The 57,139-nt window shown below is 63.8% G+C and carries 48 protein-coding genes and 1 pseudogene (2 of these 49 running past the window's edge); 18 read left to right on the top strand and 31 right to left on the bottom strand.

Annotation, left to right across the window (positions count from 1 at the left end; genetic code table 11):
- From BGRAMDRAFT_RS12790 to BGRAMDRAFT_RS33665, 5 genes are all read right to left on the bottom strand, one after another.
- Window positions 1-283 carry the start of an acetate--CoA ligase family protein gene (locus tag BGRAMDRAFT_RS12790; protein ID WP_006049167.1) on the bottom strand. It extends 1,913 nt beyond the left edge of the window, so only the first 283 of its 2,196 coding nucleotides appear in the window; its start codon is at window positions 281-283; its stop codon lies off the left edge, out of view.
- Window positions 284-383: 100 nt separating this feature from the next.
- Entirely contained in the window at window positions 384-1,631 is a 1,248-nt protein-coding gene (gene frc, locus BGRAMDRAFT_RS12785) for a formyl-CoA transferase (RefSeq protein WP_006049166.1), read from the bottom strand.
- A gap of 24 nt (window positions 1,632-1,655) precedes the next feature.
- Window positions 1,656-3,419 carry a thiamine pyrophosphate-binding protein gene (locus BGRAMDRAFT_RS12780; RefSeq protein WP_006049165.1) on the bottom strand — a complete coding sequence of 588 codons (1,764 nt, stop codon included), beginning with the start codon at window positions 3,417-3,419 and terminating at the stop codon, window positions 1,656-1,658.
- Window positions 3,420-3,950: 531 nt separating this feature from the next.
- Window positions 3,951-4,670, bottom strand: coding sequence for a GntR family transcriptional regulator (locus BGRAMDRAFT_RS12775; RefSeq protein WP_006049164.1), 720 nt, complete (start codon window positions 4,668-4,670; stop codon window positions 3,951-3,953).
- A complete protein-coding gene (locus tag BGRAMDRAFT_RS33665) occupies window positions 4,648-4,866 on the bottom strand; it encodes a hypothetical protein (RefSeq protein WP_006049163.1) in 219 nt (72 codons plus the stop codon). The genes BGRAMDRAFT_RS12775 and BGRAMDRAFT_RS33665 overlap by 23 nt, the downstream gene beginning before the upstream one ends.
- A gap of 378 nt (window positions 4,867-5,244) precedes the next feature.
- Between BGRAMDRAFT_RS33665 and shiA the strand changes: the two genes are divergently transcribed.
- The 3 genes from shiA (at window position 5,245) to BGRAMDRAFT_RS12760 (ending at window position 8,474) form a co-directional block, all read left to right on the top strand.
- Entirely contained in the window at window positions 5,245-6,561 is a 1,317-nt protein-coding gene (gene shiA / locus BGRAMDRAFT_RS12770; protein ID WP_006049162.1) for a shikimate transporter, read from the top strand.
- Between the two features lie 370 nt (window positions 6,562-6,931).
- Window positions 6,932-8,335, top strand: coding sequence for an L-lactate MFS transporter (locus BGRAMDRAFT_RS12765; RefSeq protein WP_006049161.1), 1,404 nt, complete (start codon window positions 6,932-6,934; stop codon window positions 8,333-8,335).
- A 10-nt stretch (window positions 8,336-8,345) separates the two neighbouring features.
- Window positions 8,346-8,474, top strand: coding sequence for an MFS transporter small subunit (locus tag BGRAMDRAFT_RS12760; protein ID WP_006049160.1), 129 nt, complete (start codon window positions 8,346-8,348; stop codon window positions 8,472-8,474).
- Between the two features lie 79 nt (window positions 8,475-8,553).
- On the opposite strand, the gene BGRAMDRAFT_RS12755 is transcribed toward BGRAMDRAFT_RS12760, so the two are convergent.
- The 3 genes from BGRAMDRAFT_RS12755 to BGRAMDRAFT_RS12745 all read right to left on the bottom strand — a co-directional run bounded on the left by BGRAMDRAFT_RS12755 (window position 8,554) and on the right by BGRAMDRAFT_RS12745 (window position 13,741).
- A complete protein-coding gene (locus BGRAMDRAFT_RS12755) occupies window positions 8,554-11,412 on the bottom strand; it encodes a YadA-like family protein (RefSeq protein WP_044020961.1) in 2,859 nt (952 codons plus the stop codon).
- A 407-nt stretch (window positions 11,413-11,819) separates the two neighbouring features.
- On the bottom strand, window positions 11,820-12,245 hold the full coding sequence (locus BGRAMDRAFT_RS12750) for a DUF3830 family protein (RefSeq protein WP_006049158.1): 426 nt from the start codon (window positions 12,243-12,245) through the stop codon (window positions 11,820-11,822).
- A gap of 572 nt (window positions 12,246-12,817) precedes the next feature.
- Complete coding sequence (locus BGRAMDRAFT_RS12745; protein WP_006049157.1) at window positions 12,818-13,741, bottom strand: AraC family transcriptional regulator; 924 nt, start codon at window positions 13,739-13,741, stop codon at window positions 12,818-12,820.
- 176 nt (window positions 13,742-13,917) lie between these two features.
- Here BGRAMDRAFT_RS12745 and BGRAMDRAFT_RS12740 point away from each other — a divergent pair, with 176 nt between their 5' ends.
- Window positions 13,918-14,916: a helix-turn-helix transcriptional regulator gene (locus tag BGRAMDRAFT_RS12740; protein ID WP_006049156.1), complete on the top strand. Its 999-nt coding sequence runs from the start codon at window positions 13,918-13,920 to the stop codon at window positions 14,914-14,916.
- A 114-nt stretch (window positions 14,917-15,030) separates the two neighbouring features.
- Here BGRAMDRAFT_RS12740 and BGRAMDRAFT_RS12735 read toward each other — a convergent pair whose 3' ends face one another.
- Both BGRAMDRAFT_RS12735 and BGRAMDRAFT_RS12730 read right to left on the bottom strand, forming a co-directional pair.
- On the bottom strand, window positions 15,031-15,792 hold the full coding sequence (locus BGRAMDRAFT_RS12735) for an ABC transporter permease (protein ID WP_006049155.1): 762 nt from the start codon (window positions 15,790-15,792) through the stop codon (window positions 15,031-15,033).
- A complete protein-coding gene (locus BGRAMDRAFT_RS12730) occupies window positions 15,789-16,715 on the bottom strand; it encodes an ABC transporter ATP-binding protein (RefSeq protein ID WP_006049154.1) in 927 nt (308 codons plus the stop codon). The genes BGRAMDRAFT_RS12735 and BGRAMDRAFT_RS12730 overlap by 4 nt, the downstream gene beginning before the upstream one ends.
- Before the next feature lie 402 nt (window positions 16,716-17,117).
- On the opposite strand from BGRAMDRAFT_RS12730, the gene BGRAMDRAFT_RS34530 reads away from it, so the two are divergent.
- Window positions 17,118-17,525 (top strand): hypothetical protein, encoded by a 408-nt coding sequence (locus tag BGRAMDRAFT_RS34530; protein ID WP_006049153.1) that lies wholly within the window; start codon window positions 17,118-17,120, stop codon window positions 17,523-17,525.
- 227 nt (window positions 17,526-17,752) lie between these two features.
- Here BGRAMDRAFT_RS34530 and BGRAMDRAFT_RS12720 read toward each other — a convergent pair whose 3' ends face one another.
- Window positions 17,753-19,450, bottom strand: a complete 1,698-nt coding sequence (locus tag BGRAMDRAFT_RS12720) for a tannase/feruloyl esterase family alpha/beta hydrolase (RefSeq protein WP_006049152.1) — start codon at window positions 19,448-19,450, stop codon at window positions 17,753-17,755.
- A 2-nt stretch (window positions 19,451-19,452) separates the two neighbouring features.
- Window positions 19,453-20,552 (bottom strand): annotated as a pseudogene (locus tag BGRAMDRAFT_RS12715) (OpgC domain-containing protein).
- 65 nt (window positions 20,553-20,617) lie between these two features.
- On the opposite strand from BGRAMDRAFT_RS12715, the gene BGRAMDRAFT_RS34525 reads away from it, so the two are divergent.
- The 3 genes from BGRAMDRAFT_RS34525 to BGRAMDRAFT_RS12705 all read left to right on the top strand — a co-directional run bounded on the left by BGRAMDRAFT_RS34525 (window position 20,618) and on the right by BGRAMDRAFT_RS12705 (window position 22,566).
- Window positions 20,618-20,884 (top strand): hypothetical protein, encoded by a 267-nt coding sequence (locus tag BGRAMDRAFT_RS34525; RefSeq protein WP_157140615.1) that lies wholly within the window; start codon window positions 20,618-20,620, stop codon window positions 20,882-20,884.
- Between the two features lie 176 nt (window positions 20,885-21,060).
- Window positions 21,061-22,233 (top strand): acyltransferase family protein, encoded by a 1,173-nt coding sequence (locus tag BGRAMDRAFT_RS12710; protein ID WP_044021035.1) that lies wholly within the window; start codon window positions 21,061-21,063, stop codon window positions 22,231-22,233.
- A gap of 75 nt (window positions 22,234-22,308) precedes the next feature.
- On the top strand, window positions 22,309-22,566 hold the full coding sequence (locus tag BGRAMDRAFT_RS12705) for a hypothetical protein (protein WP_006049149.1): 258 nt from the start codon (window positions 22,309-22,311) through the stop codon (window positions 22,564-22,566).
- Between the two features lie 26 nt (window positions 22,567-22,592).
- Here the strand turns inward: BGRAMDRAFT_RS12705 and BGRAMDRAFT_RS12700 are convergent, their stop codons facing one another.
- A complete protein-coding gene (locus tag BGRAMDRAFT_RS12700; protein WP_006049148.1) occupies window positions 22,593-24,509 on the bottom strand; it encodes an AAA family ATPase in 1,917 nt (638 codons plus the stop codon).
- Window positions 24,510-25,015: 506 nt separating this feature from the next.
- Between BGRAMDRAFT_RS12700 and BGRAMDRAFT_RS12695 the strand changes: the two genes are divergently transcribed.
- The gene (locus BGRAMDRAFT_RS12695) at window positions 25,016-25,639 is read left to right on the top strand and encodes an ABC transporter ATP-binding protein (protein WP_044021033.1); all 624 of its coding nucleotides are present in this window, start codon (window positions 25,016-25,018) and stop codon (window positions 25,637-25,639) included.
- A 57-nt stretch (window positions 25,640-25,696) separates the two neighbouring features.
- Here BGRAMDRAFT_RS12695 and BGRAMDRAFT_RS12690 read toward each other — a convergent pair whose 3' ends face one another.
- Both BGRAMDRAFT_RS12690 and BGRAMDRAFT_RS12685 read right to left on the bottom strand, forming a co-directional pair.
- Entirely contained in the window at window positions 25,697-26,704 is a 1,008-nt protein-coding gene (locus tag BGRAMDRAFT_RS12690) for a zinc-dependent alcohol dehydrogenase family protein (protein ID WP_006049145.1), read from the bottom strand.
- 156 nt (window positions 26,705-26,860) lie between these two features.
- Window positions 26,861-28,450: a tetratricopeptide repeat protein gene (locus BGRAMDRAFT_RS12685; RefSeq protein ID WP_006049144.1), complete on the bottom strand. Its 1,590-nt coding sequence runs from the start codon at window positions 28,448-28,450 to the stop codon at window positions 26,861-26,863.
- A gap of 250 nt (window positions 28,451-28,700) precedes the next feature.
- Between BGRAMDRAFT_RS12685 and BGRAMDRAFT_RS12680 the strand changes: the two genes are divergently transcribed.
- Window positions 28,701-28,898 (top strand): heavy-metal-associated domain-containing protein, encoded by a 198-nt coding sequence (locus tag BGRAMDRAFT_RS12680; RefSeq protein WP_044021031.1) that lies wholly within the window; start codon window positions 28,701-28,703, stop codon window positions 28,896-28,898.
- Window positions 28,899-28,942: 44 nt separating this feature from the next.
- A complete protein-coding gene (copM, locus tag BGRAMDRAFT_RS12675; RefSeq protein ID WP_006049142.1) occupies window positions 28,943-29,356 on the top strand; it encodes a CopM family metallochaperone in 414 nt (137 codons plus the stop codon).
- Window positions 29,357-29,380: 24 nt separating this feature from the next.
- Here copM and BGRAMDRAFT_RS12670 read toward each other — a convergent pair whose 3' ends face one another.
- From BGRAMDRAFT_RS12670 to prpC, 4 genes are all read right to left on the bottom strand, one after another.
- Window positions 29,381-29,821, bottom strand: coding sequence for a hypothetical protein (locus BGRAMDRAFT_RS12670; RefSeq protein WP_006049141.1), 441 nt, complete (start codon window positions 29,819-29,821; stop codon window positions 29,381-29,383).
- Window positions 29,822-30,068: 247 nt separating this feature from the next.
- A complete protein-coding gene (gene prpF, locus BGRAMDRAFT_RS12665; RefSeq protein WP_006049140.1) occupies window positions 30,069-31,256 on the bottom strand; it encodes a 2-methylaconitate cis-trans isomerase PrpF in 1,188 nt (395 codons plus the stop codon).
- A gap of 26 nt (window positions 31,257-31,282) precedes the next feature.
- Window positions 31,283-33,880, bottom strand: coding sequence for a Fe/S-dependent 2-methylisocitrate dehydratase AcnD (acnD, locus tag BGRAMDRAFT_RS12660; protein WP_006049139.1), 2,598 nt, complete (start codon window positions 33,878-33,880; stop codon window positions 31,283-31,285).
- A gap of 166 nt (window positions 33,881-34,046) precedes the next feature.
- A complete protein-coding gene (gene prpC, locus BGRAMDRAFT_RS12655) occupies window positions 34,047-35,222 on the bottom strand; it encodes a bifunctional 2-methylcitrate synthase/citrate synthase (RefSeq protein WP_006049138.1) in 1,176 nt (391 codons plus the stop codon).
- A gap of 215 nt (window positions 35,223-35,437) precedes the next feature.
- On the opposite strand from prpC, the gene prpR reads away from it, so the two are divergent.
- A complete protein-coding gene (gene prpR / locus BGRAMDRAFT_RS12650; protein ID WP_006049137.1) occupies window positions 35,438-37,408 on the top strand; it encodes a propionate catabolism operon regulatory protein PrpR in 1,971 nt (656 codons plus the stop codon).
- On the opposite strand, the gene BGRAMDRAFT_RS12645 is transcribed toward prpR, so the two are convergent.
- The 11 genes from BGRAMDRAFT_RS12645 to BGRAMDRAFT_RS12595 all read right to left on the bottom strand — a co-directional run bounded on the left by BGRAMDRAFT_RS12645 (window position 37,365) and on the right by BGRAMDRAFT_RS12595 (window position 49,984).
- Window positions 37,365-37,775, bottom strand: a complete 411-nt coding sequence (locus tag BGRAMDRAFT_RS12645; protein WP_006049136.1) for a helix-turn-helix domain-containing protein — start codon at window positions 37,773-37,775, stop codon at window positions 37,365-37,367. The genes prpR and BGRAMDRAFT_RS12645 overlap by 44 nt on opposite strands.
- Window positions 37,772-38,923 carry an NAD(P)/FAD-dependent oxidoreductase gene (locus BGRAMDRAFT_RS12640; protein ID WP_006049135.1) on the bottom strand — a complete coding sequence of 384 codons (1,152 nt, stop codon included), beginning with the start codon at window positions 38,921-38,923 and terminating at the stop codon, window positions 37,772-37,774. The genes BGRAMDRAFT_RS12645 and BGRAMDRAFT_RS12640 overlap by 4 nt, the downstream gene beginning before the upstream one ends.
- Window positions 38,920-40,299, bottom strand: a complete 1,380-nt coding sequence (locus BGRAMDRAFT_RS12635) for an FAD/NAD(P)-dependent oxidoreductase (protein WP_006049134.1) — start codon at window positions 40,297-40,299, stop codon at window positions 38,920-38,922. The genes BGRAMDRAFT_RS12640 and BGRAMDRAFT_RS12635 overlap by 4 nt, the downstream gene beginning before the upstream one ends.
- Window positions 40,284-40,598, bottom strand: coding sequence for a (2Fe-2S)-binding protein (locus BGRAMDRAFT_RS12630; protein ID WP_006049133.1), 315 nt, complete (start codon window positions 40,596-40,598; stop codon window positions 40,284-40,286). Before BGRAMDRAFT_RS12630 ends, BGRAMDRAFT_RS12635 begins: the two co-directional genes overlap by 16 nt.
- Window positions 40,595-42,439: an ABC transporter ATP-binding protein gene (locus BGRAMDRAFT_RS12625; protein ID WP_006049132.1), complete on the bottom strand. Its 1,845-nt coding sequence runs from the start codon at window positions 42,437-42,439 to the stop codon at window positions 40,595-40,597. Before BGRAMDRAFT_RS12625 ends, BGRAMDRAFT_RS12630 begins: the two co-directional genes overlap by 4 nt.
- Window positions 42,439-43,419 (bottom strand): ABC transporter permease, encoded by a 981-nt coding sequence (locus BGRAMDRAFT_RS12620; RefSeq protein WP_006049131.1) that lies wholly within the window; start codon window positions 43,417-43,419, stop codon window positions 42,439-42,441. Before BGRAMDRAFT_RS12620 ends, BGRAMDRAFT_RS12625 begins: the two co-directional genes overlap by 1 nt.
- Window positions 43,416-44,369, bottom strand: coding sequence for an ABC transporter permease (locus BGRAMDRAFT_RS12615; protein WP_006049130.1), 954 nt, complete (start codon window positions 44,367-44,369; stop codon window positions 43,416-43,418). Before BGRAMDRAFT_RS12615 ends, BGRAMDRAFT_RS12620 begins: the two co-directional genes overlap by 4 nt.
- A gap of 126 nt (window positions 44,370-44,495) precedes the next feature.
- Entirely contained in the window at window positions 44,496-46,112 is a 1,617-nt protein-coding gene (locus tag BGRAMDRAFT_RS12610; protein ID WP_006049129.1) for an ABC transporter substrate-binding protein, read from the bottom strand.
- A gap of 99 nt (window positions 46,113-46,211) precedes the next feature.
- A complete protein-coding gene (locus BGRAMDRAFT_RS12605) occupies window positions 46,212-47,486 on the bottom strand; it encodes an NAD(P)/FAD-dependent oxidoreductase (protein ID WP_006049128.1) in 1,275 nt (424 codons plus the stop codon).
- Window positions 47,487-47,549: 63 nt separating this feature from the next.
- A complete protein-coding gene (locus BGRAMDRAFT_RS12600) occupies window positions 47,550-48,218 on the bottom strand; it encodes a haloacid dehalogenase type II (protein ID WP_006049127.1) in 669 nt (222 codons plus the stop codon).
- Between the two features lie 272 nt (window positions 48,219-48,490).
- A complete protein-coding gene (locus BGRAMDRAFT_RS12595) occupies window positions 48,491-49,984 on the bottom strand; it encodes an aldehyde dehydrogenase family protein (protein WP_006049126.1) in 1,494 nt (497 codons plus the stop codon).
- A 306-nt stretch (window positions 49,985-50,290) separates the two neighbouring features.
- Between BGRAMDRAFT_RS12595 and BGRAMDRAFT_RS12590 the strand changes: the two genes are divergently transcribed.
- The 4 genes from BGRAMDRAFT_RS12590 (at window position 50,291) to BGRAMDRAFT_RS12575 (ending at window position 54,247) form a co-directional block, all read left to right on the top strand.
- Window positions 50,291-51,157: a GNAT family N-acetyltransferase gene (locus tag BGRAMDRAFT_RS12590; RefSeq protein WP_044021029.1), complete on the top strand. Its 867-nt coding sequence runs from the start codon at window positions 50,291-50,293 to the stop codon at window positions 51,155-51,157.
- A gap of 6 nt (window positions 51,158-51,163) precedes the next feature.
- Window positions 51,164-52,090 (top strand): 2-hydroxyacid dehydrogenase, encoded by a 927-nt coding sequence (locus BGRAMDRAFT_RS12585; protein WP_006049124.1) that lies wholly within the window; start codon window positions 51,164-51,166, stop codon window positions 52,088-52,090.
- Window positions 52,091-52,274: 184 nt separating this feature from the next.
- Entirely contained in the window at window positions 52,275-53,696 is a 1,422-nt protein-coding gene (locus tag BGRAMDRAFT_RS12580) for an aspartate aminotransferase family protein (protein WP_006049123.1), read from the top strand.
- A 53-nt stretch (window positions 53,697-53,749) separates the two neighbouring features.
- Window positions 53,750-54,247, top strand: a complete 498-nt coding sequence (locus tag BGRAMDRAFT_RS12575; protein ID WP_006049122.1) for an Lrp/AsnC family transcriptional regulator — start codon at window positions 53,750-53,752, stop codon at window positions 54,245-54,247.
- Window positions 54,248-54,264: 17 nt separating this feature from the next.
- Here BGRAMDRAFT_RS12575 and BGRAMDRAFT_RS12570 read toward each other — a convergent pair whose 3' ends face one another.
- Window positions 54,265-55,188 (bottom strand): LysR substrate-binding domain-containing protein, encoded by a 924-nt coding sequence (locus BGRAMDRAFT_RS12570; RefSeq protein WP_006049121.1) that lies wholly within the window; start codon window positions 55,186-55,188, stop codon window positions 54,265-54,267.
- 145 nt (window positions 55,189-55,333) lie between these two features.
- Here BGRAMDRAFT_RS12570 and BGRAMDRAFT_RS12565 point away from each other — a divergent pair, with 145 nt between their 5' ends.
- Together BGRAMDRAFT_RS12565 and BGRAMDRAFT_RS12560 are read left to right on the top strand one after the other, a co-directional pair.
- Window positions 55,334-56,416, top strand: coding sequence for a tartrate dehydrogenase (locus BGRAMDRAFT_RS12565; RefSeq protein ID WP_006049120.1), 1,083 nt, complete (start codon window positions 55,334-55,336; stop codon window positions 56,414-56,416).
- A 2-nt stretch (window positions 56,417-56,418) separates the two neighbouring features.
- Window positions 56,419-57,139: the 5' portion of a M14 family metallopeptidase gene (locus BGRAMDRAFT_RS12560; RefSeq protein ID WP_006049119.1), read on the top strand. Its footprint extends 263 nt past the window's final position; only the first 721 of its 984 coding nucleotides appear in the window; the start codon lies at window positions 56,419-56,421; its stop codon lies beyond the right edge, outside the window.

The raw sequence follows: 57,139 nt of genomic DNA, 5'->3' as shown, positions 1-57,139 counted from the left end.
GCAGAATTTCCGGCGAGACGATCTTTAGTACCACTGGAAAACCGATGTCCGCCGCGAATTGCGCGGCTTCGTCCGCGGTCGTCGCAAGCGCTTCCTTCGGCACCGAAATGCCGTAGACGTCGCACACGAGTTTGCCTTCCGGCGCGGTCAGCGAGTTGCGGCCTTCGGCTTTCGCGTGATCGAGAATGTGCCGCACGACGTCCTTGTTGGCGACCTGCGCGCGGTCGTCCGGCGTGTGTGCGGTACCGCGTTCTTTCAGTGAGAGCGTGTCTTCGTATGCCATGTCCTGCCGTCTCCAATGCGGGTTCGAAAGGCGCCGCCCGGCACCGCGCTCGCCTGGATGGCGAGCGGCGGGCGGCCTGCACTACGGGTTTTTCTATGCGCTAGATGGCGCCGGCGGTACGCAGTGCGCTGATCTGCTCGGGCGAGTAGCCCAGTTCCGCCATGACTTCGTCGGTATGTTCGCCAAGCAGCGGCGAGCGCTTCACTTCGGTCGGGCTATCGGACAATTTGATAGGATTGCCAACGGTCAGATATTTGCCGCGCGTCGGATGATCGACTTCGACAATCGTGCCGGTCTTGCGCAGCGAGGGCTCCTCGGCGATCTCCTTCATCGACAGAATCGGCCCGCATGGAATGTCGTACTTGTTGAGGATCTGCATCGCCTCGAACTTGGTCTTGGTCATCGTCCAGCGTTCGATTTCCGCGAAAATGTCCTTCAGACGCGGCAGGCGTGCGGCGGGCGTCGCGTAATCGGGGTCCGTGGCCCACTCTTCCTTGCCGATCACGTTGCAGATCTTGGCCCACACCGGCGCCTGCGTGATGAAGTAGATGTACGCGTTGGGATCGGTCTCCCAACCCTTGCATTTCAGAATCCAGCCCGGCTGGCCGCCGCCCGACGCATTGCCCGCGCGCGGCACCGCTTCGCCGAACTTGCCGTTCGGATATTGCGGATACTCCTTCATCACACCGGTGCGTTCGAGCCGTTGCTGATCTCGCAGCTTCACGCGGCACAGATTGAGCACGCCGTCCTGCATCGCAGCGAGCACGCGCTGGCCGCGGCCCGTCTGCGTGCGCTGATAAAGCGCGGTGACAATGCCGAGCGCGAGATGCAAGCCCGTGCCGCTATCGCCGATCTGCGCGCCGCTGACGACCGGCGGGCCGTCGTCGAAGCCCGTGGTCGACGCCGCGCCGCCCGCGCATTGCGCGACGTTCTCGTAGACCTTGCAGTCTTCGTACGGACCTGGGCCAAAGCCTTTCACCGACGCGACGATCATGCGCGGATTCAGCTCCTGGATACGCTCCCACGTAAAGCCCATGCGATCCAGTGCGCCCGGCGCGAAGTTCTCTACCAGCACGTCGCATTTCTGGATCAGCGCCTCCAGAACCTGCTTGCCTTCGGGGTTCTTCGTATCGATCGTGACCGAGCGCTTGTTGTGATTGAGCATCGTGAAGTACAAGCTGTCCACGTCGGGAATATCACGCAGTTGCTCGCGCGTGATGTCGCCGGCGCCGGCCCGCTCCACCTTGATCACGTCCGCGCCGAACCACGCCAGCAATTGCGTGCAGGTCGGGCCCGATTGCACATGCGTGAAATCGAGAATGCGCACGCCGTCGAGTGCTTTGCCCATGTCGTGTCTCCTAAGGTATCCGTATTACTTGTACATGGTCTGATTCTTGGTGCCCGGCGCGTATTCGCGCGGATCGACCCAGATGTTGACGACTGCTGAGCGGCCGGTGCGATGGATCGACTCGCGTGCACGCTGCAATGCGCTTGCGATCTGCGCGGGATCGCGCACTTCCTCGCCGTAGCCGCCGAGCATTTCGGCGAACTTGCTGAACGGCACATCGCTCAGCAGATTGCCGACGTTGCCGCGCTCGTCGCCGTATTTGGCGAGCTGGCCGTAGCGGATCTGGTTCATCGCCGAGTTATTGCCGATCACCGCGAGGTACGGCACGCCGAAGCGGTTGGCCGTTTCCATGTCGAACGCGGTCATGCCGAACGAGCCGTCGCCGTAGTAGCAGAGCACTTCCTTGTTCGGATGGGCGATCCCCGCCGCCAGCGCAAAGCCGGTGCCGACGCCGAGCGAGCCGAGTGCGCCTGGGTCCATCCATTGACCAGGGCGGCGCGGGCGAACCGCTTGCGCGGAAATCGTCACGACGTCGCCGCCGTCGCCGATATAGATCGTGTCGTCGGAAAGGAACTCGTTGAGTTCATAAGCGACGCGGTACGGATGAATCGGCGTGCTGTTGGACTTGAACAGCGGCATCAGTTTTTCGGTCGCGGTTGCTTCGGCATCCTGAAGTTGCGCCATCCACTTGCGGCGTGCCTGGCGCTTGTCGTCCTTCAGGCGACCGCTCGCGGCTTGCAGCACCGCGGCGAGAATCGCGCCCGGATCGCCGACCAGACCGAGGTCGATGTCGCGATTCTTGCCGACTGTCCGGTAGTCCATATCGATCTGCACCAGCGTCAGTTCCTTGCTGATGCGCTTGCCGTAACCCATCCGGAAATCGAACGGCGTGCCGACGACGATCAGCACGTCCGCATTCGCAAACGCCTGCGAACGCGTGCGATCGAAGTGATGCGGATCGCCCGGCGGCAGCAAGCCGCGGCTCGCGCCGTTGAAATAACCAGGAACGTCGAGACCGCGCAGCAATGCAATCGCTTCCTCGTGACCGCGCGCGGTCCACACCTGCTGTCCGTACAGAATCGCGGGGCGCTCCGAATTGACGAGGATGTCGGCCAGTTTCTCGATGTCGCGCGGATCGCCAATCGATTTCGTCGACGCGCGATAGTGCCCCGGCTGCGGCACGACGGCGCGCGTGAGTTCGACTTCACGGTCGAGCACGTCACGCGGAATTTCCAGGTAAGCCGGGCCGGGCGCGCCGTTGAAGCACTCGCGTGCGGCCATCGAGATCATGTCCGCGACGCGCTCCGTGCTCGACACGCTGGCGGCGAACTTCGTGATCGGCGACATCATGTCGACGTGCGGCAGGTCTTGCAGCGAGCCCATCTTGTGCTGCGTCAGCGCGCCTTGCCCGCCGATATGCAGCACCGGGCTCTCGGAGCGAAATGCCGTCGCGATGCCGGTCACCGCGTTCGTGCAGCCGGGGCCGGCCGTGGTGACCACGCAGCCGAGCTTGCCGGTCTGGCGCGCGTAGCCGTCTGCTGCGTGCGCCGCGACCTGCTCGTGGCGCACGTCGATGATGCGAATCCCTTCGTCCACACAACCATCGTAAATGTCGATGATGTGGCCGCCGCACAGCGTGAAGATCGTATCGACCCCTTCGTTTTTCAGCGCCTTCGCGACCAGATGGCCGCCCGAAACGACGCCCGCGTTGCGCGTCTTTTGCTTGAGCGTGTCTTCGGCCGTGGTGCTGCTCGTGGCGGAGTTCAGGGATGAAACAACTGCAGACATGGTCGTCTCCTGTGTGTCGACCGGCTTGGCGCGTCAGTGCTTGCGCCGGTCCCGTGCTTTGCATCGGCCGGTGTTGCGCATTAGCGCTTGCGCCGGCCCCATGAAAGACTGCTGCTTATCGGTTGTGCAACGCTTCTCAGAACATGCCGCCCTGCTTGCCCACATACGGTATGTGATATATCAGATTCAGGCAAGGACGATTTCATGCTCCGGGTCCGCTCTGCGTTTGTGCTGCAGTCCCTGCGGGACACGGCAAAGCGGCTGTTTCGAGATCCGCTTTCGGCCTTCCGCAAGGGAAAACACTGAGCGCTGGTTAAGATCGCTCACTGTTGATATATCACATACCACATTTCACCGGACGTCAAGCGCGGTGTTTCCCTACGCAGCGCGTAGAAACGAAAAAGCCCGCGGTGCGTGAACACCGCGGGCTTCAATGCCTGCGTGACTTCGTTGCTACAGTGACGGGCGCGACCGGGCGCGGCGAAACTCCACGCCGAACGCCTAACGCACGCTACGCCTATTCAGCCGTCGTCAATCGAGAAAATCGCAGTTCTTCTCCACGAAGGCCGCCAGATCGAGCGAATGCTGGCGCGTAAGACGCTCGGCCAGTTCGGTATCGCGCTTCTCGAGCGCCTCGATAATGCGCAGATGATCGACGATGGACCGCGACGCGCGATCGCTCTGCGAGATGGTCATGCGCCGGATGGCGCGCACGTGGATAAAAATATTCTTGATGGTGTCGAGAATGATCTGCGACTTCGACAACTCGACGATCGACTGGTGAAACGCGATGTTCGCGTCCGAATACTCGGCGATGTGCTCGGCCGGCGTGGCGTCGCGGAAATTGTCGAACATATGCCGCAAGCGAGCGATTTCCTCGTCTGTGGCGCGCTGCGTCGCCAGGCGCGCGGCCATGCTTTCCAGCGCGGCCCACATGTGAATCATCTCGACGATCTCGCGCTTGCTCTTGCGCACGATGTAAATGCCGCGCCGCGGCACCATGCGCAGAAAGCCCTCCTGCTCGAGCAGCGTCATCGCCTCGCGCACAGGCGTGCGGCTGACGCCAAGCGTCTCGCTCAGCACGCGTTCGTCCAGACGGATTTCGTCGCGCGTCTGGTAGATGTCCGCATCGGCAATCGCCTGGCGCAGCATCGCATAAGCCTGATCGCGCAAGCTCGCGCTTGCGCCGATAGGCTGCAACGACAACGTCAAAGGTGTTGCCACCGCTTCAGTTTGAAGTTCCGACGACATTCATCGCCTCTGGTTGAACATGCATACGATAAGGCGCCACCGCTGCCCCACGTTGCTCGCTCAGTCCGACGAAACGGCCATGTTGCGCTGCAAGTTGCGCGACAGGCTGCGGAATCCAGCGAGCGATAAGAACCGTGGCGGCACTGCCCAAGCCCACAACAGCGACGGCCAGCAGCGAGAGAGGAACAAATTCCATTTGTAGCTCCAACTGATTGAGTGATCGAATGACTCAATCATATGCTGCATCGCCGCAAAAATCAATATTGTGTATGTAGTATATCAGCGACTGTTGTTTTTCAATCAATGACTACGGTAGCATGCGCCGCGTCGTCCCGCCTCCCGCTTGTTGCCGGCGCGTCGCGCCTCCGTGTATACGCCAGGAACGCGCGCTATTCGCGCAGACGCGCTCGACTATCGCGCAATCCACGTCGAGTGCCGATTGTGCGGCGAGCGCAGCGTCATTAATCTTCCGCACAACCTGCAAGCGATCGGCGGCCCGCAGAAGGCGCCGACGCTGCGCCGCCAGCACGCGGCCGGTCACGCAGCAGTCCAAGAATCTCACGGAGACCCCGTCATGAGCACCACTCTCTCGCCGGCCGCAACAGCCGACAACCGCATCGCCCGCAGCCGGGCACGCAAAGCCGCGCTGGGCAGCTTCGTCGGCGCAGTCGTCGACTGGTACGACTTTCTGCTGTACGGGATTGTCGCGGCGCTCGTCTTCAACGCGGAGTTCTTTCCGAAAGTGAGCCCGGCAATGGGCACGCTCGCGGCCTTCGCGACGTTCGGCGTCGGCTTTCTGTTCCGCCCGCTCGGCGGCTTCGTGTTCGGCCATTTCGGCGACCGGCTCGGCCGCAAGCGCATGCTGGTGCTGACCGTGATGATGATGGGTCTTTCCACCGCCGCCATCGGCCTGCTGCCGTCGTTCGCGACTATCGGCTGGCTCGCGCCGGTGCTGCTCGTCACGCTGCGCGCGATCCAGGGCTTCGCGGTCGGCGGCGAATGGGGCGGTGCGGCGTTGATGGCGGTCGAAAGCGCGCCCGAGAAAAAGAAGGCGTTCTACAGCAGCGGCGTCCAGGTCGGCTACGGCGTGGGCCTCGTGCTGGCGACGGGGCTGGTCGCGCTGATCAGCCGTTCGATGGATAACGCGTCGTTCATGAGCTGGGGCTGGCGCCTGCCCTTCCTCTTCAGCGTAGTGCTGGTGCTGATCGCGATGTGGATCCGCTCGAGTATGGAAGAGTCGCAGGAATTCGTCGAAAAAGTCGGCGCGCACGGCGAGCGCCGCGTGCGGCTGCCGATCGTCGAAGCGCTGCTGCGTCACCCGAAAGCGTTCCTGCTGATCATCGCGCTGCGCCTCGCCGAACTGTTCACGATGTATATCGTGACTGCCTTCGCGCTCAATTACTCGACGGCGAACCTGCACATGCCGCGCGAGTTCTTCCTGACCATCGGCCTGCTGGTCGGCGCGGTGAGTTGCGTGACGATTCCGCTTTTCGCGATGCTCGCCGACCGCTTCGGCCGCCGCCGCGTGTACATGATCGGCGCGCTCGTCGGCATGTTCAGCGCCGTGCCGTTCTTCCTGGCCCTCGAAGCACGCTCGACGGTATGGATCGTGGTCTTCGCCGTGATGCTCGCGAACATTGCGCACGACATGGTGGTGAGCGTACAGCAGCCGATGTTCACCGAACTCTTCGGCACCGAGTACCGCTACAGCGGCGCGGGCGTCGGCTATCAGGTGGCGAGCGTGGTAGGCGGCGGCTTCACGCCGTTCATCGCCGTTGCGCTCGTGAGTTTCGCCGGCGGTTCGTGGCATCCCGTGGCCGGCTATCTGGCGATCGGCTGCCTGATCTCTGTGCTCGTGGCCGCAAAAATGAAGACCGGGCGCACCGTTTGAACGGTTGATCGAGGTTCGAAGAGGCCGGCGTGGCGATGCTGCCACCGCCGGCCCTTTTGCTTTGAAGGCGCGGTTCGGGCCGCACGCCAAGTTTGCGCCAGACCCGACATCTGGGACCCACTGCCGCGGTCCGGCAGATACGCGTCGCATTTCCTCGGGCAATGCCTTATGCATTTCTATCTCATATTGCCAACCTAGGTCCGCCGCCCTATCGTTCGACCAGGCAAGCTCCATCCGGGACTTGCGCACGTTCATATGAAGCCCAGCCGCATATATGAGCGCCCATCGAGTAGCAATTCTCACGCCGAAGCACTAAAGGATTCGGTCTGATGCGCCGATAACAAAGACTTCGCTTTCCGGGAGACCGACCATGAGCAGCATGACCGAGCCACAGCACAATTCAGGCTCCGCACCATTTTTTTCGAAAGAAGCCACCATCGCGAAACCGGGGTTCTCGCGCTGGATGGTTCCTCCCGCGGCACTCGCCGTCCATCTCTGTATCGGCCAGGCGTACGCGTTCTCCGTGTTCAACGGCCCGTTGACCAAGGTGATCGGCATCACGCAATCCGCGCCCGATGACTGGTCGCTGACTTCCCTTGGCTGGATTTTCTCGCTGGCGATCGTGTTCCTCGGTTTGTCGGCGGCGTTCGCGGGCAAGTGGCTCGAGCACGTCGGCCCGCGCCGCACCATGTTCACCGCGGCCTGCTGCTTCGGCGGCGGCTTCCTGATTTCCGCGCTGGGCGTGTACTTCCACCAGATCGCGTTGCTGTATCTCGGCTACGGCGTGATCGGCGGAATTGGGCTCGGCCTCGGCTATGTGTCGCCGGTGTCGACGCTGATCCGCTGGTTTCCGGACCGCCGCGGCATGGCGACCGGCATGGCGATCATGGGCTTCGGCGGCGGCGCGATGATTGCCGCGCCGCTGTCCGTCGCGCTGATGAACCACTTCAAGAGCGCGACCAGCATCGGCGTGGCCGAGACGTTCATCGTGCTCGGCATCGTGTATTTCATCTCGATGTCGATCGGCGCGTTGGCCATTCGCGTGCCGCCGACGGACTGGAAACCGGCAGGCTGGACGCCGCCCGCGACCTCGCAGCAAAAGATGATCACGCGTAACCACGTGCACATCGACCAGGCGCTGAAGACGCCGCAGTTCTATCTGATCTGGCTCGTGCTGTTCCTGAACGTGACGGCCGGCATCGGCATTCTCGGCCAGGCTTCGGTGATGATCCAGGAGAGCTTCAAGGGCACTGTGACGGCTGCCGCCGCTGCCGGTTTCGTCGGCCTGCTGTCGCTGTTCAACATGGGCGGGCGCTTCGTGTGGGCATCGGCGTCGGACTGGATCGGCCGCAAGAACACCTACTTCATCTTCTTCGCGCTTGGCGCCGTGCTGTATTTCCTCGTGCCGAGCTTCGCCGCGTCCGGCCAGATGGCACTCTTCGTGCTGGCGTACTGCATCATCCTCACGATGTACGGCGGCGGCTTTGCGACGGTGCCCGCGTATCTCGCGGACATGTTCGGCACGGCGTTTGTCGGCGGCATTCATGGACGCCTGCTGACCGCATGGGCCGCGGCCGGCGTGGCGGGTCCGGTGCTCGTGAACTACATCCGCGCGTACGAAGTCGCGCACGGCGTGGCGAAGGCCGATGCCTACACGATGACGGTTCACATCATGGCCGTGCTGCTGGTGGTCGGCTTCATCTGCAATCTGTTGGTCAAGCGTGTGGACGACAAGCATCACATGACCGACGCACAAGTCGCCAAAGGCGCATAAGGAGACTCGCATGTCGACCATTGAACCCGTGCACCCGACCAACAAGGTCAAGATCGCCGTCTTTTGGCTGTACGTGATGATCCCGCTCGCGTGGGGCGTGTTCAACACGCTCTCGCAAGCGATGAAGCTGTTCCAGTAAGCGTACCCGCGCCCCGCCGCCCGCACCGCGGGGCGCGTTCGATTTGCCGCCGGCAGTTCTCGCCGGCTGGCTTCCCTTGCTACCACTGATAAGCGGCGCCGGCGCCGACCGCCGTGGTCACCGAACTGATGCCCGCGCTCAGCTTCACCTTGAAGTTCTGCGCGACGCGCGCCGACAGCCCCACGGCCACCGCCTGATAACCCATGTAACCCGCCGTGCCTACGCCGATGGCGAGGTTCTTCGTCGCGTCGACTTCGGGGACCATGGTCATTGCCATCGCGGACGCCGTTCCCGCATACGCACGCCGCGCCAGATCGCCCATGCCGCCCTGGAACTGCTGCATGTTGACGGCGTCGCCCGGCGCCTGGCCTGCGGCGAGGTTCGTGATGCGGCGCTCGTTGCCCGACGAGCCGACGGAAACCGTGTTCGGCTGATCCGCGACCGAACCTTCGCCTAGCGCGACGGTGTTCGCCGCCGACGCTTTCGCTCCGCCGCCGACCGCCACAGAACCGTTGCCGGTCGCCTGCGGCGCACTCGCGGAACTGTTCACGGCCGTATAGCCGTTGCCGCTCGTCGCATAGTTTCTGACGGTCTGGTCGATGCTGCTGATCTGCTGATTGGTTTGCCAGAGCTGCGCGCCGGTTACCGCATCGCTGCTGGTTGCCGATACTTCGCCGTTCTTCAGGTTGGTCAACTGCACGGCCGGCGCATTCGCCGCCGTGCCGCCGAGCGTCATCTTGTCGTGCGCGGAACTGTCGTACTGAACGGCATTCGCCACCGTTCCGTTGATGCGGCCAACCGTGTTCTGCAAACCCGCAATGTCGTTGCTGTTTTGCGTGACGCGGCCGTCCAGATTGCCGAGCGCGCCGCCGACGTTGTTGACGACCTGGCCGCCCACCTTGTACGAAGGCGCGCTGACCGAGCCGTCCGCGTTCACCGTCGAGCCGCCGCCGAGCGCCGTCGCCGTGCTCGCGGCTTGCGCGAACAGTTGCGAGCCGTTGACCGCGTCGGTGCTCGCCGCGTTGAGCGAGCCGCGCCCGACGCCGGTCACGACGCGGTTGCCCTGCGTGCCCGCCACATTGATCGCCCGGCCGTCGGTCGAAGCGCCGATCTTGATCACGCGCGAAGACGGGTCTTGCGTCACCATGCCGGCGCCGCCCTGCTGGACGTTCTGCTGCAGTGTGCTGAGCCCGCTGTCGAGCGAATCGAGCGCGTCGCCGACGTTCTTCTGCGTGCCGCCTTGCACGTGATACGACGGGCCGGTCACGGAGCCGTCGATATTGACCTGTACGCCGCCTCCAAGCCCGGCGACCACCGGCCTCAACTGCGCAAAGTTGACCGCGGACGTGTCGGCCAGGCCCGCCGCGACGCCGGTCAATTGACGCGCGCCACTCCTGCCCGCGAAGTCGACGCGCGCGCCGCCCGCATCTTGCCCGACGCTAATGACGCGCGAGGTCAGGTCCTGCTGGACGAGCCCGATCTCGCCGTTCGTGATCTGCTTCGCCACGTTCGTCACGTTGCCTTCGAGCGCTGTAGTGCGCGTGTCGAGGCCCGATATCTTCGTCGTGTTGACGCTCACGCGCTGGTCGAGATTTGAAATGTCGGTCGCGTTGCTGCCGACGCGCCGATCTAGGCTTGCAATGTTGTCGCTGTTTTGCGCCACCGCCTGATTGGTCGCGAACAGTTGGCCGCCGTTCACCGCGTCCAGGCTGTCGCTGTCCAGCCTCGTGGCGCGTACGTTGGTCACGCGGACCGGCGCGCCGGCGTTGCCGAGCGTCAGGGTGTCGTGCGCGGCGGAGTTGTACTGGACGGAGTCCGCCGTGGCCGCCGCAATCGTCTTCGCGCTTGCTGCGGCACTCGCCGTGGTGCTGGTTGTCACGCTCGTGTTGACGGCCGCCGCGAGCGCCGAGCCGACGTCGCCAAACGTGTTTCCGCCGATGGTGTAAAGCGGCGGCTTGACCGTGCCGTCCGCCTTGACCGCCGCCTCGCCGCCGAGCGCGGCCGCCACGCTCGCGGCATTGCCGTAAAGCTGCGCGCCATTGACCGCGTCGTTGCTGGACGCGTCGATCGCGCCGCGCGCGAGCCCTGTAAGCGTGCGGTTGCCGTTGAGGCCGGCGACGTTCATCCGGATACCCGTCGACGACGGCGCGACCAGAATGTCGCGCGTTCCGAGGTCCTGCTTGATGAGACCGATGCTGCCCGCCACGACTTGCGACTGCAGCGTGACGACGCCCGTATCGAGTGAACTCAGCGCGCCGCCGACGGTGGTTTGCGTGCCCGACTGCATGTAGTACCGCGGGCCGACGGTCGAGCCGCTCGCGCTCACCGACGCGCCGCCGCCGAGCGTCGACACGACTTCCTTAAGCTGCGTAACGTTGACCGCCGATTGAGCAGTCGTCCCCGCCGCGACGCCGCGCAGTTCGCGCGGCCCGCCGGTTCCGGTGAAGTCCACGGACGCGCCATCGGTGCCCGCGCCAATGCTCAGATTGCGCGTGCCCAGGTCCTGCCGCGCAAGTCCTGTCTGACCGCTTTCGATGTTGCCCGCGAGGTCCGAGATGCTCGCCGCGTTCTGCGAGACGGCATCGTTCGTGGCGTGCAGTTGCGCGCCCGTTACCGCGTCCGTGCTGTAGGCGTTGAGCGCGCCTTGCGCGACGTTCGTCACTCTGACTGGTGTGCCCGCATTGCCGAGCGTCGCGCTGTCGTGCGCGTCGCTATCGTAGAACAGCGCGTCGGCGACATTCGGGCAGCCGGAAGGCGCGCACTCCTGGGCGCCGGCCGGTTGCGCGAACACCAGCGCGCCGAGCAAGCCCGCCGCCGCGGCGGCCAGCGCCCGGCATACCGAAGCGCACTTCGCACCCCCGCTTTTCGTGACTTCCGATGCGGCCACATAGACGCGCCTCGCTTCATTCCATACAGCTTTATAGGTCTTGTTCAACATTCCTCCCATTCTTTTTATTTACTGTCTCTTGCCGAGACTTTTCTTATGCCATCCTAAGTATTTAATCGACTAAACAGACTCAGGACGCACTGCGCTTTTACCTGGCCAACAAGGCTGGAGCGACGAGTGTGCAACCGCGTCCGCGGTTCGCGAATACGATTAATCCTAAAAGCGATTTTTTAGCTTTAATTAGCTAAATGGCATAGTGCGATTCAGACGAAAACTGCCAAAGCTCTTAATCCCGAATGCGGACGATTAAGCGTTTTTAGTCGAATGCTGAGAGTGGCCGAGAACCGGCATGGAGGAAATGCGAGCCCGTCGATGCCGGCTCGCAATCAAAGCATGAACGCGCGACGCAGACGCCGCGCGTGCAACTTACATGGCGTCCGAAAAACGCCCGGCGATGCTCAGATCTTTTCGAACAGCACGTCTTGCGCGCCTTCCCACAAAACCTTTACGCCGACTTCGCGCAGCTTCTCCTTACCTTCGACGATGGTCAGGAAGTGGTTGCCCGCGAGCTGTCCCATCTTGCTCGCGAAGCAGCACGAGCCGTAGGCGATCAGAATTTCGGTTTCGCTATAGCCGCCCGGATAAAACAGAATGTCGCCGATCGACGGATGGCTCGTGTGATTTTCGAAGCCGACCGCCGCGCCGTCGTTCTCGAGCTTGAATTCGCCGAGCGGCACCCAGCAGCCTTCGCCGCTCCAGCGTACGTGGATGATCTTCTGCCGGTACGGCAACAGCTTCAGGAAAGCGGCCACGGTTTGCGGCGCGTCGGGGTTCGTTTCGGCGATAAAGACATGGCCGCAGGAGGTGATTCGAAGTCGGGTCATCGCTTGATATCCGGTATGACGGTGAACGTTGGATGAAGTGGTCGGTCAGACGCGGCTCGGGCCAAGCCGTGGGCTGGTCATTCTGTCGTGCTGTGCAAGGGTTCGACAGATACAGTTCCCAATGGCCCGGTCAGGCCAGTTCGACCGCAAGCGCCACGCGCCGATCGGACCGTGCGTGAGTCGACATAGCATGGCCATGCCAGCTTTGCAGGTTGTCGCGCCACGAAAGTTCGTAGTTTGCAAGCCGCGCAATGCACAGCACACTTCGAAAGGCGCGTGATTCCTACAGACGGCTTCCAGCTTCGCTTCTTCCTGCGTGGCGCAGTCCGGCGGGCCGCCAAACCAAAGCGCGAACAAGAGGCGCAGCGCCGCCATGCATCGGAGGGCACCGCTCGCAGCGGCGAGCGCAGCGGACGCCGTCCATCACCGGCTGTTGCCGCTGTTGCCTAGTGTTGCCGGCCGTTGCCGGCCCTTGCCCAATAACCTGTCTGAGGCTGAACTGGCCATTTTGCTGGTCGGCTGCTTGTCCGTTGCTGATCGCTTACCGGCGCAGGCGCCGCACGGTCCGCACGTCAGCCGCGCAACCGGTAAGCCAGCGGCGTCACGCCGTAATCACGCTTGAACTGCACGGAGAAATGACTGGCATTCTCGTAACCAACCGCAATTGAGATCTGCTGCACGGTCTGATCGGTCGAACGCAAGAGCCTGGCCGCTTCTTCGAGTCGCAAGCGCGTCACGTATTGATGCGGCGTTTCGCCGGTTTCGCGGCGGAACACGCGAGCAAAGTGGAAGCTGCTTAAGCCGGCCTGCGCGGCAAGTTCGCCGATGGTCAGGTCCGCACTGAGATTCGCCCGGATGTAATCGGTTACACGCCGGATGCGGCGCGGCACCAGCCGTTCGGGTTGCTCGAAGCGCGCCGTGCCCGCTTCCCGGCCGCGCGAATAATGTTGAAGAAGATGCGCGGCGAGCGCGTGAACCAGCGCATCGACATACAGGCGCGAGTCGGCCGGATCACTGGCGGCGCGATGCAATGCAGAAAGCATCGCGGCGACCAGCGGATCGTGAAACCGCATCGCGTCGCCGAGCGACAGTTCGCGGCACGACCCGCCGAGCTCCATCTGATCTGCGACGCTGTCGATCAGGCTGCGCTCGATATGTAAATGGACGGTCGACAGCGGCTCATCGCTGATCGAACGCCAGCGCCAGGAAATCGGCGCGGGCGGCACATACCAGAGTTCGCCCACTCGCAGTTCGGCGCTTTCCCAGCGCCCGTTCAGATTGCGCTCGAGATGCTCGGCGCCGCTTGCCAGCGTCATCAGCGTGAGGTCCTGCAGGCCGGGCGCTTCCAGCAGTTCCTGCTCGTCCGGCTCGAGATAGGAGCGCAACACCAGATGCCGCCACGGGCGATCCACGCTCGACACCAGTTTCTGGCCCGCCATGTAGCGGTCGTAGGCAAGCGTCGTTGTCAGCTTTGGAATTCGTGTCTTCACGTCCATTCCCAAGGAGGTGCCGTATGCAAATGAGAGAAACCCGTCAAACCCGCGTGGCTGGTTGGCTGTCAGCGCAAGATCGCAAAAATGATAGCAAGGAACCGGCTACCGTAATTTTTGGAAATAGCTAATCATTCAGGTTGTCGTCTTTCACGCGTTTCGAACGCCGGAGCTACCGTTTCATGGAACACGAATGCGATACGCTGCCGCATTGGCTGACCGGTTCGCCGCAGGGCGAAGCCGGCCATGCGTCGGCAGCATACAACCCAGCGGTCACCGCACAACCGGCCTACCCGGCCGGTACGCGGCAGGCCGCGAAGTCAGCCCACGCGGCTGAAGCATCGATCGTATCTGGCCGCGCGGCAACAGGCGCGGCGCCCGCAGGCTTCCTCACGCTGTTCACCGAGGAAGAGATCGGCACGCCTGCGCCGGCCGCGCGGCGCGCGCCGGTCATCAGTCCGCTGGTGCGTTTCGGCAGTGCGCAGGACCGCATCGAATTCGTGCGGCAGCGCATCAGGCAACTGGGCTTCAACTCGTTCAGCTATACGGCCACGCGCACGTCGGCGCATCGCAAGACCATGTTCGTGCTGACAAGCTACGAGTCGCAAAGCTGGCTCACGCGCTATTTCCGCGAGCGTTATTTCGAGCTCGATCCGCGCGTGGCGCTCGCATCGCCGACCGGCATGCCGTTCCTCTGGAACACGGTCGACATGCGCGCCGATCTGCCGCGTGCGCAAATGCGCAGCGAGCGGCTCGGCGGGCTGATCGACATGCTGGAGGCAACCGGGCGCAAAAGCGGCATTCTCACGCAGATGCCGCTGCCCGAGCCGGAACTGAGCGCGAGCCTGTGCTTTAACTCGGAGATCGCCAATCCGCGCTGGATGACCGAATCGATCGTGGCCGAAACGCTGATGTTCGCGCACACGATTCATGAGTTCATCTGGACGCACGCGAAGAGCGTGATCGGCATGACGCCCGCGCAGCAGCATCGCGTGACGTTGAGCGAGTTGCAGCACGCGGTGCTGAAGGCGGTGGTTCAGGGGCAGCGCGACAAGGAAATCGCGTATTTCCTCGGGCTGTCGCCGCACAATGTGGACTACCATCTGCGCCGCTTGCGGCAGTTGTTCAATGTGCGCAATCGCGTGCAACTGATCAACGTCGCGAAGGCCTACGTGTCGTAGCCGCGGGTAGTACGCGGAGTACGCACGGAGCACGCACGTAGTGCAGGCAGGCCACGAAAACGGCGTGGCGGCTTCCCGCCGCCACGCCGTTTTTTTAATGCGTGCGCTTTGCGCCTAGCTCTTCAACCGGTAGCCCGTCTTGAAGATCCACGCAACGATCGCAAGAAACACCGCGAGAAAGAGCGCCGTCATGGCGAGGCTTATTTCGACGTTGACATCCGCGAGACCGTAGAAGCTCCAGCGGAATCCGCTCACCAGATAGACGATCGGATTGAACAGCGTCACGATCTTCCAGAACGGCGGCAGCATGTTCACCGCATAGAAGCTGCCGCCGAGGAACGTCAGCGGCGTGATGATCAGCAGCGGCACGAGTTGCAGCTTCTCGAAACTATCCGCCCAGATGCCGATGATGAACCCGAGCAGACTGAACGTGACCGCGGTCAGCACGAGAAACAGGATCATCCAGAACGGATGCTGCACTTGCAGCGGCACGAACAGGCCCGCGGTGGCGAGAATGATGAGCCCGAGCAGGATCGACTTGGTAGCCGCCGCGCCCACATAACTCACGACAATCTCGAGATACGACACGGGCGCGGACAACAACTCGTAGATGGTGCCGGTAAAGCGCGGAAAGTAAATGCCGAACGACGCGTTCGAAATACTTTGCGACAGCAGCGACAACATGATCAACCCCGGCACGATGAACGCGCCGTAGCTGATGCCGTCCACTTCCTTGATACGCGAGCCGATGGCCGCGCCGAACACGACAAAGTAAAGCGACGTGGAAATCACCGGCGCGATGATGCTTTGCATCAGCGTGCGCCAGGTGCGCGCCATCTCGAACTTGTAGATCGCGCGAATGGCGTAGATGTTCATTGATTACCTCGAAGCAGGCTCACGAAGATGTCTTCAAGCGAACTCTGCGTGGTGTGCAGGTCCTTGAAACGGATGCTGGCGTCGTCGAGCGCCTTGAGCAGCGCGATGATGTCCGTGCGGCCGCCGTCGCCTTCATAGGTGTAGATCAGTTCGTTGCCGCCTTTGGCGACATCGAGCCCGTAGCCGGCGAGCGCGGGCGGCAGTGCGTCGAGCGGACTCTCCAGTTGCAGCGTCAACTGCTTCTTGCCGAGCTTGCGCATGAGTTCGGTCTTCTCTTCGACGAGCATGATCTCGCCGCCGTTGATCACGCCGATGCGATCCGCCATTTCCTCGGCTTCGTCGATGTAATGCGTGGTCAGGATGATCGTCACGCCGCTTGCCGCGAGCGAACGCACGAGCTTCCACATATCGCGGCGCAATTCGACGTCGACACCGGCCGTGGGTTCGTCGAGGAACAGCACGCGCGGTTCGTGCGACAGCGCCTTCGCGATCAGCACGCGCCGCTTCATGCCGCCCGACAGCGTAATAATCTTGCTATTGCGCTTTTCCCACAGCGACAGATCGCGCAGCACCTTCTCGATATGCGCGGGATTCTTCGGCTTGCCGAACAGGCCGCGGCTGAATGAGACGGTCGCCCAGACGGTTTCGAACGAATCGGTGGTGAGTTCCTGCGGCACGAGGCCGATCAGCGAGCGCGCGCCGCGATAGTCGGCGGCGATATCGCGGCCGTCCACCATCACGCTGCCTTCGCTCGCGTTGACAATGCCGCAGATGATGCTGATGAGCGTGGTCTTGCCCGCCCCGTTTGGCCCCAGGAGGGCAAAGATTTCTCCGCGGTTGATCCCGAGGTTGATGTTTTTGAGCGCCTGAAAACCGCTTGCATAGGTTTTCGACAGATTCGTGACTGAGACGATTGGCTGCATGGATTCGACGATGGCAGACACCGTTGTTTAAGTGGATGAAATGACGCGCAAGCGCGGCCGCACCCGCAATGTAATGGAAACTGCGAAAGCCTGCAGCGCAACGGATCGAAGTCTACGGGAAGTCGCGCGCGGCCGAACTCATCGCCGAGCCGTTTCGCTGCAGCGCAAGATAGTTCGGTTTCCATAACGATATCCGCGCGACGCGCGTCGTCTCCCGCACCGTTCCCGCTCGCCCAGCAGACTCCCGCCGCCACCGTCCCGGGAACGCCGCGTGCTCGATTTCAGCCGTGCTGCTGCGCCCGTGCGCGTCGCGCCGGCATCCAAGGCACAGTGCTTGCGGCAGTTTGTTCATGTGAGTGCAAGGCGCTCGCGTGACATCAATCGACTCTATGGAGATGAACCATGAAACGCTTTACCAAAACGATTTTTGCTTCAGCGCTCGTAATGGCACTCTCGGGCGGAGCCTTTGCACAAGCGGGCGGCGGTGCCGGTGCCGGCGGTAGCGGCGGCATGGGCGGCGGTGGTGCGGCAGCGGGTGCGGGCGGCTCGGGCGGCGGTAACGGCGTGGGCGCCGGCGGCGGCACGACGGGCGGCGCGGGCGGCACCGCGGCGCCAGGCGTCGGCCCCGGCACGATGAAGCACCCCGGCGATTCCGGCTATGGCTCGCCGGGCGTGACCGGCACCGGCGGCGGCATGGGCACGGGCACCGGCGCATCGCCGAACAGCGCGACCACGAACCGTTCGAATAGCGGCAGCATGAGCAACGGTACGCGCAGCGGCACGAGCGGTACGATGCAGAACGGGCAGTAATTGAGGGAAGCCTGAGGGAAGTCGGCGCTCGAGCCTCAAGCGGTTGATTGAATTCGAGGCCCTGATTTAAGAGCGCGTGGAAAGATGGACGGCGGCGCCGCTTGACGGCATCGCCGTCCATTTGTTTTTTCACCCGCAATCCGAGCGCTTGCAATGCTCCAGCGTCGATGGTGGATTTTGCAACGGCTCCAATGTAAAGAAGTCGCGCTTCGCTTTACGGCTCGCCGTCACGGCTCCGCGCATACGAAGCTGCTCGCGAGATTCACATTGCCCTTGCCCGCGTAACGCGGAAACGTCGGATAGCGGCACAACGGTCGCGAGCGTCCATTGGTCGCGGCGGCGATATCGGTGGCGATCAGCGTTTCCGGCGACGCGCCGCGCGTGACCCAGCTATCGAGCGCGCCAAGCAGATCCACCGACGGCACGAACGCGCCGCTGCCATGCTGAAAACCCGGCACCATGTACAGACGCATGAAACGGTTGACCTCGTCCACACCGTAACGATCGACGAGCGCCTGACGGTAGGCAATCGTCTGATTCGGGCTGATGACTTCGTCCGCGAGACCTTGCAGCGTGATGAGCTTGCCGCCGCGCGCAATGTAGCGCGCGAGATCCGTGTTCATTGCGCCGATGGTCTGCGACAGCGCGACCAATTGCGCGCGATATTTGCCCGGACGTAGCGGATCGAACTTCAGCGAGTCGAAGTCCGCGTCGTGTGCAACGAAGTAACGCACATAGCCGTCGCCCTGCGCAAACAGGTAACCGTTGGCGAAGAATCTCGGCGTCGCGAGCCGTTCGGCCTGGTGCCCGAGGCCCAGTGAACCCGCGAAATACGTGCCCTGAAAAACGTTGTAACCGCGATAGCCGCCGACATTCCAGGCGAGCTTGTACGGCAGCGACAAACCATCGCGCAGCACCATCAACGTAGCGAGTTGCGGCTCGGTGACGCATTCGTCGCGTGAGAATGTGTGCCCCGCGCAACGCAACGAATCGACGATCTCCGCTTCATGCTCCCGGCATGCGGCGACGTCGCTCACGATGCCGTCGGCGGCGCCGTCGAGCCGGTCGCAAACCGCAAGCGTTCGTCGATACACATGATCCAGCAGCAGCGGTGGAATGAAGCCGCCCGGCGTCGCATATTCGGCCTGGCCGACCTTCACGCCGATGAGCCGCACGCCGGAAAAATTGAGTGCCGGCGAATTGGCGATCACGCCGTCGTAGTCGTCGGGAAAGCGCTGCATCACCGTGTAGCCTTCGCGGCCGCCCGTCGAGCCGCCGGCGAAATACATGCGCTGCGGCGGCCGCCCATAAGCGCGCGCGATCAACGCAAGCGCGGCGTCGTGTGTCTTCTTCAGATGCGCGTAGCCGAAGTTCGTCACGGCTTCGTCGACGAGACCGAACACCGCCAACGACGAATCGCCCACATGCCCGGAATCGTCGCCGAACGTCGCATAGCCTTGCGCAAGCGGCGCGCGATCCGGTGAAAACGGCATCACGCCGACGCCGCTCACCACCACGCCGTTATAGCCGCCGCCGCCCACTTGCAGCGCGCGGCCGTTCCAGTGGCGCGGCAGATTCAGGTCGAAGCGGATGTCGGGCGTGGTCGGCTTCGCCGCCTTGATGCGCCCGGTGATGCGGCAGTATTCGCCGCCCTGCTGATTGCCCGGCGCGGTCGCGCCGACCATCGACGCGCTCTCGATCTGCGCGCCCGCAGTCGGCAATGCGATGAGTTCCGAAGGCAAGACGGCGCCCGCGAATTCGGCGCAACGCATCGAAAGCGGCGCCTCCTTTTGCGCGGCGAGCACCGTACGCGAGCCGGGTCCGGGCAGCACGCCGGCAAGCGTGGCCGCGATTGCGACCGAGATTGCTATTGCGCGCAGCCGCGAAGCTCGCGGAACAGCCGTGCGGCGCGAGCGCGCCCTCATCCTCAACGCGCCCCGCTCGCTGCCGCGCGCAGTTGCTGCCCTTTCCATCCGTGCCAGCCGCGCGCAAGAATCAGCAGTGCGCCGATCGCGACGACTCGCCGGCCAGCCCGATCAGCACGCCGCGAAAGCCATGAAACATGTGAGGCGTCGCCGTATCGACGATCAGGGACACGAGCGTGCCGCCGACAAAACACACGAGCCCCGTGCGCCCCACGGTAACGACAGCAGGCAGGCGCTCCGCAAGCCGCGCGATGCTGCCCAAGCGCACGAGTCGCGCGGCAAGCCATGCTATGACGATGAAATTGATCACGCGGTCCACGGAAAGATTCTGTTTAAGGGTGCCGGGCAAAGGCTGCGTCAGCACGAAAAGTTTAACCGCGGCAAACGCGAGCACGGCGGCGACGGCCGCCCACGTCAACCAGCGAGCGGCCTTGCCTGCATGAAAGCGCTCGCTGACCGGCGCGAGCCGGCACACGATGCCGAGCACGAACATCAGTTGCCACGCAAACGGATTAAAAGCCCAGTCGGCGATGTCGTCAATGCTTAGAAGCGCCGCAAGCGGCCGCGCGAGCCACCATACGGCGGCGCTCAGGGCCAGCGCCGCCACGCGCGAGCGCATGGCCAGCGGCACCATGGCCGGCACCAGCAGCGCGTAAAACACGTACATCGGCAGCACGCTCGACAGATACGGCTGCCGGCGCAACACCGCGATTTCAAGCGCCTGATGCAGCGGCCTCGCGGCGAAAGGCGACCAGCCGGTAAGGTCGATCATCGCGTGATTCAGATTGAGGAACGCGAGCACCGCGCCCGAAAGCAGCGTGAGCAGCGCCGTCAACAGATAGGCGCGGTAGATTTCCCAGCAGCGCAGCACGAAGCGCAGATTAGCGGCCTTCTCGCCGCGCGTGGCGAGCACCGCCGTATAAGCCGCCGCCGACGCATAGCCGCCGAGAAACACGAACACTTCCGCCGAATCGCACAACGCGTACGCATGCAGCATCAAATGCGAAAGCGTGCTGCCCGGCATGTGATCGAGCACGATGACGATCAGCACGACCCCGCGAAAGAAGTCGACTTCGACGGAGCGTCCGCGGCGAATGTCCATTCGGTTCTCGCAGCAAGGTTATCCAGCAACACAGCACGATATAACGTTTGGGGCGGCGTCGTGCGATGAGTTCATGCACGCTGACAGGCAGCCTCCTGTTTGCAGTGGCGCAGTGGCAATCTGAAATCGCGCTGTCGGCAAGCGGTAATTGTGATTCAGGCGATTGGCGCGATTACGGCGATTCACGCAATTCAGAATTCGCGATGGAAAGCGCATTCGATGCGCGGCAAGTTTTACGGCTTTCACAGCTATTTGCGAATGCACCGGTAATTGCCGCCGAAAAAAATCCGCACATTGCGGTGTGCGATTTTTTTCGCTTTTTTTCATCGTAGGATGGTTTCATGCACGACCGTCGGAGTTCGCGCGTCCCGCTCGAACGATGCTCCGCACGGCGGCCACTCATGTGGACCGGACAGACGTGCCCGGTCATTCACGCGGCACCGGTCCTTCCATTACCGACCTGAACGGTTCGCGCACGCGCACCGCCTTCGCATTGGAAGACACTCACATGAACAAAAGAATCGCCGGCTTCGACGGACTGCGCGCCATTGCAGTCCTAATGGTCTTTCTTCAGCACCGGCTATTCGGCGACATCGGCGAAATAGGCCATCTCGGCGTATGGATCTTCTTTGCACTGAGCGGCTTTCTGATTATCGGCATTCTCTCGGCACAACGGCTTCGCATCGAAGAAAACGGCAGCGGGTTCGTCGTGGAGCTGAAGCGTTTTCTGTTTCGCCGCACGTTGCGCATCTTCCCGATTTATTACCTGATGCTGACCGTGATGTGCGTGCTGATGCTCTTCGGCATCGCGAGTCCGGAACTGGCGAGCGGCATGCCGTTTCATTTCCCTTATCTGTCGAACTTCTGGATCGGCTCAGTGCTGCATTACTGGCCAGGGCGCTACTCGCATTTGTGGAGTCTCGCGATCGAGGAGCAGTTCTATCTCGTCGTCGCGCCGCTGCTGTTGCTGCTTGCCGCGCGCCGCCATTTCGTCGCGTGCATGGTGATCGCGGCGACGGGACTCGTTGCGCTCTTCGCGATGCGCGCCGGGCATTGGCAGGAGATCACGATCTACACGCATCCGTTGAGCAACTTCTGGCTATTGGCGCTCGGCGGAATGGGCGGCCTGATGGTCGCCGGCGACGCAGGCGGTGTGCGTGCGTGGCTCGGCCACGGCGCCACGCTGTTTGCGTTGAGCGTTTGTCTCGTGGGCTTTTGCGCGAGCGAGCCGGTGTGGAGCGAGTTGCACGATCCGCTGCTGTTCACCGTCGTCAATGCCGTGTACGGGGTATGCATCGCGGCGCTCGTGTGTTCGATTGCATGCTGCCGCAATGCGGTCGTCGTGGGTCTGCTGGAAGCGCGCTGGCTCGCGGGGCTCGGGCGGATCAGCTACGGCTTCTATCTGTATCACAACCTGATTCCCGACCTGACCCGCAACCATCGCGCGCAGGCGTTGTTCGGCGGTGCGGTGCCGTTGTGGGCGCATACGCTGGGAATTGCGGCGTCGTTCGGCATCTCGCTCGGGCTCGCGCTGCTGTCATGGCGGCTGATCGAGGAGCCGATTCTTCGATTGAAGACGCGGGGGGTTTCGGTGGATAACGCGAAGTCTGCAGCGCCGCAGCAGGATAAGCGCGGCGCGCGCGTGCTGACAGACGATGATGCGGCTTCGGAGGTCGCTTGAGGTTGCTTGAAGTCGACCCGGCGGCACACGCCTTGCTGCATGCCTGTCATGACTGCAATCAACTGGAGATGCGCCGTGGCCACTCAGCCCGATAGCCCGAACGAGCACGACCAGAAGCCAGACGACACAAAAGACCCCGGCGGTCCACCCACCGAGGTCTCGAAGCCTATTGGCGATGCAATCCCGACGCCGGTCGAACCCGGGCTTGATCAGCCGCTGCCGGAAAAAGGCGAAACACCGCCATCGGATGACGACGAAGCGAAGCGCGATCCCTTGGGCGAAACCGACACGCCTCCGGGCGTTCCGCCGCCGGGTCCATCCGACTTCGCATAGGGCGGTGGCGTCGGCTTATCCACCTTTTACGCGGCTTCCGGCTCAGGCTCCTGCTCGTGCACGATCTTCAGCGTGCTTTTATGCTCCCTGATCAGCCGATACACCGTCTCGCCAGGCACCGTTTCGTGCTCGAGAAGTTCGTCGGCGATAGCGCGCAGCACCGGCTCGTACGCATGCAGCAGGCCATAGCACTGCTCGTTCAATTCCTTCAACAGCACGTTCGCCTGCTCGATCGCGCTCTTCATCTGAAGACCCGCGTATTGCGAAGGCAACGCGGCGAGGCTGAACAGATTGCCGTCGCTGTTAAAGCCGAACTTGGACACCATGTCGAGGCCGATGCGCGACGCTTCCTGCAAATCGGAAGCCGCCCCGCTTGATGCCTCGGAGAACGCGAGAATTTCCGCGTTGCGCCCGCCGAGCAGCACCTTGATCTCGTTGCGTATCTCGGTCTCGCGGTACAGATGCTTGTCCTGCGCCTTGGTGATCAGCGCCACGCCGAGCGCGCCGCCTCGCGGCAAAATCGTGACTTCTTCGAGTACGCCTGTGCCGAGCAGCGCGGCCACGAGACCATGCCCCGCTTCGTGCACGGCGATGCGCGTGCGTTCGTCTTCGGTCAGCGCGCGCTCGGCGCCGCTCACGTCGCCGATACGGGCAATCTTGATCGCCTCGATGAAATGCTTGGCCGCGATTTCCGTCTCGCCGGCCTTGCGCGCGACGAGCCCCGCCTGGTTCACGACCATCGCGACGGTCGCGGGTGACAGACCCGTGGTCAGACGCGCGAGCTGATCGTAGTCGATGTCCGCCGCTTTCGATTTCAGCTTCTCCGCATAGAAGCGGAAAATCTTCGCGCGATCTTCGCGATCCGGCAGGCGAACCTGCACCGTGCGATCGAAACGGCCAGGCCGGCGCAATGCCTCGTCGAGATTGTCGGGATGGTTCGTAGCCGCGACGATGATCACGCCTTCGTTCGAAGCGAAACCATCCATTTCCGCGAGCAGCTGATTGATGATGCGGTTGCTCTCGGCTTCGACAGGGCCGCCGCCTGTGTCCGTGCGCTTCGCGAGGCCGTCGGCTTCGTCGATGAAGATCACCGTCGGCGCATTCTTGCGCGCCATTTCGAACAGGTGCTTGACCTTCTGGATGCCGACGCCGTAATACTTCGCGCTGAAATAGCTGCCCGTGATCGAGATGAAGTTCGCGCCGCATTCGCCGGCCAGCGCCTGCGCAAGCCGCGTCTTGCCGACGCCTGGACCGCCCACCATCAGAATGCCGCACGGCGCGCGCACACCCATCGACGTAAATTGCTTCGGGCTCGACAGATAACCGCGGATGTCCGCGAGCGCCGCCTTGGCTTCATTTGCGCCGATCACGTCGTCGAAGCGCAGCGTGGGCGCCTTCGTCAACAGCGACGCGCCGCCGCGCATTTCGCGGCGCATGAACCACACCATGCCGCCGATCAGCAGCAGCGGCAGAAGCAGGCTGATCACGTCGCGCGTCTGGTCGAACACCTGAAGCCAGCGCGAGCCGCCAGTGCGAATGTCCGCGTCGGGCAACCATACGAGCTGATAGGAAGCGGCGTCGCCGGTTTTAGGTTCGCCAAGCAGCAGCGCATGCGAGAACGTCGCGTTGTGGTCGGTCACGAAGTACTTCGAACCGTCGCGCTTCGACACGAGAATCGCACTCGGACTCACGCCGATTGCCGCAACGTTCGCGTCGTGAATGTCGCGCAGCATTTGCGACGCGTCTTTCTCCTCGCGCGTCCACGCGGACGTATCGTGCCGCATCTGACTCGCGACGCCGGTTAGCGCGGGCGCGACCTGCGCCGAGCGCTGCTGGTAATGCCACAAACTGAATGCGAGCACGAATGCAATGAGCGCGGCCACGGCCGCCACGGTGATTTTGCGCGCACGTCTTTTCTCAAGCGAGTTCTTTCCCGGCTTCATGAGTCACTTCCAAAAACAGGCCCGAGCGAGCCCTAATACATGTCAAATCAGAGGATGAGCGGTTGGGAGAGGAATCGGCTTTCGCGACGCCACGCCTGCCCGGAAGAGAGGATGCCCAACCATGCATCCCTTTTACCAGTCGCGTACGAGCCAGTATGCCGTGCGGCTGCTTCTTCCAAATCGCAGAAAAGGCCTGTTTCTACCGCCTATCCCGCCGTTTGATGAAGGCGGAATATAGGGCGCAAGCCGCGCATGAGATGCGGTAGAAAACTGCTCCGGCGCACAGTTTAGCAGCGTAAAAAAGGCCGTGTATTCTGTAGACCTATCATTTTCAACCCGCCCTATTTTTTGTCATGCGCTGTCGAGCGGTAATCGGTCAATTGTTCCTGATTATTCGTTTCTGGACCGCGCGCATTTTTTTGTTAGGCTTCGCCATTCGTCAGCGCTTAATTGCGGAGACGGCGACGTGCCCCTGCGCGGCACGCACATTCAACACGCCACAACTTATGCTTCGATTCGAAAACCTCAGCAAGCGCTATAACGACCGCATCGTTTTCGCGGGATTGCGTCACGACTCCGCCGCCGGTTGCGTCGCGCTCAACGACGAGTCGGGAAGCGGCAAATCCACCTTGCTCGCGATTCTCGCCGGCGCGCTTGCAGCCGATTCCGGCGATGTCTGGATCGGCGGCCATTCGGTGAACGCGGCGCCCGCCGTCGCGAGATCGCTTTTGACGTACGTGCCGGAGGATTGCATGCCGTCGCCCGACCCGACCGGCCGTGAGTACTTGCAGCGCGTGGCCGCGGCGCGCAACGCGAGCGTCAGCGACGCCACACTGACGCTCGCCGATTGTTTCGGGCTCACGCCGCATATGGACAAGCGCTTCGAACAGATGTCGTTCGGCACGCGCAAGAAGTTCTTTCTGACCTCGGCGATGCTCGGCGAAACCAGCGTGCTGATCGCCGACGAGCCCGTAGGTGGACTCGACGCCGCCGCGCGCGCCGTGCTGGTCGATCTCTTCACGACACTCGCGCAAACTCGCACGGTGTTTTTCTCGAGCTATGACGACGCGTTCACCGACGCTTGCGCGGCCACTCGCATCACGTTTGCCGATCTCGCGCAGCGCGGTTGACTGAACACCTGAGCGCCTGAGCGCCGGCGCGCCGCGCGAGCCTGGCCCGCGTGAAGCTCAAATCGACACGCAGATCTTCCCGAAGTGCACACCCGACGCCTCGTGCCTGAACGCATCCGCGAGTTGCGCGAGTTCGAACGTGCTGTCGATCACCGGCTTGATGCCCGTCACTTCGAGCGCGCGGATCATATCGCGCTGGTCCTGCCGGCTGCCGACGATCAAGCCTTGCAGCCGCTGTTGCCGCGCCATCAGCGCCGCGGTCGGCACGGGGCCGGCGCGACCCGTCAGCACGCCGATCAGCGCAATATGCCCGCCGATCCGGCAAGCCGTGATCGACTGCGGCAACGTGCCGGGACCGCCCACTTCGATTACATGATCGACGCCTCGTCCGCCGGTCAGCGAGCGCACTTCCTTGCCCCATTCGGGATTGTCGCGGTAGTTGATCGTATGATCGGCGCCGAGCGCGCGCAGCTTCTCGAGCTTCGCATCCGATGAAGACGTCGCGATGACCGACGCGCCCATGGCTCTCGCAAGCTGCAAAGCGAAGATCGACACGCCGCCCGTGCCGAGCACGAGCACCGTGGCGCCCGCCTTCAACTGACCGTCGACCACGAGCGCCCGCCACGCGGTGAGCCCCGCGGTGGTGAGGGTCGCGGATTCGGCGTGGCTATAGCCTTGCGGCGCATGCGTGAAATACTGGCTCGGCAAAACGACGACTTCGCGCGCATAGCCGTCGACGCCGTCGCCCGGTGTGGTCGTGAAGTCGCCGATGGCGGGCGGGCCGTTCTCCCAGAACGGGAAGAAACACGACACCACGTGATCGCCGGCCTTGAATCCGTCGACGCCTGCGCCGACCGCCTCGACGACGCCCGCGCCGTCCGCCATCGGAATGCGCCCGGCCTCGGCGGGCAGCACGCCGCTGACGACGCCATAGTCATGGAAGTTCAACGAGCTCGCGTGAATGCGAACCCGAAGCTGGCCCGCGCCGGGCTGTCCAGGATCGCTGATATCGACGACCTGGAGACTATCGACGCTGGCGGGTGATCCGATCTTGACGGCTTTCATGTGGCGGCTCCTTTAGGTTTTATCAGGCGCTCGACGCGCGCCCTGCTTCGCCAAAGAATATCGCAAGCAGGTTTTGCATGTCGGCGAGCGCGGCATCGCGAACCGTGCGTTTATGCTTGTTCTACTGGGCCAACGCGAACGAGCGATGCCACCCCACTAGCGCACAAAAGAGCCGTACGTCTTGCCCAGTTCATAACGACGCTTCAACTCGTCGGCGATACGCGCGATGACGTCCGTCCAATTGTCCCGCTCCGGCTGCGTGAAGATGCGCACGCCCGGATACCACGGACTGTCTTCGCGATCGCGCAGCCAGCGCCAGCAACCGGCGAAGCGATTGAGCAGCCAGACCGGCTTGCCCATTGCAGCGGCGAGATGCGCGACCGACGTATCGACGGAAATGACCAGATCGAGGTTGTCGATAATCGCCGCGGTGTCCGCGAAGTCCGCGACTTCATCCATCCAGTCGATCAAGTAAGGTTTCGTGGCGGCGCTCGGACGCTTCGCGAGGTCGTCGGTCTTTTGCAAGCTGATCCAGCGAAGCGGCGACGACGCGAACAATGGCGCCATTTGCGCCGAGCTCAGACTGCGTGCGCGGTCTTCGGTAAGCCCCGAGTGACCGCCCGCCCACACGACGCCGACGCGCGGCAGCCCTTGTTGCGGCAACGCGTCGAGTCTCGCGCGCCAGGTCGCGGAGCGCTGCGGGTCCGCGCACAGATATGCGTCGGCCGGGATGTTGTCGAGGCGCGTGCCGAACGCGAGCGGCAGCGACATCAACGGACATTGCCAGTCCCATTGGCTGATGTCCGGCATGACGTCGTCGAGCATCACGAGACCTGGCCAGCGGGCGCACAACGACTCTTCGTAAAGCCGCCGCAACGACGGCGGGCAGATATAGCCCACCTGGGCAAAGCGTTCGAGCGCGAGCGGCAGATAACGCACGAATTGCAGGCTGTCGCCGTGGCCCTGCTCGGGCAACACCAGCAGACGCGCGCCGCTCGCGTTCAGGCCATGCGCGCCGCCCACCACGTCGGGGCGCTCGCCCTTCCATTGCGGCAACGGCAGTTGCGGCGCCTGCGACGCGGGCTGCCCGCGCGCATCGACGAAATTCGCGGTGCGCTCCTCGAAGTACGGCCACGCCTCTTCATAGCGGCCCGCCGCGAGCAGCACCAGGCTGAGACTCGCGCGCGCACCGCGATTCGCGGGATCGAGCGCGATGGCTTGCCTGATATGCCGCTCCGCGTCGCTCAACGAGCCCAGATCCTTGACGACGACGCCGAGGTTCGCATGCGCCTGCGCGTAGTCCGGCTTCAGCTCGATCAAACGCCGATAGACAGCCGCGGCCTCGTCGGCACGCCCTTGCAATTGCAGCGCCACGCCCAGGTAGTAGTGAAGCGGGAGCGAATCCGGCTGATGGACAAGTCCCGCCTTCGCGGTCTGTGCGATGCTCGCGAACATGCGCAGCTTGATCTGGACGAGGCACAGCATGTCGAAGAACGGCGGCTGCGGCTCGACTTCGATCGCGCGCTCGATCCAGCGCTGCGCCAACGGAAGCTGATCCGACGCGAGCGCCACCAGCCCACGCGCATAAAGAGCCCCGGCGTGCGTCGAATCGTGCATGATGATCCGGTCGAGCAGCGCCTGCGCCGTATCGAGCCGGCCTGCGATGCGCGCCTCCTCCGCCTCGTTGAACCAGAGCGAGATGACTTCAGACGAGACTTCAGATGACAGCGGAGTTGGGCTTTGCATGATCGCAAGAATGAGATTGCGTTGATGAACCGTGGAGGCGTTGCCCGGGCACGGGCTGCGAACGCTGCGTTACTGCGAGCTGCGTCGATTATCGATGCCCCGCGCGGGAACCTGTGTAGGACCGTTCCGAATCGGACGCGCACATTGGCGTCAGCAATAAAGTAAAAACGCCGGGATACGGACTTGACCTTACCCCCGTGGGAAGGTCCAAGATCGCCCTGAGATTTATCTCAGGAGATTCGAAATGGAACTGGAATTAGCGGTGAAAGATATGTCGTGCGGCGGCTGCGCCAACTCGATCGCTCGCGCGCTCACCGGTGTCGATCCGGCTGCGGCCGTCGAAATCGACGTGTCCACAAAAATCGTCAAGATTGCTTCGACGCTGCCGGCCACGCAACTGATCGAGGCGATCGAAGCGGCGGGCTTTCATCCGTCGATAAAAAACTGATCATGTATGTTTCGCTCGACAGAGCTTTTAAACGGGAATCGACTATGAACAAATTTCGCGCGTTTCGCCCGCTTCGTGTCCTATGCGTATCGGTATCCGCCGGCCTCGCATGCGCCGTTGCCGCCGTGCCTGCCCATGCGCAGCACACGGCGTCCATGCCCGGCATGGATATGTCCTCACCGGCCGATGCCGGCTCGGGCGACTCGACGCCGGCATTCAAAGCCGCCGACGACAAGATGATGAAGAACATGAGCGCGCCGGCCTACACCGGCGACGCCGACAAGGACTTCGTCGCGCACATGATCCCGCACCACGAGGGCGCGGTCGACATGGCGCAGGTCGAGCTCAAGTACGGCAAGGACCCCGAACTGAAGCGCCTTGCCAGGAACATCATCAAGGCGCAGCACGAAGAGATCGCCTTCATGCAACGCTGGCAGGCGAAACACGGCGCGAAGTAGTCTCGCAGGCGAGGACGGAGCCGCTCAGTGCTGGGTGGCGCCCGCTCCGGAACCGGCTTCCATGTCGTCCGCCAACGCGTCGTCTGCCGACTCCGCCTGCTCGGCGGCCGCGCTGTTCGCGGCCTCCTGCAGCAGGCGCGCTGCATGGCTCGCCGTGATGCGCTTGCGGGCAACTCCCTTTGCATCCAGTCCGATAACCTGGAACAATTCGCGGTCGCACTCGAGTTCCTGCCGATACTGCTCGCCAGTACTGACGAGTAATTCGAGCATGCTCTGCTGACGGAGGCGCTCGTCGGTCGTGACGGCAGGATTCCTACATATCGTGGACGCAAGTGCAACCAGCGTATCCAGTTTGCTCATCTGCCGGTCACAGAAATGGAAAGCCGACAACGCGAGCTTTTCGTACTGGAGAGCATCGACAGGCGGGCGAGAATCGGCTTGCGGCGGCTTCTTGTTCTTACTCATTGTGCGATCTCTCTAAGACATCAGTGGGTCGCCCGCATCCTGCTGCTGGACGATGCGGTTACGATCGCAGGCGGTCAAACCTGGTCATCGGTTGTTCTTCAACGGGCTGTTGATTATAGCGAGTACCGAGCCGTGAAAGTACAACCAGGCAAGCTAAATATGACGATGTTTCGTCACCCGAATTATTTCGTTTAGCCTGGCAGCCGCGATCGTCCATCGACGCACAAATCCGAGATACGTCGCACGGCTAAACAGCCGCGGGCACCCTCACCCAACCTTCCATCAACACGCGCGCGCTGCGGCTCATTACCGCCTTCTTCACGACCCACTCGCCGCCTGCGAGCGCCGCCTCGGCCCCGACTCGCAGCGTGCCCGACGGATGCCCGAATCTCACGGCTTCGCGCTCGCCGCCGCCGGCCGCCAGGTTCACCAATGTGCCCGGAATCGCCGCCGCCGTGCCGATTGCGACCGCCGCCGTGCCCATCATCGCGTGGTGCAGTTTGCCCATCGACATTGCGCGCACAAGCAAATCGACATCGCCCGCATTGATCCGCTTGCCGCTCGACGACACGTAATCAGCGGGCCGCGCGACGAACGCAATTTTCGGCGTGTGCTGCCGCGTCGCGATTTCGTCCAGATTCTTAATGAGTCCCATACGCAGCGCGCCATGAGCGCGAATCGTCTCAAACATGGCCAGCGCTTTTTCATCGCTATTGATGGCGTCCTGCAACTCCGTGCCCTTGTAGCCGATCGCTTCGGCATTCACGAAAATGGTCGGAATGCCGGCGTTGATCATCGTCGCCTTCAACGTGCCGACGCCCGGCACGTCCAGGTCGTCGACGAGATTGCCCGTCGGGAACATCGAGCCGCCCGCGCCGTCTTCTTCCGCGGCCGGGTCCATGAATTCGAGCTGCACTTCCGCAGCCGGAAACGTCACGCCGTCGAGTTCGAAGTCGCCGGTTTCCTGCACCGCGCCGTTCGTCATCGGCACATGCGCAATGATCGTCTTGCCGATGTTCGCCTGCCAGATGCGTACGGTCGCCACGCCATCGCGCGGAATGCGGCTCGCGTCGACCAGGCCCGCGCCGATCGCGAACGGTCCGACCGCCGCCGACAGATTGCCGCAGTTGCCGCTCCAGTCGACGAACGGCTTGTCGATCGACACCTGGCCGAACAGGTAATCCACGTCATGATCGGGCCTGCTGCTTTTGCCGACGATCACGGTCTTGCTCGTGCTCGACGTCGCGCCGCCCATGCCGTCAATCTGCTTGCCATACGGATCGGGGCTGCCGATCACGCGCAGCAGCAGCGCGTCGCGCGCGGCGCCGGGCATTTGCGCCGCGTCGGGCAAATCCTGCAAGCGAAAAAACACGCCCTTGCTCGTGCCGCCACGCATGTACGTGGCCGGAATCCTGATTTGCGGTTGATGCGCCATGAAAGTGTCCTGAAACGTAATCGTGATCAAGCCGCCGCTCGCGACGACTCCAGAAAGTCCTGCGCAAAGCGCTGCAACACGCCGCCGGCCTCGTAGATGGAAACCTCTTCGGCGGTATCGAGCCGGCACGTCACCGGCACCTCGACGCGCTCGCCGCTCCTGCGATGAATCACCAGCGTCAGGTCCGCGCGCGGCTTGCGTTCGCCGACCACGTCGAAAGTTTCGGTGCCGTCAATCGCGAGCGTGATGCGGTTCACGCCTGGCTTGAACTCGAGCGGCAACACGCCCATACCGACGAGGTTCGTGCGGTGAATGCGCTCGAAGCCTTCGGCCACGATCGCTTCCGCGCCGGCCAGGCGCACGCCTTTCGCTGCCCAATCGCGCGACGAACCCTGACCGTAATCCGCGCCCGCGATCACGATGAGCGGCTGCTTGCGCTCCATGTATGTTTCGATGGCTTCCCACATGCGCGTGATCTTGCCCTCGGGCTCGATGCGCGCGAGAGAACCGGCCTTCACCTTGCCGTCCACCACGACCATCTCGTTCTTCAAGGTCGGATTCGCAAACGTCGCGCGCTGCGCGGTCAGGTGATCGCCGCGATGCGTCGCGTACGAATTGAAATCCTCTTCGGGCAAGCCCATTTTCGTGAGGTATTCGCCCGCTGCGCTGTCCGGCAGAATCGCGTTCGATGGCGACAGGTGATCCGTCGTGATGTTATCGCCGAGCACGGCAAGCGCACGCATGGCCTTTAACGTGCGCTCGCCTGCCAATGCGCCTTCCCAATACGGCGGACGGCGAATATACGTGCTCGTCGGGCGCCAGTCGTAGAGCGGGTCGGCTTTATCTCCAGTGTCGACGGAAACCGCGAACATCGGCTCATACACTTTGCGGAACTGCTCGGGCTTCACGCTCGAAGCGACGATAGCGTCGATCTCTTCGTCCGACGGCCAGATGTCCTTCAACGTCACCGCATTGCCTTCGGCATCGACACCGAGCACGTCCTTTTCGATGTCGAAGCGAATCGTGCCCGCAATCGCGTACGCGACCACCAGCGGCGGCGACGCGAGAAACGCCTGCTTCGCAAAGGGATGAATGCGTCCGTCGAAATTGCGGTTGCCCGACAGCACGGCAGTCGCGTAAAGATCGCGCTCCACGATCTCCTTCTGAATGACCGGATCGAGCGCGCCCGACATGCCGTTGCACGACGTGCACGCATACGCGACCACGCCGAAACCGAGCTGCTCGAGTTCGGGCAGCAAGCCGGCTTCTTCCAGATACAGCGTGACGGCTTTCGAGCCCGGCGCGAGCGATGTCTTCGCCCACGGCTTGCGAGTCAATCCGCGCCGGTTCGCGTTGCGCGCGAGCAGACCGGCCGCAATCATGTTGCGCGGATTGTTGGTGTTCGTGCAGCTTGTAATGGCCGCGATGATCACCGCGCCGTCCGGCATCAGGCCCGGCTCGTTTTCAACTTTGCCGCTGATGCCGCGCGCGGCCAGCTCCGAGACCGGCAAGCGCCGATGCGGATTCGACGGCCCGGCGAGCGTGCGCACGACCGTGGACAGATCGAATGTGAGCACGCGTTCATACCCGGCATGCTCGAGGCTGTCGGCCCACAAGCCGGTTTGCTTCGCATACGTTTCGACGAGCGTCACGAGTTCGTCGTCGCGGCCCGTCAGCTTCAGATACTTGATGGTCTGTTCGTCGATATAAAACATCGCGGCCGTCGCGCCGAATTCGGGCGCCATGTTGGCGATGGTCGCGCGGTCGCCGAGCGTGAGCTTCGTCGTGCCTTCGCCGAAAAATTCCAGGTACGCGCCGACCACTTTCTCTTTGCGGAGGAACTCGGTGAGCGACAGCACGACGTCGGTGGCGGTGATGCCTTCGCCGGGCTTGCCCGTCAACTCCACGCCGACGATATCCGGCAGCCGCATATACGACGCGCGGCCGAGCATCACGCTTTCCGCTTCGAGTCCGCCCACGCCGATGGCGATCACGCCGAGCGCGTCGACCATCGGCGTATGCGAGTCCGTGCCGACGAGCGTATCGGGAAACGCCACGCCGTCTTGCACCTGCACGACGGGGCTCATGCGTTCGAGGTTGATCTGATGCAGGATGCCATTGCCCGGCGGAATCACGTCGACATTCCTGAACGCGCGCTTCGTCCAGTCGATGAAATGGAAGCGGTCTTCATTGCGGCGATCTTCGATAGCACGATTCTTCGCGAACGCATCGGGATCGAAACCGCCGCATTCCACCGCAAGCGAATGATCGACGACGAGTTGCGTCGGCACTACCGGATTGACGAGCGCCGGGTCGCCGCCCTGCGCGGCAATCGCGTCGCGCAAACCTGCGAGATCGACGAGCGCGGTCTGGCCGAGAATGTCGTGACACACGACGCGCGCGGGAAACCACGGAAAATCCAGCTCGCGTTTGCGCTCGATAATCTGTTTCAACGACGCGACGAGCGTCACCGGATCGCAGCGTCGCACGAGATTTTCCGCGAGCACGCGCGAGGTGTACGGCAGCTTGTCGTAGGCGCCGGGCTGGATTGCGTCGACGGCGGCGCGCGCGTCGAAGAAATCGAGCTCGGTGCCGGGAAGGCGTTTGCGGTAGGCAGTATTCATGGCTTGGGGACGATCGGTAATGAAGCGCAAACAAAGGCGGCGGCGTGCGTCGAGCGCGCCTTAAGGGCCGGCGCGTTCCGGTATTTAAAGCAGGCGCTTCGGTCTAGTGTAGCTCGCGGCTGCGAAAGCGCGGCCTCGGTTCGTTATCGAACCGAGGCCGTCAACATCAAACGCGTTTTTCGAGCGGCACGAACGACAAATCGTCAGGTCCGGTGTAATTCGCGCTCGGACGAATGATCTTGTTGTCGATCCGCTGTTCGATGATGTGCGCGCTCCAGCCCGCAGTGCGTGCGATCACGAAGAGCGGTGTGAACATGGCCGTCGGCACGCCCATCATGTGGTACGAAACCGCGCTGAACCAGTCGAGATTCGGAAACATCTTTTTCACTTCAGCCATAACTGTTTCAAGACGCTCGGCGATATTGAACAGCTTATTGTTGCCCGCTTCTTTCGACAGCTTCTTCGCGACTTCCTTGATGACCTTGTTGCGCGGGTCCGAGATCGTATAGACCGGATGGCCGAAGCCGATCACCACTTCCTTGTTCTCGACACGTCTACGAATGTCGGCTTCCGCTTCGTCGGGCGTCTGATAGCGCGACTGGATTTCGAACGCCACTTCATTGGCGCCACCGTGTTTCGGGCCACGCAGCGCGCCGATTGCGCCGGTAATTGCCGAGTAAATGTCCGAACCCGTGCCCGCGATCACGCGGCCGGTGAACGTCGACGCGTTGAACTCGTGTTCGGCATACAGATTGAGCGACACATGCATTGCCTCGACCCACGACTTCGGCGGCTCGACACCATGCAGCAGATGCAGGAAGTGGCCGCCGATCGAATCGTCGTCGGTTTCGACTTCGATGCGCTTGCCGTTGTGCGAATAGTGATACCAGTAGAGCAGCATCGAGCCGAGCGACGCCATCAGCTTGTCGGCGATGTCGCGCGCGCCCGGCAGGTTGTGATCGTCCTTTTCCGGCAGCACGGTGCCGAGCACGGACACGCCGGTGCGCATCACATCCATCGGATGCGCGGCGGCGGGAATCCATTCGAGTGCGGCCTTGACGTTCGCGGGCAGGCCGCGCAACGCCTTCAGCTTCGTCTTGTAGGCGGTGAGTTCAGCCTGCGTCGGCAGCTTTTCATGCACGAGCAGATACGCGATCTCTTCGAACTCGCAATTGCCCGCGATGTCCAGAATGTCGTAGCCGCGGTAATGCAGATCGTTGCCGGTCTTGCCAACCGTGCACAGCGCCGTGTTGCCCGCGGTCACGCCGGACAGCGCGACGGATTTTTTCGGTTTGAACGCGCCGGCGTTGGTGGTGCTGGTGCTGTTGTCTGCTTCGCTCATCGTTGTCTCCAGATGCGTTAGGGATTCTCGAACGCGGCCTTAAATGCAAGGAACGGGCCATCGTCGCAGGCTTGCGCTAAGTGCCTGATTTGTCACGGCGGACTGCTTTGCGCGAAACGGCGCACGTTTCGGCAATGAAATCATGAAATTTCATTTTTGAAACCGACGCGCGCATAATAGCCGGACCCTGCCACTCACCTCGCGCGAGCCGCAACTTGAGCACTCCATCGTTCGATACAGCCCGACGCCCGCGCATCTGGGCGCTCAGCATCAGCCGTCTGCGCGACCTGTTTATCGACATCGCGGGCGAATACGTGGAACGCGCGGATCTGCGCATCGTCGCCCAAGGTTTCGAAGACGCCGTGCGCGAAATCGACGCCGCCGGCGCGGGTCGTCCCGACGTCGTGATTGCGGGCGGCTCCAACGGCGCTTACCTGAAAACGCGCGTCGCGGTGCCGGTCGTAATGATCACGCCGACAGGCTTCGACGTCATGCACGCGCTCGCCCGCGCGCGCCGCGACGGCGCAAAGGTCGCGCTGGTCACGCACGGCAACACGCCCGACGAAGTGCGCCGCTTTGTCACGGCGTTCGGGCTCGACGTGACGTTCGCCTCGCATCAATCCGCGCAGGACGCCGAAAGCGTCGTGCTGGACCTGCGCGATCGCGGCATCGACGTGGTCGTCGGCCCCGGACTCGTCACCGATCTCGCCGCGCACGCCGGCATGGGCGCGGTGTTTCTGTACTCGCGCGATTCGGTGCGCGCCGGCTTCGACACGGCGCTCGAAGTCGCGCAGGCGACGCGGCGCGAAACGATACGCCGTCAACGGCTCGACAACCTGCTGCAACACTTGCGCGATGGCGTCGTCGCGCTCGACGCCGAGGGGCGCGTCGAGGCGATGAACCAGCGTCTTGCCGCCGTGCTCGGCGTCGACGCCGCTAATGCAGCGGGCCGCGCGCTGCTCGAACTCGCGCCGGATCTGGCCGGCAGCTTGCCCGACTCGGACGGCGACGCGTTCTGCACCGTGCGCGGCGCGAGCTACGTCGTGCATCGCGGGCCGCTTGCGAGCGGCGGCGCAGCGGCGGGCGCGGTGCTGACGTTTCAGGAATCGCGCGCGGTCGAACGGCTGGACCGCACGCTGCGTTCGCGTCAACGCGTGCAGCAGTTCAGCGCGCGTTACCGCCTGGAAGATATGGTCGGCGCGGCGGAATCCATGCAGCGCGTGCGCGCGCTCGTGCAGCGCTACGCGAGGTCGGACGCGACCGTGCTGATTCTCGGCGAGAGCGGCACAGGCAAGGAAATGGTCGCGCAGAGCATGCATCAGTTGAGCGCGCGGCGCGACTTCGCCTTCGTCGCAATCAATTGCGGCGCGTTTCCCGAGGCGTTGCTCGAAAGCGAACTGTTCGGCTACGAGGAAGGCGCGTTCACCGGCGCGCGCAAAGGCGGCAAGGCGGGGCTCATCGAAGTCGCGCACCGCGGCACCTTGTTTCTCGATGAAATCGGCGAGATGCCGTTGTCGTTGCAGAGCCGTTTGCTGCGCGTATTGCAGGAGCGCGAAGTCGTGCGGCTCGGTTCGACCGAACCGACGCGCGTCGACATTCGCGTGGTTGCCGCGACGCACCGCGCGTTGACCGAGGGTATCGAAGCAGGCCGCTTCCGCGCCGATCTTTACTACCGGCTCAACATTCTCAGCATTGCGCTGCCGCCGCTGCGCGAGCGTCCAACCGATCTGCTGCCGCTTGCCGCCGAACTGCTGTTGCAAGCCGCGGCGCGTGAGCCGAGGCTCGCCGCGCGCCTGCCCGACGCCGCTGCCGCCGAACGCATTCTGGCCGCGCTCGCCGAGCCGTTGCGGCGTTACGCGTGGCCGGGGAATGTGCGCGAGTTGCAGAACGTGATCGAGCGGATTGCAGTGGAGCTTGCCGAGATGGAGTCAGACGCCGACTCGCCGGCGGAGACGCAACCGCTGATTACGCGAGACATGCTGCGGACCATCGCGCCGGAAATCGTCGAACCGCAGCAGCCGCGCACGCAGAAGACCGCGCTTACGTTGCGCGAACGCAGCCGTCATGTCGAAGCCGATGAAATCCGCGCCGCGCTGGCTGCGCACGACGGCGACCGCGACGCGGTGTGCGACGCGCTCGGCATCAGCAAGACGACGTTATGGCGGAAGCTGAACGGGGCGCGCTAGCTTTTGCGATGCTCGCGGCGGCGCCGTGCTTGCCCGCATTAACCGCCGCGCGCTGCTGGATGAACATGCTCGGCGTCATGCCGCAGCATCGCTTGAAATGCCGGCCAAAATGGCTCTGATCGAAGAAGCCGACCTCGGTCGCGACCACCGAACCAGGCACGCCTTCGAGCAACAGCATCTGTGCCCGCTGAATCCGCACGCCGCACAGATAGCGATACGGCGACGAGCCGTACTGCTGCCGGAACACCGTCGCAAAGCGCGACACGCTGAGCGCGGACAGCGCCGCGAGTTGCGCGAGCGTCACCGGCTCGTTGAAATGCGCTTCGATAAAAGCCCGCGCGGCGTTGAGGCTGACGGACTGTTTCATGACGTCGCGATGGGCTCTTTTGCAAAACGCTGGATGGAGAACCTGTCGAGCGGAATCGGCGTGCTGCCCGTATCGACGAGTTCCGCCATCGTCTCGCCGACGCCCGGCCCGATCTGAAAGCCCGAACCGCTGAAGCCGAACGCGTAGAAGAGTCCGTCGACCTTGCTGCTCGGGCCGATCACCGGTTCGCTGTCAGGCAGATAACTTTCCACGCCGCTCCACACGCGGATCACATGCAACGGCGCGAGCGCGGGCACGAGCCGCCGCATCTGCGCGAGCTGGCGCACCGTGTTCTGCGGCAGCACCGACGCGCGGCTCGTCGCGGCATCGGCCGGACCCGCGGGACCGCCGCCGACGATGATATTGCCGCGCGGAATCTGCCGGAAGTAAATGCCCTCCTGCTTGATCGACGTGAACACGCCCATCGACGATTTGAAGACGTACGGCACCGGCTCCGTCACGCACATTTGCGGTCCGCTTACGACGAGCGGCGCGCTTTCGCCGAACTGTTCGGTCAGACGCGTGGCCCACGCGCCCGCGCAGATCACGAGTTGCGCCGCGCGATACACGTCGCCGCGCGCGCTTTCCACGCGAAAGCGATCGCCCTCTTTTTCGACGCGCACGATCTCCGTGTTCTCGATCACCTGCGCGCCGAGCCGCGCGGCCGCGCGTCCGAACGCGGGCGCGGCGAGCCGCGGATTCGCGTGGCCGTCGAGCGGCGAACTGGACGCCGCCAGCACTTCGCGGCTCAGAAACGGAAAACGCCGGAACAACGCGTCGCCATGCAGCACTTCGAGCTCGAGCCCGTAGGCGCGCGCGTCGATTGCATATTGGTCGAAATTCTCGACGTCCTTCTGGTGATAGCACACGCGCGTATGGCCGACCGGCAGGAATTCGACGTCCTCGCCGAGCAGTTCCGCCGAACGCTGCCAGGTGCGCAGCGCGCGATTGGCCATCGCGAGTTGCGGCAATGCGCGGCCTTGCCGCCGCACGCCGCCGAAGTTCACGCCGCTCGCCTGCTGCCCGGTCAGTCCGCGTTCCAGCAGAATCACCGAGCGATTGCGCCGGCGCAAAAAGAACGTGGTCGTCGTACCCATGATGCCGCCGCCGATCACGATGACATCCGCTTCGTTGCGAGTCGCGCTCATTGCGCTGCCTCCTCGGTGAGCGCCACTGGCAGCGGCTTGACCGGCGCCTGGCCGCGCAGGCGTCCCACGGAAGCGAGCGGCACGCACGCCGCCGCGGCAATGACTTCCGCGCCCGCATGTCCGCAATAACGCCCCTGGCAACGTCCCATGCCGACGCGCGAAAACGCCTTCGCGCGATTGGCTTCCTGCGCGCCGGTTTCGCGAACGACGCGGCGCAATTCGCCCGCCGTGATCGCTTCGCAGCGGCACACAATCGTCTCGTCCGGCAACGCGGCGGCGAATTGCGCGGGCCACGGAAACGCTTCACGCAAGCCCGCGGCAAAGCGCGAGAAGCGCGCGAGCTCGTCGCGCAAACGCTGCATATCGCCGATGCCCGCCGCTTGCACGCCGTGGTCCTGCAGCGCGGCGAGCGCGGCGAGGCGGCCCGACCGTTCGGCTGCGTCCGCGCCGCGCACGCGCGCGCCATCGCCCGCGAGATAGACGCCCTTGACGCTGCTGCGGCCATCGCTGTCGATTTGCGCGAGCCACTGCTGCGCGGCGTCGTCGAAGATAAAACGGCAGCCGGCGAGATCCGCGAGCTGCGTTTCGGGGCGCAAGTGATAGCCGAGCGCAACGGCGTCGCACGCGAACTCGATGCGCTTGCCGCCGGCCAATGCGACTTCGACGCCGCTCACACCCGTTTGCGGCGAACCTTTGATTTCGACGGGCTGCACGCCGCGATAAACCGGCACGCCCGCCTTCGACAACACGCGCGTCAACGCAATGCCTTTTTTCAGCGCGGCGGGAATCGCTAAGAGTCGCGGCAACGCGGCGATGCGCTGCATGAACGTCGACGTATCGAGCACCGCCGCGATCTGCGCGCCGGCCTTCACGTATTGCGCGGACACGAGGTAGAGCAGCGGCCCGCTGCCCATCATCACGATGCGCGAACCGATCGCGCAGCCCTGCGATTTCAGCGCGACCTGCGCGCCGCCGAGACTATAGGTGCCCGCCTGATGCCAACCCTTGACGGGCATGAGCCGATCGGTCGCGCCGCTGCACACGATGAGCGCGTCGAACGGCAGCGTGCCGTAACGCGTGCCGCTCACGGTATGCACCGCGTTCGCCGAAATATTCCAGACCAGCGTTTCGGGCAAATAGTCGATGCTGCGTTTCAGCGCATCGAAGCCCGTATGCAACGACGCCGCGCGCTCGGCCTCGGTGCCGTACAGCGTGTCGTAGCTGCGCGAAAAGCCTTCCGGTTGACGCCGGTAGATCTGTCCGCCGTCGCGCCGGCCTTCGTCGATCACAGTCGGGCGCAGACCCGCTTCGACGCATGCCTGAGCGGCGCGCACGCCCGCCGGCCCCGCACCGATGATGACTACACGCGGGGCCATACGCCCTCCCCGGCTTCAGCGAGACTCGTGACGATCGACATGCCCGGCGCCGCCGGCGTGCTGCACGCGCGCACGCGCTCGCCTTGCGCGGTCCACACCCAGCAATCCTGGCACGCGCCCATCAGACAGAAACCGGCGCGGCGGCCGTCGCCGAATTCGGAGTCGCGCAGCGTGGTGCCGTTGGTGAGCAGCGCGACCATCAGCGTGTCGCCTTCGGCGGCTTCGCGCACTACGCCGTCGACGGTAATCGGAAAGGTCTTGCGACCGGTTTCCGCGAGCCGCACAAATCGCTGGTTCATGCCGGGATCGTCTCCACGTTTTGCAAACGGCTCAACTCGGCCGCCGAGTGATGACAAAGAATCTCCGCGCCCGAAGGCAGTTTCTTCAGCGACGGCGGCGTCATGTTGCAGATACCGTCGATGCGCACGGGACAGCGCGAGCGGAACGAACACAGCTCGGGCACGGCGGCGCTCTCGCCCATCGCGGGCAACTTGCAGGCGGCGACGTGGCGGCGCGCATCGAGCCAGCCCGGTTTTAGTTCGGGCACCGAATCAACCAGCAAGCCCGTGTACGGGTGATACGGCGGTGCGGCGAGCACGTCGCGCTGCCCGGCTTCGACACGCTGCCCGGCGTACAGCACGATCACTTCGTCGCAGATCGCGCGCACCGTCGAAATGTCGTGGCTAATGAACATGTACGAGACGCCCAGTTCGCGCCGCAATTCCGCGAGCAGATCGAGTATCGCGGCGCCCACTACCGTATCGAGCGCGGACGTGACTTCGTCGCAGAGAATGAGCGCGGGATCGGCGGCAAGCGCGCGCGCGAGGTTCACGCGCTGCTTCTGGCCGCCCGACAGGCCCGCGGGGGTGCGCGTTGCAATCGAAGCCGGCAGTTTCACCAGATCGAGCAACGCGAGCATGCGCTTCTTCGCCGCCGCGCCACGCAGATGGTGATAAAACGCGAGCGGCCGGCCGAGAATATCCGCGATCGAATGGCTCGGATTCAGCGCGGTATCCGCATTCTGAAACACGATCTGAATCTGCCGATACTGCTCCGGCGTGCGGCGCGATAGCTGCGCGGGCAACGGCTCGCCGTTGAACAGCACATCGCCGCGCGCACGGTCGACGAGACCCGCGACCACGCGTGCCAGCGTCGTCTTGCCCGAGCCCGATTCGCCGATCACGCCGAGCGCGCTGCCGCGAGCAATGCTGAGGCTCACGTCGTCGAGCACGCGCACGGCGGGCACGCCGTCACGGCCGATGCGTCCGTAGCCCGCCGACAGGCCGCGAATTTGCAGCAGCGGCGGCACCTGTCCCGCGCCGTCCTGCAACGCGGCCGAGGGCGCTTCCGGGCGGCGCGTCGCGGCGAGCAACTGGCGCGTGTAGGCATCCACGGGCGCATCGAGCACTTGCGCGACCGCGCCGTTTTCCTTCACCGCGCCGCCGTTCAGCACGACGATGCGGTCGGCCATCTGCGCGACGACGGCAAGATCATGCGACACGTACACCGCCGTCGTGCCGAGTTCGCGCACCACCTTCTTGAAGGCCGCGAGCACTTCGATCTGCGTGGTGACATCGAGCGCGGTGGTCGGCTCATCGAACACGACGACCGCCGGATCGGTGATCAACGCCATCGCCGCCATCAGACGCTGCAATTGCCCGCCGGAAACCTGATGCGGATAACGCTCGCCGATCGTCTCCGGCGCGGGCAGCGCGAGCGCGCGAAACAGTGCGATCGCTTTGGCGCGCGCGGCGTCTTTCGTCATCAACTGATGCAGCAGCGCGGGCTCGGTCACCTGATCCATGATCGTGCGCGCCGGATTGAAGCCCGCCGCCGCGCTCTGCGCGACATACGCGACCGTGCGCGCACGCAACGCGCGGCGTCCTTGGGCATCGAGCGAGAGCACTTCCACCTCGCCGATGCGCACCGAGCCGCCGCTGATCGAACAGCCCGCGCGTGCATAACCGAGCAGCGACAGCGCAATCGTCGTCTTGCCCGAACCGGATTCGCCGATCAGCGCGAGCACCTCGCCCTTCTTCACCGAAAAGCTGACGCCCTTGACGATCTCCGTCACCGGCCCGTGCGCCGCGCCCGCGACGACACGCAGCCCTTTCACTTCAATCATGTCCCGATCGGTCATCATGCGTCTCCGTGGCTACGGCTGCGACGCCGCAAGTTGTCGATCAGCAGATTCATGCCGATGGTCAGCGTGGCAATCGCGACGGCCGGCATCAGCACCGCAGGCGCGCCTTCGGACAAGCCGCCGATGTTCTCGCGCACGAGCGAACCCCAGTCGGCGTTCGGCGGCTGCACGCCGAGGCCGAGGAAACTCAGCCCGCTCAGCAGCAGCACGATGAACACGAAGCGCAGGCCGAAATCGGCGAGCATCGGATGGATCATGTTCGGCAATACCTCGACACGCGCGATATATAAGAGCCCTTCGCCGCGAGCCCGCGCAACCTGCACGTATTCGAGTCCCATCAGGTTCAATGCGAGCGAACGCGAGATGCGAAACGCGCCGGGAATGTAGGCGAGCGCCGCGACCGTCGTCAGCATCGGGATCGACGATCCGAATGCCGCGATCACGACGAGCGCAAGCACCTTGCTCGGAATCGAAATGAGCGCGTCGAACAGGCGGCTCAGCACTTCATCGACCCACTTGCCCGACACCGCGGCAAGCAGACCGAAGAACGTGCCGATCACGCTCGCGAGCACGGCCGCCGCGAGCGCGAGGCCGACCGTATAGCGTGCGCCGTACAGAATGCGGCTCAGCATGTCGCGGCCGAGGTAGTCCGTGCCAAGCGGATACGCCGCGCTGTAACGCCCGAAAATTTCCGTCGACGTCAGCGCGCCGCCCTGGTAAGGCGCGACGAGCGGCCCGACGAACGCGACCAGCAGCCAGAACAGCACCATCACGAGGCCGAGTAGGCCGAGCACCGAAAAGCGGTGGACGAGGCGTTGCAGCGGGTTGTACTTCGCCGGTGCGCTCGTGGTTGCGGCATCGGCGGCCAGCGTTTCAGCCGCCATGTCAGCCGGTATATCGGCGACGAGTTCGTCGCGGCTCACGCCGTACAGTTCGGTGCCCGCGTGAGGGACGTGGTGATCAGGTTGGCTCATCATCGACGTAGCCTCGGGTTGGATACGATTTGACACAGGTCCGCGATCAGCACGAGCGCGAGATACGCGGCGCAGAACACCATCACGCAGCCTTGCACGAGCGGCATGTCGCGGTTCGTCACGGCGTCGACCATCAGGCTCGCGAGGCCCGGATAGTTGAAGATCGACTCGACGATCACCACGCCGCCGAACAGGTACGACAGGCTCAGCGCGACCGCATTCGCAATCGGCCCGATGGTGTTCGGCAGCACGTGCCGCAGCACGACGCGCACGGGCGACGCGCCCTTGAGCATCGCCATTTCCACATACGACGAATTGAGCTGGTCGAGTACCGCGGCACGCGTCATGCGAGCCATCTGCGCGACGATCACGCAGCACAGCGTCATGACGGGCATTGCATAGATACGCAATAACGCGCCGAACGAATTCACTTCGGACAGGTAAGACAGCGCGGGCAGCCAGCGCAGCTTCACGGCGAAGATCAGCACGGCGATGGTCGCGACGAGAAACTCGGGTACGGCTACCGTCGAGAGCGTCAGCACGTTCAATGCGCGATCGAGCAGCGAGCCGCGGAACATCGCGGACGAAATGCCGATCAGCAGCGCGAGCGGCACCGAGACCACCGCGGTCAAACCGGCGAGCACGAGCGAGTTCGGCAGACGCGTCGCGATCAACTGACTAACGGGCAGATTGTTCGACATCGACGTGCCGAAGTTGCCGGTGACGATATGAAAGAGCCACTGGCCGTAGCGCTGAAGCGCCGGCTGATCGAGCCCGAACTGATGCCGCAATGCGGCGACGGCCTCCGGCGTGGCGGCCTGGCCGAGCGCCTCTTGCGCGGCATCGCCAGGGAGCAGCCCTGTCACGCCGAACACGATGGCCGACACCAGCAGCAGCGTGAGCAGCGCGAGGCCGAGGCGCGCGGCGATGAGTCGTTGCGCGTGTGCTTTCATTGAAAGTCGCCTCCAGTTGAAGCATGCGCGCGGCGTCGCGGCGCCGCGCCAGTGCATGTATTGCGTGTATTGCGCGCAGGTGCGAAGTCGTGGCGCTCCGGCTCAACGAGCCGGAGCGCCTTCGCGTTACGCCTCTAGCCAGACGTTTTCCGCGAACGCAAAACCCATCAGACCGGCAAGCGGAATCGAACCGAGTCCCTTCAGCTTACTCGTATAGCCATCGAGCGAGCTATGAAAGAGCGGAATGCCGATGCCGCCGTTTTCATGCACGAGCACCTGCATGTCGCCGTAGATCTTCTTGCGCTTCGCGTCGTCCGGTTCGCCGCGCGCGGCGACGAGCATCTGATCGAACTTCGGGTTCTTCCAGTTGGCTTCGTTCCACGGCGCATCGGACTTGAAGAACTGCGTGAACAGCACGTCCGCGCTCGGGCGCGCATTGATGTTGCCGAAGCCGAGCGGATGCTTCATCCAGTGATTCGACCAGAAGCCGTCCGAGGGCACACGGCTCACCTGAAGGTTCAGGCCCGCGCGCGGCGCAGCCTGTTGCAGCAGCATCGCCATTTCGACGGAACCGTCCGCAGCCGGAGACGCGAACACTTGCAGCGGCGCCGAGCCGAGCTTGGCCTTCTGGAAATAGAACTTCGCCTTGTCGGGATCGAAGCCGCGTTGCGGCAGGCCGGCGAGATAGTATTTGTTGGTCGGGTCGATCGGCTGATCGTTGCCGATCGCGCCGTAGCCGCGAAACACCGAGCGGCGGATCTGCTCGCGATCCATCAGGTACATCATGCCGCGGCGGAAATCGTCGTTGCCGGTAATGCCGCCCTCGTCGCGAACGATCAGGTCCGTGTAGCCGCCGGTCTTCGTCTCCAGCACCTTGAAACCCGGCGCGGTCTTCAGGCGTTCAGCCGAATTCGGCGTAAGGCCGTTGATCAGTTGCACGTCGCCCGACAGCAACGCGTTCACGCGCGCCGATTCGTCGCCGATACCGATCAACTCGATCTCGTCGAGATACGGCATGCCCGGCTTCCAGTACTTGTCGTTGCGCACGCCGACCGTGCGCACGCCCGGCGAGAATTCCTTGACCTTGTACGGACCTGTGCCGACGGCCGTTTTGAAATCGCTCGTGCCGTCCTTGATGATGAGGAAGTGCGACGTCGCGAGAATCACCGGCAAGTCGGCGTTCGCGCCGTCGAGTGTGATCGTCACTTCGTTCGGGCCGGTGGCCTTCACTTCCTTGATCTGATCGGCGATCGTCTTTGCCTTCGAAGCGGTGGCCGGATCCTTGTGGCGCATGATCGAATAGACGACGTCGGCGGGCGCGAGCGACTTGCCGTCGTGGAATTGCACGCCGTTGCGCAGCTTCACGACCCATACCGTCGCGTCTTTCGTCTCGATGGATTCGGCGAGCGCCATCTTTGCGCCGAGATGGGAATCGAGTTCGGTCAGGCCGTTGTAGAACATGTTGCAGCGGACGTAATCGGTGCTGAGCGCGCCCTTCGCCGGATCGAGCGTGTCGGCCGCGGAGGCCGACTGCGTCGCCACGCGAATCTTGCCGCCCTGCTTCGGCTTCGCTTGCGCGAGCGCGGAACCGCTTGCGGCCATCAGCCCGGCGCCCGTCAGCGACATCATCCCGGCCGCGGTCAGCGCGCGCAGCACGTCGCGCCGCGACGCGCCTCTCGCTGTCAATTGCTCGAGCCCGTTGTCGAGGCCAGGAGCGCCGTGGGGTGAGTTTTCCTTATTCATCGAACTTCTCCGCGAGGTAAGGCAGTTGTGGGGGCTGCGTGGGTTTGTAGTTGTCGACTGCAACAGCGGGACTTCAATAGCGAGTGCAACAGCGGGACTTCAGTAGAAGATGTCCTTGATACGGTAGTACGTGCCGACCAGCGGCAAGAACCAGGGCTTGCCGGTGTGCCCAGGAATCGCGGCCCATTCGGACTCGTCCCACGGGTTGCGCTCCGCGCGGCCGTCCATCACATCGGCCATCACCTGACCCATGTGCGTCGACATCTGCGTGCCGTGGCCGCTGTAGCCCATCGAAAAATAGATGCCGTCGTGCTGCCCGGCATGCGGCAGGCGATCGGCGCTGATGTCGACGAGACCACCCCAGCAATAGTCGATGCGCGCACTTGAGAGCATCGGAAACATCGCGGCGAGACCTTGCTGCAGGATGCGCCCGCTCTTGGCATCGAATGGCCGCTCGGACGCCGTGAAGCGCGCGCGTCCGCCGAACAGCAAGCGCGAATCGGGCGTCACGCGAAAGTAGTTGTGCATCAGCCGCGTGGTCGTGTACGCACGCCGGTTCGGCAACGTCTGCACGAGCAAGGCGGGCGGCAGCGGCTCAGTCACGACGATGAACGAGCCGACCGGCGCAAGCCGCCGCCGATACCAGCCGAACGGTCCATGCCGCGACGGCCCGGTTGCGATCAGCACCTGCTTTGCGCGCACTTCGCCGCGCGCGGTGACGACACGATGCGCGCCGCCGTCTTTCACGATCGACGTAACCGGCGCGTGCTCATACAGTTTTGCTCCGCGCCGAACCGCGGCTTCAGCGAGCCCGACCGCGAACTTGCCCATATGCATCTGGCCGCCGTGACGATGCAGCAGCCCGCCGTAAAAACTGTCCGACTGCACTTCGCCGCGAATCCGCTCGCCGTCGATCAGTTCGATGTCGGGATCCACCGCGCGACGGATCAGATCCGCCGTCTTCTCCAGATGCGCAAAATGATGCGGCTTCGACGCGAGCTTGAGCTTGCCGGTCGCGGCGTAATCGCAGTCGATCTGTTCTTCGTCGATCAGACGCTCGACCGTATCGACCGCATCCGAATACGCGCGATAGCACGCGCTCGCACGCTCGAGGCCGAGTTGCGCAGCCAGCGCGACGAAGTCTTGCGCGACGCCCGTGTTCACCTGGCCGCCGTTGCGGCCCGAGGCGCCGCCGCCCACGCGTCCCGCGTCGACCACCACGACCGACGCGCCGCGTTTGCCGAGCGCGAGAGCCGCCGACAAACCCGTGAAGCCCGCGCCGATCACCACCACATCGGCGTCACCGTCGAGCGGGCCTTCGCACGCCGACACAAAGGGCGGCGCAGTGTCGAGCCAGTAAGAGTCGAGCTTCATCCTGTGCGGGTCCATGATTGCAATCAGCGAGGCAACGTGGCGGGCGGCGGGTTCGTCGCGCGCTTACAGGCCGAGTTCGGCGGCCAGTTCCGGAATGCCCTTCACTTCGTAGTACTGGTAGTACGGCGTCGACGGTTCATGGCCGCGGTTGATGAACGCCTTGTGCTTGACACCCATGTCGTGCACGGTCATCAGGTCGTAGCGCAGGCTCGACGACACATGCAGCACGTCTTCCGGATTGCACCCGAGCTTGTCGAACATGTACTCGAAGCCTGGCATGCGCGGCTTGTACGACTGCGCCTGCTCGGCGGTGAACACCGCATGGAACGGCGCGCCGAGTTTGTCGACGTTGCTCTGGATCTGATCGTTCGACGCATTCGACAGAATCACGAGCTTGTACTTCTTCGCGAGCCGCGACAGACCTTCGGGCACGTCGGGATGCGGGCCCCACGTCGGCACCGCTTCATAGATCTTTTGCGCGCCGGCTTCGTTGAATTCGACGTTCATGCGCGCGCACGCACGGCGCAGCGCATTGACCACGACGTCGCGATACGGCTTCCATGCACCCAGCACTTCGTCGCGGCGATAGCCGGCGTAGAACGCGACCAGCTTTTCGAGGTCGTCGCTCTTCAGAATGTGGCCGTACAGTTCGCGCGTCATGTCCGCCATGCGGAACTTGGTCAGCGTGCCGTAGCAGTCGAAGGTGATGTATTTCGGTTCGAATTCGATCATGGTGCAGTCGTCCTATCGTGGTAAGGAACTCGGCGTCGAGCTCATTGGCGAAAAGTAAAAGCTGATTCCTGTAAAAGATTTAATCAGCGCAAAAACATAGATGTTCCTGATTCGCGCGCTGCCTGTGACACAAACCATGCGTTTTGAGGCCGTTGCGCAGCAGAGTCTGCCGTGATCGGGCGCAACCCTTAGCCGGCGTGGGTTTGCGGCGTTACGAAGGGAATCTGTCGGGCGTCGGTCAGGCTGCAGGGCGGCGCAAGACCGCCCTTGCGTCACTGCCGCAAATCGATCAGCACGCTCTTGAAGCGCAGGTTCGCCTCGTAAGCCTGGCGGCCGAGATCCTTGCCGATGCCGGAGCGCTTGTAGCCGCCCGTCGGGATCATGAAGTCGGACGTGCGGCCATAGCGGTTGACCCACACGGTGCCCGCTTCCAGCGCGCGCACGAAGCGCAGCGCGCGGCCGAGATCGGCGGTATGCACGCCCGCGGCAAGCCCGTACTCGGGATGCTGCGCGAGCGCGAGCGCTTCTTCTTCGCTGTCGAAGGTTTGCAGCGTGAGCACCGGACCGAAGACTTCCTCGCGCACCGCCTCGGACTGAGCGGTGACATCGGTGAGCAAGGTCGGCGTATAGAACGCGCCCGCCGATGCGCCGCGGACCTCGGCACGCTTGCCGCCGTGGCGCAAGGTCGCGCCCGCGTCGAGCGTGCGCCCCACGATGCTTTCGATGCGCGCCGCCTGCGGCTCCGAAATGATCGGCGAGAGCGTCGTGCCCGCGGCCCAGGTCACGCCGGGCTTAAGCTCCGCAAAAATCCTGCCGATGCGTTCGGCCAGCGGCTCGGCGAGACTGCGCTCGACCAGCAGCCGCGAGCCCGCGACGCACACCTGCCCCGCGTTGCCGGTGATCGCGCCCGCGATGCGGCGCGCCACATCGTCCAGACGCGGCGCGTCGGCGAAAACGATTTGCGGGCTTTTGCCGCCCAGTTCGAGCGTGACTGGCTTGGTGCCGCTCGCCGCGCAGGCCGCCATGATCGCGGCGCCCGTGCGCGTCGATCCGGTGAACGTGACCTTGCTGATCTTCGGATGACGCACGAGTTCGTCGCCGGTCGTGCGTCCGTCGCCCTGAATCACATTGAAGATGCCGGCGGGCACGCCGGCCTCGACAGCCAGTTCCGCGAGGCGCAGCACGGAAAACGGCGTCATCTCCGAAGGCTTGAGGACGACCGCGTTGCCCGCGGCGAGCGCCGGGGCGATCTTCCACGAAGCCATCACGAGCGGGAAATTCCACGGCGCGATGGCGCCGATCACGCCGTACGGCTCGGCGATCGTCATGCCGAGATGATCGTGGTCGGTGGCCGCGACGTCGCCGCCCAGCTTGTCGGCGAACTCCGCGTAAAAGCGGATGCCCTCGGCGGTGAACGGCACGTCCCACGACACGGCCTGGGCAACCGGCCGCGTCGAGCCGAGTGCTTCCAGGCGGCCGAGCGCGGGTGCGTCGGCTTCGACCAGATCGGCAAAGCGCCGCATGATCCTCGCGCGCTCGCGCGGCGCCATGCGCGCCCAGCCGCTCGTACGAAACGCCTGCCAGGCGTTCTCGACCGCGCGATCCACCATGTCCGCGTCGGCGACCGGCACGCTCGCGTAGACGACGCCGTCGGACGGCCGCGCCACGTCCATGCGGCGCGTGCCCTGCCCGCTGCCTTCCACCCACTCGCCGCCGATGAAATGGCCGCTGCGAATCGCGACGTCGTCCGGATTGAAGCTGTCCATGAGAAAGTGTCCTAGTGAATGACGCTGATGGAAACCGCCTGCGCCGCGCCGTCGCCGCGACGCCCGCCATAAGTAAAATCGTAGAGCCGCGCGCCTGGCATATGTCGCCGACAAAAATCGCCGCGCAGCAGAACCCGCCTGTAATGCGGGCGCATACGGCATGTTTTGCATCGAATTGCGATGCGGCCTTGCGCGGCGCGCCGGATAGAAAGATCGTCCTAGTCACACCGCGCCGTGGATGACACAGTGACGCGTAAGCCTTTAGCCATTCAGGAGCACGGCGTGCCCGATTCGAAGACAGATCCGATAGCTGATCCGATCACATACAGACGCTTCACCCTCGACGACGTTGCCGCGGCGCATGCGTTGACGGTCGAACTCAAATGGCCGCATCGCGCGGACGACTGGAAGTTCGTCGCGCAACTGGGCGTGGGTTTCGTCGCCGAAGATGCGAGCGGCGTGATCGGCACCGCGCTTTGCTGGAAGTACGGCGCGGATTGCGCGTCGCTCGGCATGGTGATCGTGTCGCCGGCGCGGCAAGGGCTCGGCATCGGCAGAAAGCTGATGGAACTGCTGCTCGAGGAACTCGGCGGCCGCATCACCTTCCTGCACGCGACCGCCGCCGGTCAGCCGCTCTATGAAAAGCTCGGCTTTCGCGCGACGGGCACGCTCGATCAGCATCAAGGCGCGGCGTTCCAGCCGCCGCTCGTGTCGTTGCCGGCGGGCGAACGCTTGCGGCCGCTAGGGTCGAGCGACACGGCACGGCTCGTCGAACTGGCCTCACAGGCAAGCGGCCTCGATCGCGGCGAAGTGCTGCCCGCGCTGCTGGAAAACGCCGATGGCATCGCGCTCGACCGCGACGGCGAACTCGTCGGCTTCGCGCTCTTTCGCCGCTTCGGACGCGGCTTTGCGATCGGCCCGGTGGTCGCGCCTGCTTCGGAAGATTCGAGCCGCGCGAAGGCGCTGATCAGCCACTGGCTTGCGCTCAACGAAGGCGTGTTCGTGCGCGTCGACACGCCGGGCGACAGCGGCCTGACCGAATGGCTCGAACAGCTCGGGCTGCCGCGCGTGGACACGGTCGTCAGAATGGTGCGCAGTGCGCAACCGCAGAGCGTGGCGGCCAACGCGACACCTTATGTGCAATACGGCATCATCAATCAGGCGATTTTCTGACCCGTCATGGCCCTACTCTATAAAGCCGACCCGGCGCGCGGCCTGCAATGGGCGAGGCTCTTCGCCGAAAAGGCGCCCGGTTTGCCGTTCCATATCTGGCCCGATCACGGCGATCCCGCTGCGATCCGCTATCTGGTCGCATGGCAGCCGCCCGAAGACCCGACCCGCACGTTTCCCAATCTGGAAGTGGTGTTCTCGGTGGGCGCGGGCGTCGATCAATTCGATCTGTCCGGCGTGCCTGAGCATGTGCCGGTTGTGCGGATGATCGAACCGGGGCTCGTCGAAGGCATGGTCGAATACGTGACGCAGGCGGCGCTCACGATTCACCGCGATCTGTTCGACTACGGGCTTCAGCAGCAACAGCAGGTATGGCGCGAACTGCCGCTGAAGCCGGCCGCGCAACGACGCATCGGCGTGCTCGGGCTCGGCGTGCTCGGCACCGCGGTATTGGAGCGGCTGCGTCTCTTCGGCTTTGCGTGCGCGGGCTGGAGCCGCTCGCCGCGCGAGATCGAAGGCGTCGAATGCTATGCGGGCGAAAGCTCGCTCGACGCTTTCCTCGCCCGCACCGACATCCTGGTTTGCCTGCTGCCGCTCACGCCGGCCACGCGCGGCCTGCTCGATGGACGCCTGTTCGCCAAGCTGCCGCGCGGCGCCTCGCTGATTCAAACGGGCCGCGGCGCGCATCTGAATCAGCAGGACTTGCTGACGGCGCTCGACAGCGGCCAATTGCAGAACGCGATTCTCGATGTGACCGATCCCGAGCCGTTGCCCGCCGGTCATCCGCTGTGGACGCATCCGCGCGTGCGCATCACGCCGCATATCGCCAGCGCGACGCGGCCCGACACCGCCGTCGACGTCGTGCTCGACAACCTGCGCCGCCATCGCGAAGGCCTGCCGATGCTCGGCCAGGTCGACCGCACGCGCGGCTATTGAGCGCTCCCGCATTCCACCGGATACGCGCGCGCCACGGCTTTTCAACGTCCGCAGCACAAAATGCTAAGGGCATGCATCAAAACGCGTCGCGCGCGCTTTTCAGGCAATTGTTTAGGTAAGCGGACCATCGCCGTGGATCAGTAGTATGGAACCGTCAACAGCCCTTTCGCGACGAGAACCCACCATGCCGATCCAATCGCTCATTGAAGCCGACCGCCAGCACCTGATCCATCCTGTCATCAACTACCGTGCGCACGAGGCGCGCGGCGTCACGGTGCTCGAATCCGCGAGCGGCGCCTTTCTGCGCGACGCGGCGGGCAACGAACTGCTCGACGCCTTCTCCGGCTTGTGGTGCGTGAACGTGGGCTACGGCCAGCAGAGCATTGTCGAGGCGGCCACCGCGCAGATGCAGAAACTGCCCTACGCGACGAGCTATTTCCATTTCGGCTGCGAGCCGGCTATCGAACTGGCGCAAAAACTCGCGCAGGTCGCGCCCGCTTCGCTTCAACACGTGTACTTCACGCTCGGCGGCTCGGACGCGGTCGACTCGGCAATCCGCTTCATCACGCATTACTTCAATGCGACGGGCCGTCCGTCGAAGAAGCACATCATCGCGCTGCAACGCGGCTATCACGGCTCGTCGAGCATGGGCGCGGGGCTGACCGCCCTGCCCGCGTTCCACCGCAACTTCGATCTGCCGCTGCCGAACCAGCATCACCTGCCGTCGCCGTATGCGTACCGCAATAATTTCGCCGACGACGCCGCGTTGATCGCCGCCTCGGTCGCCGCGCTCGAAGCGAAGGTGGCGGAACTCGGCGCGGATAACGTCGCCGCATTTTTCTGCGAACCGATTCAGGGCTCGGGCGGCGTGATCGTGCCGCCGGTCGGCTGGCTGAAGGCGATGCGCGAGCGTTGCCGCAAGCTCGGCATTCTGTTTGTCGCCGACGAAGTCATCACCGGCTTTGGCCGCACCGGGCCGCTGTTCGCATGTCAGGGCGAGAACGTCGAGCCGGATCTGATGACGGTCGCCAAAGGTTTGACCGCCGGCTACGCGCCGATGGGCGCGGTGCTGATGTCTGACGAAATCTATCAGGGCATCGCCGATGGCGACGCCGAGGCGATTGTCGGCCACGGTCATACGTATTCGGCGCATCCGGTCAGCGCGGCGATCGGTCTGGAAGTGCTGCGCCTTTATCACGAAGGCGGCTTGCTCGCGAACGGCGTCGCGCGCGCGCCGCGTTTCGCGCGCGGCCTTGATGCATTGCTCGCGCATCCGCTCGTGGGCGATTCGCGTCACCGCGGCCTGCTCGGCGCGCTCGAACTCGTCACCGACAAGGACACCAAGGCGCAGTTCGACCCCGCGCTGAAACTGTCGGAGCGCATTGCCGTCGCGGCCTATGAAAACCGCCTGATTTTCCGTGCGTTCGGCGACAATATTCTCGGCTTTGCGCCCGCGCTTTCGTACACGGAATCGGACTTCGACCTGATGTTCGAGCGGCTCGAGAAAACCCTGGACGACGTGCTTGCACAAGCCGACGTGCGGGCCGCGCTGCGCGGCAAAACCACGGCTAAGCACCAGGCCAAAAGTACCGCCGCTGCATGCTAGAGTAGAGGGCCGCCTGAGTCCCTTTTCTCAACCGCCGGAGCCACAACGTTACGATGAGCAGCGACTGCAAGCTAGACCGTATCGACCTGCGCATACTTTCGCAGTTGCAAAAGAAAGGCCGTATCACCAACGTCGAGCTTGCCGATGCGGTCGGCCTTTCGCCGAGCCCCTGCCTGATTCGCGTCAAGCGGCTGGAAAAGGCCGGCTACATCGTCGGCTATGGCGCGCAGATCCAGCTTGAAAAGCTCGGTGACGTGCAGATCGTGTTCACCGAAGTCACGCTCGCCGATCATCGGCGGGAAGACTTCGTGAAGTTCGTGAATGCGATTCGCGACGTGGACGAAATCGTCGAATGCCATCTGGCGAGCGGCGGCTACGATTACCTGTTGAAGTTCGTCACGCGCAGCGTGAGCCATTATCAGAGCATTATTGAAGGCTTACTGGAACGCGACATCGGCATCGAAAAGTACTTTAGCTACGTGATCATCAAGTCGCCGTTCGTGAAGAGCCACTATCCGCTCGAAACGCTGTTCTCGCAGAATCACCACTAAGCGGTAACCACTAACGGCTAGGCGGTGTCGTCCGGCGGGTTCCACTGCGCGAACTCTTCGCTGAGAAAGTCCACGCAGACCCGCACTTTCGCCGACTGCGCGAGCCGCGCCGGGTACACCGCCCACAGGTTCGCCGGCTGCGTCACGTCCGGCAACACCTGCTGCAACTGTCCGCTTTCCAGCAGCGGCCGCACGTCCCACATCGAACGCAGCACGATGCCGCGCCCGGCCAACGCCCACTGCACCGCGACCTCGCCGTGATTGGTCGACAACGGTCCCGTGACCTTGATCGACGCCGCTTCGCCGCGCACCGTCAAACGCCACAAACCGAATGGATGATCGCGCTCCTTGATCGCGAGGCACGCATGCGCCGACAGATCCGCCAGTTGACGCGGCGCGCCTTCTCGCGCGAGATAATCGGGCGACGCGCACAGCACGCGATGATTCGACGCGAGCCGCCGCGCGATCAGATGCGGCGCGATGTCGTCGCCGATGCGAATGTCCAGATCGAAACCCTCGCCGGCGACATCGACGAGACGGTCGAACAGATCGAGCCGCACGCTCAATTGCGGATAACGTTCGGAAAAGCGCGCAAGCGCGGGCGCGACGAAGCGCCGGCCGAAACCGAAGCTGCTCGAAATGCGCAGCTTGCCGCCCGGAATGCGGCGCGTGGTGGAGACGTCTTCAACGAGCTGATCGACGTCGTCGAGAATTTTTTCGGCCCACGTGTAGACGCGCTCGCCCGCCTCGGTAATCGCGACGCGGCGCGTGGACCGGTGCAGCAGGCGCGTGCCGAGCGTAGTCTCGAGCACGTTGATGCGCTTGCTGACATACGCCGCGGACACCGACAGCGATTCGGCCGCCGCGCTGAAACTGGCTTTGCGCGCGACTTCGCAAAACACGCGCAGGTCGCCGAGATCGGGTGACGGGACGGCGTTCATAGGTTGCCTGGTAGTGTTCGGTGGCGTTCCGCTTTGTACACGAATCGTGCACAGTGGCTTAACTAAAGCGACCATTTTATGGCCAAACAGCAGGAATAAAATAACTGTTATCGGATCGGTACAAGCCCTAATGGAGGAGCACAGCATGTCGAAGAAATATCGGATCGCAGTCATTCCCGGCGACGGCATCGGCGTCGAAGTCATGCCCGAGGCGCTGCGCGTGCTCGACGCGGTGAAGACGCGCTTTGGTCTCGAGCTCGAGTATCAGCACATCGAGTGGGCGAGCTGCGACTACTACGCGAAGCACGGCCAGATGATGCCCGACGACTGGAAAGCGCAACTGCAATCGGCCGACGCCATTCTGTTCGGCGCAGTGGGCTGGCCCGACACCGTGCCCGACCACGTTTCGCTGTGGGGATCGCTGCTCAAATTCCGCCGCGAATTCGATCAGTACATCAACCTGCGTCCGGCGCGCCTCTTTGCCGGCGTGCCTTCGCCGCTCGCGGGCCGCAAGGCGGGCGACATCGACTTCTGGATCGTGCGCGAGAACACCGAAGGCGAGTATTCGTCGGTGGGCGGCGTGATGTTCGAAGGCACCGAGCGCGAGTTCGTGTTGCAGGAATCGGTATTCACGCGGCACGGCAGCGAGCGCGTGCTGAAGTTCGCGTTCGATCTCGCGCAGCGCCGCGAACGCAAGAAGATCACCGTCGCGACCAAGAGCAACGGCATCGCGATCAGCATGCCGTGGTGGGACAAATGCGCGGCCGGCATTGCCGCGCAATATCCCGATGTGACGTGGGACAAGCAGCACATCGACATTCTGTGCGCGCGCTTCGTGCTGAATCCCGATCGCTTCGACGTGGTGGTCGCGACCAATCTGTTCGGCGACATTCTTTCCGACCTCGGCCCTGCATGTACCGGCACGATCGGCCTCGCGCCGTCGGGCAATCTGAATCCGGACCGCAAGTTTCCGTCGCTGTTCGAGCCGGTGCACGGCTCGGCGCCGGACATCGCCGGCAAGAACATTGCGAATCCCATTGCGATGATCTGGTCCGCCGCGATGATGCTCGACTTCCTCGGCAATCACGAAGGCAACGAGCGCGACGCGCACGACGCGATTCTGGCCGCCATCGAAGCAACGCTCGTTGAAGGTCCGCATACCGGCGACCTGGGCGGCAAGGCGAACACCACGCAAGTCGGCGAGGCGATTGCGGCGAGGCTCGGCTGAACATGGAAACCTATCCGATCGAAGTCGCGTTTCCCGATATTTCGGTGCACGAACAATCTACGTCGGGCATTGCCTACGTTCACACGTTCGACTCCGGCGTGGACGGTCCGCATGTCATGATCAATGCGCTCACGCACGGCAATGAAGTGTGCGGCGCGATCGTCGTGGATGAACTCTTGCGCCTGAAGCTGCGCCCGCGCCGCGGACGGCTCACGCTCGCGTTCGCCAATGCCGATGCCTACCGGAGCTTCGATCCCGCGAAGCCGGACGCGGCCCGTTTCGTCGATCAGGACTTCAACCGCGTGTGGACCGCGGCGGTGCTCGACGATGCCGCGCGCAACTCGAGCGAACTCGCGCGCGCACGGGCGATGCGGCCGGTGATCGACAGCGTTGACGCGCTGCTCGATCTTCATTCGATGCACGAAAAAAGCAAGCCGCTGATCGTGGCCGGGCCGCTGCAAAAAGGCATCGACCTCGCCGTGCAGCTCGGCACGCCTGCTACCGTGATCTGCGACGAAGGCCATCCCGAAGGCCGCCGCATGCGCGACTACGAAGGCTTCGGCGACCCGGCGAGCGCAAAGAACGCGTTGCTGATCGAATGCGGGCAACACTGGGAGGCGAGCGCCGTCGCAGTGGCGCGCGACACCACCGCGCGGTTTTTGCTGCTCGCCGACGTGATCGACCAAAGCGATCTGCCGCCGGACTGGCTCGCGCCGTTGCCGC

The organism is Paraburkholderia graminis C4D1M, from assembly GCF_000172415.1.
Lineage (GTDB): Bacteria > Pseudomonadota > Gammaproteobacteria > Burkholderiales > Burkholderiaceae > Paraburkholderia > Paraburkholderia graminis.
This window is presented reverse-complemented; position numbering and strand designations above follow the sequence as displayed.

Coding starts and splice junctions, on each gene's coding strand:
- frc (WP_006049166.1), bottom strand. CDS start 1,631: ATGGGCAAAGCACTCGACGGCGTGCGCATTCTCGATTTCACGCATGTG.
- BGRAMDRAFT_RS12780 (WP_006049165.1), bottom strand. CDS start 3,419: ATGTCTGCAGTTGTTTCATCCCTGAACTCCGCCACGAGCAGCACCACG.
- BGRAMDRAFT_RS12775 (WP_006049164.1), bottom strand. CDS start 4,670: ATGTCGTCGGAACTTCAAACTGAAGCGGTGGCAACACCTTTGACGTTG.
- BGRAMDRAFT_RS33665 (WP_006049163.1), bottom strand. CDS start 4,866: ATGGAATTTGTTCCTCTCTCGCTGCTGGCCGTCGCTGTTGTGGGCTTG.
- shiA (WP_006049162.1), top strand. CDS start 5,245: ATGAGCACCACTCTCTCGCCGGCCGCAACAGCCGACAACCGCATCGCC.
- BGRAMDRAFT_RS12765 (WP_006049161.1), top strand. CDS start 6,932: ATGAGCAGCATGACCGAGCCACAGCACAATTCAGGCTCCGCACCATTT.
- BGRAMDRAFT_RS12760 (WP_006049160.1), top strand. CDS start 8,346: ATGTCGACCATTGAACCCGTGCACCCGACCAACAAGGTCAAGATCGCC.
- BGRAMDRAFT_RS12755 (WP_044020961.1), bottom strand. CDS start 11,412: ATGTTGAACAAGACCTATAAAGCTGTATGGAATGAAGCGAGGCGCGTC.
- BGRAMDRAFT_RS12750 (WP_006049158.1), bottom strand. CDS start 12,245: ATGACCCGACTTCGAATCACCTCCTGCGGCCATGTCTTTATCGCCGAA.
- BGRAMDRAFT_RS12745 (WP_006049157.1), bottom strand. CDS start 13,741: ATGGACGTGAAGACACGAATTCCAAAGCTGACAACGACGCTTGCCTAC.
- BGRAMDRAFT_RS12740 (WP_006049156.1), top strand. CDS start 13,918: ATGGAACACGAATGCGATACGCTGCCGCATTGGCTGACCGGTTCGCCG.
- BGRAMDRAFT_RS12735 (WP_006049155.1), bottom strand. CDS start 15,792: ATGAACATCTACGCCATTCGCGCGATCTACAAGTTCGAGATGGCGCGC.
- BGRAMDRAFT_RS12730 (WP_006049154.1), bottom strand. CDS start 16,715: ATGCAGCCAATCGTCTCAGTCACGAATCTGTCGAAAACCTATGCAAGC.
- BGRAMDRAFT_RS34530 (WP_006049153.1), top strand. CDS start 17,118: ATGAAACGCTTTACCAAAACGATTTTTGCTTCAGCGCTCGTAATGGCA.
- BGRAMDRAFT_RS12720 (WP_006049152.1), bottom strand. CDS start 19,450: ATGAGGGCGCGCTCGCGCCGCACGGCTGTTCCGCGAGCTTCGCGGCTG.
- BGRAMDRAFT_RS34525 (WP_157140615.1), top strand. CDS start 20,618: ATGAGTTCATGCACGCTGACAGGCAGCCTCCTGTTTGCAGTGGCGCAG.
- BGRAMDRAFT_RS12710 (WP_044021035.1), top strand. CDS start 21,061: ATGAACAAAAGAATCGCCGGCTTCGACGGACTGCGCGCCATTGCAGTC.
- BGRAMDRAFT_RS12700 (WP_006049148.1), bottom strand. CDS start 24,509: ATGAAGCCGGGAAAGAACTCGCTTGAGAAAAGACGTGCGCGCAAAATC.
- BGRAMDRAFT_RS12695 (WP_044021033.1), top strand. CDS start 25,016: ATGCTTCGATTCGAAAACCTCAGCAAGCGCTATAACGACCGCATCGTT.
- BGRAMDRAFT_RS12690 (WP_006049145.1), bottom strand. CDS start 26,704: ATGAAAGCCGTCAAGATCGGATCACCCGCCAGCGTCGATAGTCTCCAG.
- BGRAMDRAFT_RS12685 (WP_006049144.1), bottom strand. CDS start 28,450: ATGCAAAGCCCAACTCCGCTGTCATCTGAAGTCTCGTCTGAAGTCATC.
- copM (WP_006049142.1), top strand. CDS start 28,943: ATGAACAAATTTCGCGCGTTTCGCCCGCTTCGTGTCCTATGCGTATCG.
- BGRAMDRAFT_RS12670 (WP_006049141.1), bottom strand. CDS start 29,821: ATGAGTAAGAACAAGAAGCCGCCGCAAGCCGATTCTCGCCCGCCTGTC.
- prpF (WP_006049140.1), bottom strand. CDS start 31,256: ATGGCGCATCAACCGCAAATCAGGATTCCGGCCACGTACATGCGTGGC.
- acnD (WP_006049139.1), bottom strand. CDS start 33,880: ATGAATACTGCCTACCGCAAACGCCTTCCCGGCACCGAGCTCGATTTC.
- prpC (WP_006049138.1), bottom strand. CDS start 35,222: ATGAGCGAAGCAGACAACAGCACCAGCACCACCAACGCCGGCGCGTTC.
- BGRAMDRAFT_RS12645 (WP_006049136.1), bottom strand. CDS start 37,775: ATGAAACAGTCCGTCAGCCTCAACGCCGCGCGGGCTTTTATCGAAGCG.
- BGRAMDRAFT_RS12640 (WP_006049135.1), bottom strand. CDS start 38,923: ATGAGCGCGACTCGCAACGAAGCGGATGTCATCGTGATCGGCGGCGGC.
- BGRAMDRAFT_RS12635 (WP_006049134.1), bottom strand. CDS start 40,299: ATGGCCCCGCGTGTAGTCATCATCGGTGCGGGGCCGGCGGGCGTGCGC.
- BGRAMDRAFT_RS12630 (WP_006049133.1), bottom strand. CDS start 40,598: ATGAACCAGCGATTTGTGCGGCTCGCGGAAACCGGTCGCAAGACCTTT.
- BGRAMDRAFT_RS12625 (WP_006049132.1), bottom strand. CDS start 42,439: ATGACCGATCGGGACATGATTGAAGTGAAAGGGCTGCGTGTCGTCGCG.
- BGRAMDRAFT_RS12620 (WP_006049131.1), bottom strand. CDS start 43,419: ATGATGAGCCAACCTGATCACCACGTCCCTCACGCGGGCACCGAACTG.
- BGRAMDRAFT_RS12615 (WP_006049130.1), bottom strand. CDS start 44,369: ATGAAAGCACACGCGCAACGACTCATCGCCGCGCGCCTCGGCCTCGCG.
- BGRAMDRAFT_RS12610 (WP_006049129.1), bottom strand. CDS start 46,112: ATGAATAAGGAAAACTCACCCCACGGCGCTCCTGGCCTCGACAACGGG.
- BGRAMDRAFT_RS12605 (WP_006049128.1), bottom strand. CDS start 47,486: ATGAAGCTCGACTCTTACTGGCTCGACACTGCGCCGCCCTTTGTGTCG.
- BGRAMDRAFT_RS12600 (WP_006049127.1), bottom strand. CDS start 48,218: ATGATCGAATTCGAACCGAAATACATCACCTTCGACTGCTACGGCACG.
- BGRAMDRAFT_RS12595 (WP_006049126.1), bottom strand. CDS start 49,984: ATGGACAGCTTCAATCCGGACGACGTCGCGATTCGCAGCGGCCATTTC.
- BGRAMDRAFT_RS12585 (WP_006049124.1), top strand. CDS start 51,164: ATGGCCCTACTCTATAAAGCCGACCCGGCGCGCGGCCTGCAATGGGCG.
- BGRAMDRAFT_RS12580 (WP_006049123.1), top strand. CDS start 52,275: ATGCCGATCCAATCGCTCATTGAAGCCGACCGCCAGCACCTGATCCAT.
- BGRAMDRAFT_RS12575 (WP_006049122.1), top strand. CDS start 53,750: ATGAGCAGCGACTGCAAGCTAGACCGTATCGACCTGCGCATACTTTCG.
- BGRAMDRAFT_RS12570 (WP_006049121.1), bottom strand. CDS start 55,188: ATGAACGCCGTCCCGTCACCCGATCTCGGCGACCTGCGCGTGTTTTGC.
- BGRAMDRAFT_RS12565 (WP_006049120.1), top strand. CDS start 55,334: ATGTCGAAGAAATATCGGATCGCAGTCATTCCCGGCGACGGCATCGGC.